General features: G+C 70.4%; 51 protein-coding genes and 13 pseudogenes (1 of these 64 running past the window's edge). 31 read left to right on the top strand and 33 right to left on the bottom strand.

Annotated elements, in window-relative coordinates; genetic code table 11:
• The 10 genes in view from N4P33_RS03045 to N4P33_RS03000 are tightly spaced (at most 37 nt apart) and all read right to left on the bottom strand, a layout consistent with a single transcriptional unit that may run on beyond the window.
• A protein-coding gene (locus tag N4P33_RS03045) for a carbohydrate kinase family protein (protein ID WP_260824568.1) crosses the window boundary here: on the bottom strand, positions 1-800 show its 5' portion. It extends 184 nt beyond the left edge of the window; only the first 800 of its 984 coding nucleotides appear in the window; the start codon lies at positions 798-800; its stop codon lies off the left edge, out of view.
• A gap of 34 nt (positions 801-834) precedes the next feature.
• Positions 835-2034 carry a methionine adenosyltransferase gene (gene metK, locus N4P33_RS03040; protein WP_260824567.1) on the bottom strand — a complete coding sequence of 400 codons (1200 nt, stop codon included), beginning with the start codon at positions 2032-2034 and terminating at the stop codon, positions 835-837.
• The gene (locus N4P33_RS03035) at positions 2031-2483 is read right to left on the bottom strand and encodes an SRPBCC family protein (RefSeq protein WP_260824566.1); all 453 of its coding nucleotides are present in this window, start codon (positions 2481-2483) and stop codon (positions 2031-2033) included. Before N4P33_RS03035 ends, metK begins: the two co-directional genes overlap by 4 nt.
• A gap of 4 nt (positions 2484-2487) precedes the next feature.
• Entirely contained in the window at positions 2488-2736 is a 249-nt protein-coding gene (locus tag N4P33_RS03030) for an acyl carrier protein (RefSeq protein WP_260824565.1), read from the bottom strand.
• Between the two features lie 37 nt (positions 2737-2773).
• A complete protein-coding gene (acpS, locus tag N4P33_RS03025; RefSeq protein WP_260824564.1) occupies positions 2774-3181 on the bottom strand; it encodes a holo-ACP synthase in 408 nt (135 codons plus the stop codon).
• Positions 3178-4416, bottom strand: coding sequence for a beta-ketoacyl synthase (locus N4P33_RS03020; protein WP_260824563.1), 1239 nt, complete (start codon positions 4414-4416; stop codon positions 3178-3180). The genes acpS and N4P33_RS03020 overlap by 4 nt, the downstream gene beginning before the upstream one ends.
• The gene (locus N4P33_RS03015) at positions 4413-5699 is read right to left on the bottom strand and encodes a beta-ketoacyl-[acyl-carrier-protein] synthase family protein (protein WP_260824562.1); all 1287 of its coding nucleotides are present in this window, start codon (positions 5697-5699) and stop codon (positions 4413-4415) included. The genes N4P33_RS03020 and N4P33_RS03015 overlap by 4 nt, the downstream gene beginning before the upstream one ends.
• A 2-nt stretch (positions 5700-5701) precedes the next feature.
• Positions 5702-6745, bottom strand: coding sequence for a class I SAM-dependent methyltransferase (locus N4P33_RS03010; RefSeq protein ID WP_260824561.1), 1044 nt, complete (start codon positions 6743-6745; stop codon positions 5702-5704).
• Entirely contained in the window at positions 6742-7773 is a 1032-nt protein-coding gene (locus tag N4P33_RS03005) for a methyltransferase (protein WP_260824560.1), read from the bottom strand. Before N4P33_RS03005 ends, N4P33_RS03010 begins: the two co-directional genes overlap by 4 nt.
• Positions 7770-8177 carry a cupin domain-containing protein gene (locus tag N4P33_RS03000; RefSeq protein WP_260824559.1) on the bottom strand — a complete coding sequence of 136 codons (408 nt, stop codon included), beginning with the start codon at positions 8175-8177 and terminating at the stop codon, positions 7770-7772. Before N4P33_RS03000 ends, N4P33_RS03005 begins: the two co-directional genes overlap by 4 nt.
• Before the next feature lie 1102 nt (positions 8178-9279).
• Between N4P33_RS03000 and N4P33_RS02995 the strand changes: the two genes are divergently transcribed.
• Positions 9280-9465: a hypothetical protein gene (locus tag N4P33_RS02995; RefSeq protein WP_260824558.1), complete on the top strand. Its 186-nt coding sequence runs from the start codon at positions 9280-9282 to the stop codon at positions 9463-9465.
• A gap of 603 nt (positions 9466-10068) precedes the next feature.
• Positions 10069-10317 carry a hypothetical protein gene (locus N4P33_RS02990; protein WP_260824557.1) on the top strand — a complete coding sequence of 83 codons (249 nt, stop codon included), beginning with the start codon at positions 10069-10071 and terminating at the stop codon, positions 10315-10317.
• Here N4P33_RS02990 and N4P33_RS02985 read toward each other — a convergent pair.
• Positions 10314-10851: pseudogene (locus N4P33_RS02985) on the bottom strand (hypothetical protein). The gene N4P33_RS02990 and the pseudogene N4P33_RS02985 sit on opposite strands and share 4 nt — an antisense overlap.
• A 679-nt stretch (positions 10852-11530) precedes the next feature.
• Here N4P33_RS02985 and N4P33_RS02980 point away from each other — a divergent pair.
• Positions 11531-12142, top strand: a pseudogene (locus tag N4P33_RS02980) (transposase family protein); the annotation flags it as partial.
• Between the two features lie 221 nt (positions 12143-12363).
• Positions 12364-14148: a VanW family protein gene (locus N4P33_RS02975; protein WP_260824556.1), complete on the top strand. Its 1785-nt coding sequence runs from the start codon at positions 12364-12366 to the stop codon at positions 14146-14148.
• Positions 14149-15039: 891 nt separating this feature from the next.
• Here the strand turns inward: N4P33_RS02975 and N4P33_RS02970 are convergent.
• Positions 15040-15921: an NAD(P)-dependent oxidoreductase gene (locus N4P33_RS02970; protein WP_260824555.1), complete on the bottom strand. Its 882-nt coding sequence runs from the start codon at positions 15919-15921 to the stop codon at positions 15040-15042.
• A gap of 126 nt (positions 15922-16047) precedes the next feature.
• Between N4P33_RS02970 and N4P33_RS02965 the strand changes: the two genes are divergently transcribed.
• Positions 16048-17055, top strand: coding sequence for a GlxA family transcriptional regulator (locus N4P33_RS02965; protein ID WP_260824554.1), 1008 nt, complete (start codon positions 16048-16050; stop codon positions 17053-17055).
• Between the two features lie 531 nt (positions 17056-17586).
• Here N4P33_RS02965 and N4P33_RS02960 read toward each other — a convergent pair.
• Positions 17587-17775: a PaaI family thioesterase gene (locus tag N4P33_RS02960; protein ID WP_260824553.1), complete on the bottom strand. Its 189-nt coding sequence runs from the start codon at positions 17773-17775 to the stop codon at positions 17587-17589.
• A 295-nt stretch (positions 17776-18070) separates the two neighbouring features.
• Here N4P33_RS02960 and N4P33_RS02955 point away from each other — a divergent pair, with 295 nt between their 5' ends.
• The 5 genes and pseudogenes from N4P33_RS02955 to N4P33_RS02935 all read left to right on the top strand — a co-directional run bounded on the left by N4P33_RS02955 (position 18071) and on the right by N4P33_RS02935 (position 22400).
• Positions 18071-20188 (top strand): SpoIIE family protein phosphatase, encoded by a 2118-nt coding sequence (locus tag N4P33_RS02955; RefSeq protein ID WP_260824552.1) that lies wholly within the window; start codon positions 18071-18073, stop codon positions 20186-20188.
• Between the two features lie 281 nt (positions 20189-20469).
• Entirely contained in the window at positions 20470-21237 is a 768-nt protein-coding gene (locus N4P33_RS02950; RefSeq protein ID WP_260824551.1) for an MFS transporter, read from the top strand.
• A 180-nt stretch (positions 21238-21417) separates the two neighbouring features.
• A pseudogene (locus N4P33_RS02945) lies at positions 21418-21525 on the top strand (hypothetical protein); the annotation flags it as partial.
• A 58-nt stretch (positions 21526-21583) separates the two neighbouring features.
• A complete protein-coding gene (locus tag N4P33_RS02940) occupies positions 21584-22024 on the top strand; it encodes a carotenoid oxygenase family protein (protein ID WP_260824550.1) in 441 nt (146 codons plus the stop codon).
• Positions 21958-22400: pseudogene (locus N4P33_RS02935) on the top strand (carotenoid oxygenase family protein). Before N4P33_RS02940 ends, N4P33_RS02935 begins: the two are co-directional and overlap by 67 nt.
• 81 nt (positions 22401-22481) lie before the next feature.
• On the opposite strand, the gene N4P33_RS02930 reads toward N4P33_RS02935, so the two are convergent.
• Positions 22482-23255 carry a TetR/AcrR family transcriptional regulator gene (locus N4P33_RS02930; RefSeq protein ID WP_399028308.1) on the bottom strand — a complete coding sequence of 258 codons (774 nt, stop codon included), beginning with the start codon at positions 23253-23255 and terminating at the stop codon, positions 22482-22484.
• Positions 23256-23349: 94 nt separating this feature from the next.
• On the opposite strand from N4P33_RS02930, the gene N4P33_RS02925 reads away from it, so the two are divergent.
• Entirely contained in the window at positions 23350-24435 is a 1086-nt protein-coding gene (locus tag N4P33_RS02925) for an amidohydrolase family protein (RefSeq protein WP_260824549.1), read from the top strand.
• Here the strand turns inward: N4P33_RS02925 and N4P33_RS02920 are convergent.
• Positions 24426-24923 carry a class I SAM-dependent methyltransferase gene (locus N4P33_RS02920; RefSeq protein WP_260824548.1) on the bottom strand — a complete coding sequence of 166 codons (498 nt, stop codon included), beginning with the start codon at positions 24921-24923 and terminating at the stop codon, positions 24426-24428. The two genes, N4P33_RS02925 and N4P33_RS02920, sit on opposite strands and share 10 nt — an antisense overlap.
• Position 24924: 1 nt before the next feature.
• A pseudogene (locus N4P33_RS35520) lies at positions 24925-25186 on the bottom strand (ATP-binding cassette domain-containing protein); the annotation flags it as partial.
• Between the two features lie 67 nt (positions 25187-25253).
• Here N4P33_RS35520 and N4P33_RS02910 point away from each other — a divergent pair.
• The gene (locus tag N4P33_RS02910; RefSeq protein WP_260824547.1) at positions 25254-25730 is read left to right on the top strand and encodes a hypothetical protein; all 477 of its coding nucleotides are present in this window, start codon (positions 25254-25256) and stop codon (positions 25728-25730) included.
• Position 25731: 1 nt separating this feature from the next.
• On the opposite strand, the gene N4P33_RS02905 is transcribed toward N4P33_RS02910, so the two are convergent.
• The gene (locus tag N4P33_RS02905; protein WP_399028303.1) at positions 25732-26937 is read right to left on the bottom strand and encodes an IS110 family transposase; all 1206 of its coding nucleotides are present in this window, start codon (positions 26935-26937) and stop codon (positions 25732-25734) included.
• Between the two features lie 280 nt (positions 26938-27217).
• On the opposite strand from N4P33_RS02905, the pseudogene N4P33_RS02900 reads away from it, so the two are divergent.
• Positions 27218-28507, top strand: a pseudogene (locus N4P33_RS02900) (FtsX-like permease family protein); the annotation flags it as partial.
• Positions 28508-29201: 694 nt separating this feature from the next.
• Here the strand turns inward: N4P33_RS02900 and N4P33_RS02895 are convergent.
• A complete protein-coding gene (locus N4P33_RS02895; protein ID WP_260824546.1) occupies positions 29202-30158 on the bottom strand; it encodes an SDR family oxidoreductase in 957 nt (318 codons plus the stop codon).
• A gap of 271 nt (positions 30159-30429) precedes the next feature.
• Between N4P33_RS02895 and N4P33_RS02890 the strand changes: the two genes are divergently transcribed.
• Positions 30430-31641, top strand: a complete 1212-nt coding sequence (locus N4P33_RS02890) for a phosphatidylserine/phosphatidylglycerophosphate/cardiolipin synthase family protein (RefSeq protein WP_260824545.1) — start codon at positions 30430-30432, stop codon at positions 31639-31641.
• Here N4P33_RS02890 and N4P33_RS02885 read toward each other — a convergent pair.
• From N4P33_RS02885 to N4P33_RS02875, 3 genes are read right to left on the bottom strand one after another with little or no spacing between them, the layout of a single operon-like run.
• On the bottom strand, positions 31559-32158 hold the full coding sequence (locus N4P33_RS02885) for a hypothetical protein (protein ID WP_260824544.1): 600 nt from the start codon (positions 32156-32158) through the stop codon (positions 31559-31561). The two genes, N4P33_RS02890 and N4P33_RS02885, sit on opposite strands and share 83 nt — an antisense overlap.
• A 10-nt stretch (positions 32159-32168) precedes the next feature.
• Positions 32169-32828, bottom strand: coding sequence for a hypothetical protein (locus N4P33_RS02880; RefSeq protein WP_260824543.1), 660 nt, complete (start codon positions 32826-32828; stop codon positions 32169-32171).
• Positions 32829-32841: 13 nt separating this feature from the next.
• Positions 32842-33285, bottom strand: coding sequence for a hypothetical protein (locus N4P33_RS02875; protein WP_260824542.1), 444 nt, complete (start codon positions 33283-33285; stop codon positions 32842-32844).
• A gap of 818 nt (positions 33286-34103) precedes the next feature.
• Here N4P33_RS02875 and N4P33_RS02870 point away from each other — a divergent pair.
• A complete protein-coding gene (locus tag N4P33_RS02870; protein WP_260824541.1) occupies positions 34104-34400 on the top strand; it encodes a hypothetical protein in 297 nt (98 codons plus the stop codon).
• A 10-nt stretch (positions 34401-34410) separates the two neighbouring features.
• Complete coding sequence (locus N4P33_RS02865) at positions 34411-35106, top strand: hypothetical protein (protein ID WP_260824540.1); 696 nt, start codon at positions 34411-34413, stop codon at positions 35104-35106.
• Positions 35107-35778: 672 nt separating this feature from the next.
• Here the strand turns inward: N4P33_RS02865 and N4P33_RS02860 are convergent.
• Together N4P33_RS02860 and N4P33_RS02855 are read right to left on the bottom strand one after the other, a co-directional pair.
• Positions 35779-36723, bottom strand: coding sequence for a hypothetical protein (locus N4P33_RS02860; RefSeq protein ID WP_260824539.1), 945 nt, complete (start codon positions 36721-36723; stop codon positions 35779-35781).
• Positions 36724-36838: 115 nt separating this feature from the next.
• Positions 36839-37855: an aldo/keto reductase gene (locus N4P33_RS02855; protein ID WP_260824538.1), complete on the bottom strand. Its 1017-nt coding sequence runs from the start codon at positions 37853-37855 to the stop codon at positions 36839-36841.
• Positions 37856-38171: 316 nt separating this feature from the next.
• Between N4P33_RS02855 and N4P33_RS02850 the strand changes: the two genes are divergently transcribed.
• On the top strand, positions 38172-38846 hold the full coding sequence (locus N4P33_RS02850) for a TetR/AcrR family transcriptional regulator (protein ID WP_260824537.1): 675 nt from the start codon (positions 38172-38174) through the stop codon (positions 38844-38846).
• Between the two features lie 203 nt (positions 38847-39049).
• Here the strand turns inward: N4P33_RS02850 and N4P33_RS02845 are convergent, their stop codons facing one another.
• Positions 39050-39829: a FadR/GntR family transcriptional regulator gene (locus tag N4P33_RS02845; protein WP_260824536.1), complete on the bottom strand. Its 780-nt coding sequence runs from the start codon at positions 39827-39829 to the stop codon at positions 39050-39052.
• An 80-nt stretch (positions 39830-39909) separates the two neighbouring features.
• On the opposite strand from N4P33_RS02845, the gene N4P33_RS02840 reads away from it, so the two are divergent.
• From N4P33_RS02840 to N4P33_RS02815, 6 genes and pseudogenes are all read left to right on the top strand, one after another.
• Complete coding sequence (locus N4P33_RS02840) at positions 39910-40779, top strand: carbon-nitrogen hydrolase family protein (RefSeq protein WP_260824535.1); 870 nt, start codon at positions 39910-39912, stop codon at positions 40777-40779.
• A 38-nt stretch (positions 40780-40817) separates the two neighbouring features.
• On the top strand, positions 40818-42182 hold the full coding sequence (locus N4P33_RS02835; protein WP_260824534.1) for an APC family permease: 1365 nt from the start codon (positions 40818-40820) through the stop codon (positions 42180-42182).
• Positions 42183-42205: 23 nt separating this feature from the next.
• A pseudogene (locus N4P33_RS02830) lies at positions 42206-42471 on the top strand (DUF4235 domain-containing protein).
• A gap of 92 nt (positions 42472-42563) precedes the next feature.
• Positions 42564-42836 (top strand): hypothetical protein, encoded by a 273-nt coding sequence (locus N4P33_RS02825; RefSeq protein WP_260824533.1) that lies wholly within the window; start codon positions 42564-42566, stop codon positions 42834-42836.
• A gap of 250 nt (positions 42837-43086) precedes the next feature.
• A complete protein-coding gene (locus tag N4P33_RS02820; RefSeq protein WP_010982331.1) occupies positions 43087-43290 on the top strand; it encodes a cold-shock protein in 204 nt (67 codons plus the stop codon).
• Between the two features lie 49 nt (positions 43291-43339).
• Positions 43340-43471 carry a hypothetical protein gene (locus N4P33_RS02815; protein ID WP_260824532.1) on the top strand — a complete coding sequence of 44 codons (132 nt, stop codon included), beginning with the start codon at positions 43340-43342 and terminating at the stop codon, positions 43469-43471.
• A 397-nt stretch (positions 43472-43868) separates the two neighbouring features.
• On the opposite strand, the gene N4P33_RS02810 is transcribed toward N4P33_RS02815, so the two are convergent.
• The 3 genes from N4P33_RS02810 to N4P33_RS02800 all read right to left on the bottom strand — a co-directional run bounded on the left by N4P33_RS02810 (position 43869) and on the right by N4P33_RS02800 (position 45186).
• Positions 43869-44165 (bottom strand): hypothetical protein, encoded by a 297-nt coding sequence (locus N4P33_RS02810; RefSeq protein WP_260824531.1) that lies wholly within the window; start codon positions 44163-44165, stop codon positions 43869-43871.
• 348 nt (positions 44166-44513) lie between these two features.
• Entirely contained in the window at positions 44514-44867 is a 354-nt protein-coding gene (locus N4P33_RS02805) for a hypothetical protein (RefSeq protein WP_260824530.1), read from the bottom strand.
• 64 nt (positions 44868-44931) lie between these two features.
• The gene (locus tag N4P33_RS02800; RefSeq protein WP_260824529.1) at positions 44932-45186 is read right to left on the bottom strand and encodes a hypothetical protein; all 255 of its coding nucleotides are present in this window, start codon (positions 45184-45186) and stop codon (positions 44932-44934) included.
• A gap of 211 nt (positions 45187-45397) precedes the next feature.
• Here N4P33_RS02800 and N4P33_RS02795 point away from each other — a divergent pair.
• From N4P33_RS02795 to N4P33_RS02780, 4 genes and pseudogenes are all read left to right on the top strand, one after another.
• Positions 45398-46860 (top strand): annotated as a pseudogene (locus N4P33_RS02795) (NF041680 family putative transposase).
• 296 nt (positions 46861-47156) lie between these two features.
• A pseudogene (locus N4P33_RS02790) lies at positions 47157-47447 on the top strand (transposase); the annotation flags it as partial.
• A 271-nt stretch (positions 47448-47718) separates the two neighbouring features.
• Positions 47719-47937, top strand: a complete 219-nt coding sequence (locus N4P33_RS02785) for a hypothetical protein (protein WP_260824528.1) — start codon at positions 47719-47721, stop codon at positions 47935-47937.
• Entirely contained in the window at positions 47937-48509 is a 573-nt protein-coding gene (locus N4P33_RS02780) for a hypothetical protein (protein WP_260824527.1), read from the top strand. The genes N4P33_RS02785 and N4P33_RS02780 overlap by 1 nt, the downstream gene beginning before the upstream one ends.
• Positions 48510-48665: 156 nt before the next feature.
• On the opposite strand, the gene N4P33_RS02775 is transcribed toward N4P33_RS02780, so the two are convergent.
• The gene (locus tag N4P33_RS02775) at positions 48666-48815 is read right to left on the bottom strand and encodes a hypothetical protein (protein WP_260824526.1); all 150 of its coding nucleotides are present in this window, start codon (positions 48813-48815) and stop codon (positions 48666-48668) included.
• A 50-nt stretch (positions 48816-48865) separates the two neighbouring features.
• Between N4P33_RS02775 and N4P33_RS02770 the strand changes: the two are divergent.
• Positions 48866-49698, top strand: a pseudogene (locus tag N4P33_RS02770) (GNAT family N-acetyltransferase).
• A gap of 368 nt (positions 49699-50066) precedes the next feature.
• On the opposite strand, the gene N4P33_RS02765 reads toward N4P33_RS02770, so the two are convergent.
• From N4P33_RS02765 to N4P33_RS02750, 4 genes and pseudogenes are all read right to left on the bottom strand, one after another.
• Positions 50067-50477 carry a hypothetical protein gene (locus N4P33_RS02765; RefSeq protein WP_399028289.1) on the bottom strand — a complete coding sequence of 137 codons (411 nt, stop codon included), beginning with the start codon at positions 50475-50477 and terminating at the stop codon, positions 50067-50069.
• A 77-nt stretch (positions 50478-50554) separates the two neighbouring features.
• Positions 50555-50719: a DUF1275 domain-containing protein gene (locus tag N4P33_RS02760; RefSeq protein ID WP_260824525.1), complete on the bottom strand. Its 165-nt coding sequence runs from the start codon at positions 50717-50719 to the stop codon at positions 50555-50557.
• A gap of 153 nt (positions 50720-50872) precedes the next feature.
• Positions 50873-51109, bottom strand: a pseudogene (locus N4P33_RS02755) (transposase); the annotation flags it as partial.
• A 16-nt stretch (positions 51110-51125) separates the two neighbouring features.
• Positions 51126-52328 (bottom strand): annotated as a pseudogene (locus N4P33_RS02750) (IS110 family transposase).
• Here N4P33_RS02750 and N4P33_RS02745 point away from each other — a divergent pair.
• The gene (locus tag N4P33_RS02745) at positions 52260-52472 is read left to right on the top strand and encodes a hypothetical protein (protein WP_260824585.1); all 213 of its coding nucleotides are present in this window, start codon (positions 52260-52262) and stop codon (positions 52470-52472) included. The pseudogene N4P33_RS02750 and the gene N4P33_RS02745 overlap by 69 nt on opposite strands.
• Before the next feature lie 679 nt (positions 52473-53151).
• Here the strand turns inward: N4P33_RS02745 and N4P33_RS02740 are convergent.
• Entirely contained in the window at positions 53152-53811 is a 660-nt protein-coding gene (locus N4P33_RS02740) for a helix-turn-helix domain-containing protein (protein ID WP_260824524.1), read from the bottom strand.
• Positions 53812-53952: 141 nt separating this feature from the next.
• Here N4P33_RS02740 and N4P33_RS02735 point away from each other — a divergent pair, with 141 nt between their 5' ends.
• Together N4P33_RS02735 and N4P33_RS02730 are read left to right on the top strand one after the other, a co-directional pair.
• On the top strand, positions 53953-54939 hold the full coding sequence (locus N4P33_RS02735) for an alpha/beta fold hydrolase (RefSeq protein WP_260824523.1): 987 nt from the start codon (positions 53953-53955) through the stop codon (positions 54937-54939).
• A 279-nt stretch (positions 54940-55218) separates the two neighbouring features.
• A pseudogene (locus N4P33_RS02730) lies at positions 55219-55442 on the top strand (hypothetical protein); the annotation flags it as partial.

Below are 55442 nucleotides of genomic sequence, written 5' to 3'. Positions count from 1 at the left end.
ACCGCGGCGAGCATCCCGGCGCGCAGCGCGTCGCCTGCGCCGGTCGGTTCGACGGCTTCGACGTCGGGGACCGCGGGTACCAGGAGCGGCTCGTGGCCGGAACGCTCGATGAGCACCCCGTCGGCGCCGAGTGTGGTCACCCAGGCCCCGACCCGGTCCAGGATGCGCCGGGCGGTCCAGCCGGTGCTCTCCTGGAGCAGTGCCGACTCGTACTCGTTGGTGAACAGCCAGCGGGCGCCCGTGAGCAGGAACTGTGTGTCCGTGCGATTCAGGCGGGCGAGCTGCTGTGAGGGGTCGGCGACGAACGGCAGTGCGGCGGTACGGCATTCCTCGGTGTGCCGGAGCATGGCCGCCGGGTCGTTCGGCGAGACGACCACGAGGCCGAGCGGCCCGGCCCGTTCGGCCACCTCGCGCAGCGAGATGGTGCAGGCCGCCCGCATGGCCCCGGGGTGGAAGGCGCCGATCTGGTTGTGGTCGTCGTCGGTCGTGCAGACGAACCGTGCCGTGTGCCCGCCGGGCACGACCAGCACGGAGTCGGTGTCGACGCCGTGCTGCTTCAGCCACACCTGGTAGTCGGTGAAGTCGGGTCCGACCGCTCCCACCAGAAGAGGTGTCAGGCCCAGGCGGCCCAGACCCAGAGCGATGTTGGCGGCGACCCCGCCGCGCCGGATCTCCAGCCGGTCGCACAGGAACGAGAGGGACACGCTGTGCAGCCGGTCGGGAACCAGTTGTTCGGTGAAGCGGCCTGGGAAGAACATGAGATGGTCCACCGCGATGGACCCGGTGACGGCGATACGCACCCTGGAGCCTCCTGAGGGATTGCGGCGGTGCGGGTCAGATCCCAGCGGCCTGCCGGAGTTTGTCGGCCCGGTCGGTGGCCTCCCAGGTGAACTCCGGTCCGGTGCGGCCGAAGTGCCCGTAGGCAGCGGTCCGGGAGTAGATCGGGCGCAGCAGGTCCAGATCGCGCACCAGGGCCCCAGGACGCAGGTCGAACACCTCGGTGACGGCACGCTGAACGGTGGCGACCGGCACGGTCTCGGTGCCGAAGCACTCCGTGAACAGGCCGACGGGGCGGGCGGTGCCGATGGCGTAGGCGACCTGCACCTCGCAACGTGAGGCCAGGCCGGCCGCCACCACGTTCTTGGCGACCCAGCGCATCGCGTACGCCGCCGAGCGGTCGACCTTGGAGGGGTCCTTGCCGGAGAAGGCGCCGCCGCCGTGGCGGGCCATGCCGCCGTAGGTGTCGACGATGATCTTCCGGCCGGTGACACCCGCATCGCCCATGGGGCCGCCGATCTCGAAGCGGCCGGTCGGATTGACCAGCAGCCGCACCCCGGAGACGTCCAGCACGCCGGTCAGCGCGGCGAGTTCGGGGTCGAGGACGTGGGTGCGCAGATCCGGGGCGAGGAGCGTGCTGAGGTCGACGTCGCGAGCGTGCTGGCTGGAGAGGACGACCGTGTCCAGCCGGACCGGACGGTCGCCGTCGTACTCCACGGTGACCTGGGTTTTGCCGTCGGGCCTCAGATAGGGCAGGACGCCGGTGCGGCGGACCGCGGCGAGACGGGCGGCCAGTCGGTGGGCGAGGGTGATGGGCAGCGGCATCAGTTCCGGCGTCTCGGCGCAGGCGAAGCCGAACATCAGCCCTTGGTCGCCTGCGCCGATGCGGTCGAGTGCGTCCGCGTGTCCTTCGATCCGGGCCTCGTAGGCGTCCGACACGCCTCGGTCGATGTCGGGTGACTGCCGGCCGAGCGAGACGCTCACTCCGCAGCTCGCACCGTCGAAGCCCTTGGCGGAGGAGTCGTAGCCGATGGCGAGGATCCGTTCCCGGGCCACGGCGGCGACGTCGACCCCGGCGCGGCTGGACACCTCGCCGGCGATGTGCACCTGACCGGTGGTCACAAGGGTCTCCACGGCCACGCGGGCGTTGGGGTCCCGGGCGAGCAGAGCATCCAGGACCGCGTCGCTGATCTGGTCGGCGATCTTGTCGGGGTGCCCTTCGGTCACCGATTCCGACGTGAACAGGCGCCGGGTCACGGCCGTACAGCCCCTGACTCGATCTTCTGCTTGATGCCGGCCTGGTTCTGGCGGGTGTGGACGTTCATCCGTTCCAGAACGGTTTCCAGTGGTGTCTCGAACTTCTCGTCGAGTTCGAAGTCCTGGACCCAGGTCATCAGCGTGCCCTTCGGTGCCGGCTGATAGGTCCACCTCAGGTGCATGTACCGGAACGGGTACAGCGGATCACGCCGCTCGGCGACCGCGACGAGTTCGCGATGGTCCAGGATGCGCCAGGAACGCCAGCTCGCGCCCTCGGCGTTGGTGAGCTCGAAGACGATCTCGCTCCAGCGGCCCTCGCGCTCCTGGGAGAGGAGCTTGGCGTGGCTGTACTCGTCGAAGATCTCCGACCAGCGGGCGATGTCGTTGGTGACGTCGAAGACATGCCGGGCGTCGGCCTCGATGACGATGCTGTTCTCGATGCGCGGCACGGTCTCATCCCCTTCCCGCGGTGGCCGGGAGCAGGCGCGTCACGCAGGCCACGAGGTCGCCGACGGTGGTGAACCCGCCCTCGGCATCGGCGCTGATGTCGATTCCGAAGTGCTGTTCCAGGGCGACGACGATCTCCACCAGCTCGGTGGAGTCGATCTCGAGGTCGCGGTTGAGGTGCCTGCCGTCCTCGAGTTCCTCGGCGTCGAACCCGACGCCACTCAGGACGCCGATCACTTCTTCCCGAACGTTCATTTGACTCACTGACTCCTTCACTCGCTCTCGCCGCGTCTCACACGGCCACGGCGATGGCCACGGCGACGCCGGCCTCGTGGGTGATGCTCAGATGCAGGCGGCTGAGCCCGGCACTCCGGAACGCCCGTGCTGCCCGCCCGGTCAGCCGGGGTACCGGCGCCCCGGACGGTTCCCGGCCGATCTCCACGTCCCGCCACCCGCAGCCCTCGCCGTGACCGCCGAGGGTCTTGCGCACGGCTTCCTTGGCCGCCACCCGGCCGGCCAGGCAGGCGGCGCGGTGGCGCGCCGATGCCCCCTGGCACAGGGCCTGTTCGGCCGGGGTGAGCAGCCGGTCGAGCAGCGGCTGCCCGCGACGCTCCAGCATCGTGCGCAGCCGGCCGATGCCGACCACGTCGATGCCCACCGCCCGCACCGCCGCTGCACCGGGAACCGTCGGCCTGGTCAACGCCTCAGCATCAGACACGCGTTGACACCTCCCAGACCGCGCGAGACCACCAGCGTGTGCTCCCACCCGGGGGCGGGCCGGGCCTCGCCGCGCACCAGGTCCAGGTCGATGCCAGGCGCCGGACGGTCGAGGTTCACAGTGGCCGGGACTGTCTCCTCCTGCATGCCCCGCAGCGCCAGCGCCACGTCGGCGGGTGCGGCGGCGCCGAGCAGATGCCCGAACCCGGACTTGGGCACAGTGACCGGCAGCCGCGCCGCGGCCGGCCCGAAGGCCTCGTGCAGCGCGTAGCCCTCGGTGACGTCCTCGAAGGGGATCGCGGAGCCGTGAGCGAAAACCGCTCCCAGGTCCTCTCCCGGGACGCCGGCCCGGTCGGCCGCGGCGCGCATGGCCCGGCCGAGGATCCGGCCTGTCGGTTCTACGGTGTAGTACGGCATGTAGCCGTCGGTGCTCACGCCCCAGCCGGCCAGTTCGCCGAGGATCGTCGCGCCCCGGCGTTCGGCGTGCTCGCGCCGCTCCAGGATCAGGAACACCGCGCCTTCTCCGAAGACACTGCCGCCGTGTCCGGCGTCGAAGGGGCGGTACAGCTCGTCCGCGGCAAGGGTGCCGCGGGCCTTGGCGCCCAGCCCGCTGGTCTCCAGGCACAGCCAGCCGTACGGGGACAGCGGCGCCTCGACACCGCCCGCGATGACGACGTCGGCGCGGTCGCGCAGCAGTGCCTCGGCCCCGCCGATGAGGGCGTACGCGCCGCTCGCGCGGTCGGCCACGAAGGTTCGGGCAGGGCCCTTGATGCCCTGGTCGATGCAGATGTTGCCCTGGGGAGCGGCGGGGAACCAAGCGGTCGCCTGGTAGGGGCTGACCGCCCGCGGGCCGTCGGTCCACAGGTTGCGCAGCTCGCGTTCGGCGAACTCCCAGCCGCCGAGGATGTTGCCGACCATGACGCCGGTGCGCTCGGGGGTCACGTCCGTGCCGACGGCGACGCCGGCCTCGTCGAGGGCCTGGCGCACGGCGTGGACGGCCAGGTGGGTGAAGCGGTCGGTGCGCTTGACGAACCGGGACGGCAGTTCGGCGTCGGCGTCGAAGCCGGCCTGCCCCGCGGCCGGGCAGGCGTACGCCGAGGCGTCGAACCGGTCGATGGCGGTGACGTGCGCGACCCCCTCCCGAGCCCCCTCCCACAGGGGGTCGAGGCCCGTGCCGGCCGGGGTGACCGCGCCGATTCCGGTGACGACGACACTCATCGCCGGCCTCCTTCCCGGACCGCGCTGGCGACCAGGGCCGCGTGCAGGCCGGCGAAACCACTGGCGTCCTTGAGGATGACCTCGCCGTCCCAGGGCCGGCCCGTGCCCGGCACGTAGTCGAGGTCGCACGTCGCGTCGCGGGTCTCGTAGTTGGCGGTGGGGTGCACGAAGCGGTGGGTGCAGGCCAGGGCGCACAGCACGAGCTCCATCGCGCTGGCCGCGGCCAGCGCGTGGCCCAGCATGGACTTGGCCGAATTCACCGGGACCTGGCGGGCGCGCGGGCCCAGGGCGAGTTTGAGCGCGCTGGTCTCGCAGGTGTCGTTCTGCCGAGTCGAACTGCCGTGCGAGCTGACGTGGTCGATGTCGTCGGGGCTCAGTCCGGCACGCTCGACAGCCTGGGTCATGGCCCGGGTCAGATCGGCGCCGTCGGACAGCAAGTCGGTCATGTGGATGGCGTTGGAGGTGTGGGAGAAGCCGTCTATCCGCAGGTACGGCGTTGCTCCACGGGCGCGTGCGTGTTCCCGCTCCTCCAGCACCAGGACACCGCAGCCCTCACCGAGCACGAAGCCGTCGCGCTCGTCGTCGTAGGGGCGGGAAGCGGCCTCGGGCCGGTCCTTGTGAGCGCGCGAGAGGCAGTTGATGATCTCGAAGGAGGCCACGGTGACGGGCGTGATCGGTGCCTCGGTGGCGCCGGCGATCATCACGTCCGCGTCTCCGTGGGCGATGGTCTCGAAGGCATGGCCGACCGCGTCGATGCCGCCGATGCATCCGGTGGACAGGGTGACGCACGGACCCTGCGCCCCGAACAAGGCGGACAGAACCGTGCCCGGGGTGTTCGACATGGAGGCGAGGTACAGGTCGCGGCCCGCCTTCGTCGGGTCGATGGGCTTGCGACCCTCATCCGTGACGGCGAGGAACTCCTCTTCCATCTTGGGCGTGCCGCAGATCGCGGTGGACAGCGAGATGCCGGTACGGTCCGCCGCGTGACCACCGGCCTCGAGACCGGCGTCCCGCATGGCCTGGGCGGCGGCCGCGAGGGCGAACTGCACATACCTGTCCAGCCGTTGCCCCTCGGGTGGCAGGTAGGGTATCTGCTCCTCGAAGCCGGGTACTTCCGCCACGGCGTCCGAAAGGAACGTGAATTCCTTGAACAGGGCGGAACTGGTGATGTCGGAAAGCGGTTTGGTGACGCTCCTGCCCGCCGAGACCGTGTCCCAGAAGGCGTCCTTTCCTATTCCCGCCGGGCTGACCACTCCGAGCCCGGTGACGACCACTTCTCGCATGGTTATTGCCTTTCTCCCGTCAGGGCCGTTACCAGCCCGCGAGTGACGCATTCCTTCACCGCGATCCCGGCTTCGGCCATGAGGGCGCGGTATTCGTCGGCCTCGGGCAGGCCGCCGTTCTCGGTGTTCACCAGGAGGCTGAGCGCGAGCATCGGACGCCCGAGCGGGGCCTGCCCGGGAAGCGTCCGCACGATGTCGGCCAGCAGCAGCGTGCCGCCCGGCCGCAGCACCCGCGCGCACTCCCGGATGAGCCGGGCGGCGGTCCGCCGGCCGGCGAACCGGCCCGCGTGCGCCATGACGACGGTGTCGAACTCACCCTCCGCGAACGGCGTGTCCGCGAAGTCGGCCGGTACGAAACGGAACCTTTCGGCGACCCCGAACTCCGTGGCGCGCTCGCGGGCCACGGCGAGCAAGGCGGGATCGTCGTGTGCGGTCACCCGTGCCCGAGGGTCGGTGCCGGCCAGCGCGATGCCCCACTCCCCGCTGCCGCAGGTGAAGTCCAGGACCCGGCCCGCGCTGCCCAGCTCCAGGACCGCGACCACGTCGGCCGCGGTCCGTACAGCGAGCGGGAAGGCGCCGGCGAACATGCCCCGGTGCCGCCCGCGCCCGGCCGGGTCCCCGAGGTCGCCGCCACGGTCACCGGAGCGCGCGAGGGATGTGAGCGTGCTCCAGCGGTCCCACTGCGCGAGCACCTCGTCGAAGTGGTCCCCGAGGTAGCCCGGGGCTCCCTTCACCAGGTACGCGCGCGCCAGCTCTGTCGGTGCCCAGCCCGCTCCGTCGGCACCCGATACCAGCCCGAAGTCTTCGAGGGCCTCGAGCAGTTCGCCCAGTATCCGCGCATCGCAGCTCAGGTCGCCGGCGAGCCGCGCCGTGGTGCGCGGCGCCTCGGCCAGGGCGGTGAACACGCCCAGGTCCATGGCCGCGCCCAGTGCCCTCGCCCCGGCGAAACCGAAGTTCAGGGCCAGCAGCGGTGCGGGGTCGGGTAGTTCGGTGTAACGGGCGAGGGCCGTGGCGACGGAGGCCGGCGGCGGGGACGTGTCCGTCACCCGGAGCCCCTCGTCGCGACGAGCAGCCCGGACAGCGCCGACACGTTGCCGGTCTCCACATCCCGGAACCCGGCGGCGTCCACCCAGGAGCGGATCTCGTCGACGTCCCGGACCTCGCCCTCCTCGGTGTTGACCAGCAGGATCAGCCCGAACATGGAGGGGAAGAGCCCGGAGGCGAGCGACGGCATGTGGGAGTGCACCAACAACCGTCCGCCGTCGGGAAGGTGATCGTGAATCCGCTGCACCAGGTGCGCGGCGCGCTCGGGACCGTAACCGTCGAGGACGTGGGAGAGCAGGACGGCGTCGCTCTCGGGCCAGGTGTCCTCCATGATGTCGGCGGGCACGACCTCGATCCGGTCCTTGAACCCGGCCTCCGCCACGTTGGCGCGGGCCAGGTCGGTGACGGCGGGGTAGTCGAGGGAGGTGATGCGCAGCCCTGGGTGGCGCTTGGCGAGCGCGATGGAGTAGTCACCGGAGCCGCAGCCCAGGTCGATGATGTGGCGCACGTCGTCCAGGGGCGCGGCGTCGGCCAGCCTGTCCGCCTGTAGGCGGGAGCTGACCCGCATGGCCTGGATGAGCCGGCCGGTGCCCTCGCGGCCCTCTCCGGCCGCGGCGCCCTGGTCGCTGTAGCCCTTCTTCAGCACCCGCTGGTTGAGCGAGGCGTTGGAGCGTACGGCCTCGTCGAGCCGGGCGAAGTGGCCGAAGTGGGAGTCCTGGTGCTCGGCGAAGCCGCCCATGTAGTCGGGCCGTCCCGCGACCAGGAAGGTGTCGGCCTCCTCGCTGTTGCGGTACGTGCCGTTCTCGGCGTGCACGAGGTCCAGGCCCTTGAGCGCGACGAGGAGTGCCCTGGTGGGGCGCGGGCTGAGGCCGAGTTCGCCGGCCAGGTCCTCCACCGTGCGCGGGGCCTTGTCCAGGGCTTCGAAGACGCCCAGGTGGAGGGCGGTGAACACCGCCTTCGACTGAAGGTAGGCGGTCAGGATGGAGTGGACCCGGGAGGAGTCCTCCCGCGTAGGCGCCGTGGTGGTCACTTGCCCTCCAGGAGGCTGGTGTACTCGGGCAGTTGGGTGTACTCGTAGGGGTCCTCGGAGAGGAACACGTTGCGCACCGGGGGCCGCTCGGTGGGGGCGACGACCAGGAACCGGCAGGTCTGGTCGGGTCCGGTGACGAAGCCGTGCGGCTCGTTGCGCGGGATGAAGATGGCGTCGCCGGGGCCGACCTGCTCGGTGCGGCCCTGGTCGGGCATGACGAGGCCCATGGAGCCCTCGATCACGTAGATTTCGTGCTCCCACTCGTGGAAGTGGGGCGGGGTGGAACCGTTCGGCGCGACCTCGAACTCCGTGAGGACGAACCGGTCGGCACCGTCCGGTGTGTCGATGAGCTTGCGGTGGGTCGTTTCTTTCGCACCCGGCTCCCGTACGATTTCGGCCTTCACCTGTGTCCGGTGCACGCGTTTCATCCGATGCCCTTCATTGTCAACGGGGGAGTTGCCGCTGCGGAATTCGACGGATTTCAGCGAACCTGCTCCTGTCGCATCGGTTATCTCCCGTCGGCCGCCGGTGCCGAATCTAGGCCAGCGGCTCGCAGCGTTTCGACGGGCAAGGGCCACTGCGCACGACGGGCGAGTGTCCGGCTGACGCGTGGGACGAACGCCCACGGGGCCGGGACACATACCCGGGACAGGTCCGAGTGGGACGCCGGAGAAGACGGGGAACGTCCTCAGTACCGTGCCGGTAGAACGGTTCTCCCGCTGGGAGACGGTCGGCTGGACGCACGGCGGCGGAAGTCCGGTGTGCCCTGCTTCGTCGCCGGGACCGACATCTGCGGGGCGATCCCCCGGAATCCGCGGGCCCACGGCTCCTCCCCCGGGGACGGACTGCCTGCCGGGTCGCACGGAGCGCATGCGGGAGGGAACACCCTTCCGGTGGCTCATGACTCCCGCAGATCGGAGGCGAGTTCGGTTCGCCGACGGGTGCGCATCGGCGGCAGGAGGCGACTCCCGTGGCGACGGGGACCGGGAGCTGGATGAACGCCCGCAGCGGCGGCCTGTCTTGCACCGCCCGGGCGCCGGGGCCTTTCTGCCCGACGGGAATGCGCTGGTCGGAAGCCGGAATGACAGCCAGCTCGGCCGAGCGAGGGATTTCGCGGCTCGAGTCTCCGAACAGTCCGTACAAGACGGGCTGCTTGCCCCTGCGGCCTCACTGACCGCGCGAGTGGACACGTCCCCAGTGGGGGAGTGCGCGAGCAGTTCGTGGCCTCGATCAGCGCTCATCTCGTCTTACGCAGGCGCGCACGGAACGGGATGTCTCGCAGCCCGTGCCCGCTGCGCTCGCGGGGCGTGGGACGGCTCGAGCCGTTCCACCCTTTTCCAGCCAGCCATCTATCCAGATGGCTGGTTCCCGGTGCATGCTGTCACGCGGCGTCCGCCCCCCCCGGCGGGCTGACGCTCCGACTCCGCCCGTATCGCTCCCGCAGGCGGTGTCACGGCGCCTCACGGCTCCCCACGGACCAGGCGCTGCCCAGCAACTGGAGGCCTGATGTCGAACGAGAACCGCACCTGGGACCTGCCCCCCTCCGGCAGCTCGCCCGCGCGCACGGTGACCGGCACGTGCGAGATGTCGCTCACCGATGAAGAGTTCCTGAACAGGTATCCGACCGTCAGGGGTGTGGCGGAGCGCTGGGTGGCGCTGGCACGAGAGATTGGGGTCCACGCCGACCGCTGACCGACGGCTGCGGGGATTCCAGGCGACAGGTCCGGCTCCTGTGCCGCGGCTGCCCCGACACCGGGAGAACCCGGCACGGCGATCTCGGCCGTTTGCTTCGGCTGCAGGCTCCCTGCCAGCCGGGACGGCCGGCCGACGGCAACGACCCGCGAAGCCGTCTTCGCGATCCCCGGCAGCGACTACAGTGCGCCCGCGGTGATTGGCGCAAGGCACTCAATATCCCCGTGGACCGTTGGGCCGCCACACCGACGACGGTCTCCGACCACCACGTCACCGAGCGCCTGAGTCCACCCGGCGACACCCGGCCCGGATCCGACGGCCAGGCCGCCGTTCCCTGGCCAGCCACGCGCGCAGCTCGCCGCCCACGACAGTGCGGACCGCCCCATTGCGAGAACGAGCGCGGTCTCGGCATGTGACATGTGATGCTGGCGGCATGGCTGATCAACGCGAGGTAGTCATCGTTCGCCAGCCGGGTCAGGGCCTGCGACGGCCTCGCCCCCGGCGGTCGGGGGCGTATTCATGCACGAGATTCTCCAACGCTCCCACCGGCATCAGGTCATCGTGACGTATGGCGGAGCATTCGTCGTGGGCGCATGGAGCCCCATGCCGATCGCTTTCGCCGGCTATGCCAGGTTCCACGGCCCGCGGCGGCACGAATACGCTGCCGGACCGACCAGCCGTCGGTCCGTCAGTGACGGTGCCGCCTTCTACCGGAAGGACTTCACACTGGACCTCGGCCCCGACGGAAAGCCTGTCGGTTCCCGCTCCGACTTCGTGCGCGGCCCCGACGGGAAGGTGGCCTGGTGGCGCAACCACGGAGGGCTGCACGGCTGCCAGGAACAGCTCGGTTAGTGGATCAGAGCATTCGCGACGATGATCACCAGGCCGATCAGCATGTCCAGGCCCCCTGCCCGGCACGAGGACGGCCATCCGTACCCGGCGGTGCGGGCGGCCAGCGTGCCCAGGGCGAACAGGGCGACGGTGTTGAAGAGCAGGGCCGCGTCCACCGCCGCGGCCTCCGCCCACCAGCCGGCCACCGCGGCCAGCAGTATGGCGACCGTGGGCAGCACGGCCGCCACCAAGGGCCACTCGGCGAGCACCGACCGCAGTCTTCTGGGGGGTGGCTCTCCCGCCGGCGGACGCGCGAAGGGCGATCACATGCGCATACCCATGGGCGGCACCGGACGCCAGCGCGGTGAGCAGTACCCACAGCGCGTCCGCACCCGGATCGGCCTCGTCCCCCGCCGGGTCCAGCGCGGACACCATGGCGCTGGCCAGCACCAGACCGTAGATGCCGCTGAACAGCCACTGCTCCGGCGGCTGCCACCTCAGGATTCCCGTCGGGGTGACGTCCTCGGGGCGGCCACGGTCGGCACGGTCGGGCATCGCACCGCCTCATGCGGAAGGGGGCTGGGTCCGCACATGCTCACCTGCGTGACGTCAGGGAACACGACGCCACGCGGGTGAGCAGCCTGAAGGGGGGATACGAAGCGTGGGAATGCGGTGCAGCACCGACACCTCCCCTGCTTCCTGGCAGACGGCGGGAGTGTGGACCGGCGGGCAACCGGGCTGTCAGTACAGGCGGTCAGGGGGCCGCCCATGACCGGTGATCGAATGATGCGCAGCTTCCACGACTTGGCTTTCGGTGTCGATCCAGGGGAGCCAGGAAGGACACACGATGTGAGACCACAACTCTGTCCTACCGCATGTCCGCCGGAGAGCTCGGGACGAGGTCAAGATCACCGTCGATTGGGACCGGATTATGTGTCGTCCCTGACCGGGGGAGTGGCGTGCGAGGGAGATGTGGGCGGACAGCCGCATACGGCTGTCAGGACTTCGAGGAAGAACCTCCGCTAGCTGCAGACGACGCGTCTGCAGCTGACCACCACCAGGCGAGCCGAGCTGCTGTAGTCCCGTGACGCTCTCAGGGGGCGATGGCGGAGAATGCCCTCATGTAGCGCGCGCCTACCACCTCGTCATGGGCGCCGCCACCTGGGCACGGCTGGCGCGCGTTTCCGCCGAGGAACATGCCTCGCGACGGCGGGCCCTGCAAGGGCTCTCCGCCGTGGCCCTCGGCACTGCCGACAGGCCGAGGGCTCTGTTGGTTCCGTATCCTTCCGTGCTGGACGTCTCGTGTGAGTCGGTCGAGCATGTCTCCTGGCTGATCTACGCCCGAAGTCGGTTCCAAGTCTCGAACGCGACGGCCTGGCGCTACGTCGAGGAGACCCTGGACGTTGATCGTGGACGGCACCCTGATCGCCGCCGACCGCATGCGCCGCGGACGAGCCTTACTCCTCGCCGAAGTACGAGCAACATGGGAATGAGCGTGCAGGTCATCGCCCGGCCGGACCGCACACCGCTGTGGTTCTCCCGAGCGACACCGGGCCGGACCCACGACCTCATCGGCCCGCGCCCAGGGCATCATCCAGGCCTGCCTGACCCGCCATGTCCGCATCCTCGCGGACCGCGCCTACCAGGGCGTCGGCGCCACCGTCCGCACCCCGGACAAGAACCACCGTGAGCAGTCCAGGCATCACCAGCAGTGAATCGGGACCATGCCCGGCTGAGGGCTCCGGGCGGACGCGCCTTCGCGCAGCTGAAGTCCTGGCGGATCCTCCGGCGATCCACATGCTCCACCCGCCGCATCGGCACTGTCATCCAGGCTGTGCACACCCTATGGCCTGCGACTTTCCAGGATGAAAGAAGTTCAGCGAGGGTCGGCGCCTTGGTGCGGTGCGTCGTTGCGCTCGTCACTGCGGCGTCCGATCAGCGCCTGAAGTGACCTGGGATACACCATTTTGCTCCCGGTTGTGCCTAGCCTGGCCGACGTTTCTCGCCCGTATTGGCTGCAGCACCGGGTCCCCCACCAGCCCGACACATCGACCGTTCAGGAGATCAATGCGCCCCCGGATACCCACCGTCCGCCGAACCGCCCCCCTCCCGCCAGCCGCGCTGGCAGGCGGCGCGCTGGCCGTCGGCGTCGGCGGCCTGTACCTGGCAGGGCTGCTGATCACCGGTGGCGGGATCGAAGCGGGCACGACGGTCCGCGGTGTGGACATCGGAGGTCTGACCCGTGAGGAGGCCGGCCGGAAGCTGGAGCGGCATCTGGCGCAGGCCGGCCCGCGGACGCTTGCCGTCAAGGTCGGCGACCGCACGGGCACGGTCGATTCGCGGCAGGCGGGACTCACCTTCGACATCCCCGAGACCCTTGACCGGGCGGCGTCCACCGGCGTCGATCCGGTCACGGTGATCGGCGGGCTGTTCCGCTCGGGCGATGCCATCGAGCCGGTCGTGCACGTCGATGAGGACAAGGCCCGCGCCGCCCTCGGGAAGCTGGGGAAGAAGCTCGACGAGAAGGTCCGCGAGGGCGCCGTCTCCTTTAAGGACGGCCGTGTCGAGCAGACAGCCGCACGCACCGGGTACGCGCTGGACGTGGACGCCTCGGTGGACGCCCTGCGCACCGCCTTCCTGCGCGGCGCGCAGAAGTCGGTCACGGTGCTGCCCGCGCATCGCACCACGCCTGAGGTCACTGCCGAAGAGGTCCGGCGGGCGGTGCGCGAGTTCGCACAGCCTGCGATGTCGGCCCCGGTCACGCTCACCGCGGGCGGCAAACGGTTCACGCTCACCCCGGCCGTGCTGAGCGAGCACCTGACGATGCGGCCGGACGACTCCGGCAGGCTCACGCCGAAGCTCGACAGCAAGGGCCTGCGCACCGCCCCGGCGGTGACCGGCGCCCTGAACCATCTGCCCACCGCACCCCGCAACGCCCGGCTCGGGGTCGCGGGCGACAAGGCAGTGGTGACCGAAGACGCCGAGCCGGGCGTGAAGGTCACTGACAAGGCCCTGGGCAAGGCCGTCCTGCCCCTGCTCACCAAGCCGGGCGCCGCCCGGACCGGTGAGGTGGCCACGCAGCAGATCCAGCCGGAGGTCACCCGCGAGAACGCGGCGCGTCTGGGGCTGACGGAGAAGATGTCCTCCTTCACCGTGCACTTCGAACCGGCGGCCTACCGCACGAAGAACATCGGCCGGGCCGTGGAGCTCATCAACGGCTCCGTTGTCAAGCCGAACGAGACCTGGAGCTTCAACCGGACCGTCGGCGAGCGCACCGAGGCCAACGGCTTCGTCGAGGGCGTCATGATCCGCGACGACCAGTACGCCAAGGCGCCCGGCGGCGGTGTGTCCGCCGTCGCGACCACCGTGTTCAACGCGATGTTCTTCGCCGGCGTCAAGCCCGTCGAGTACGGCGCCCACTCCTTCTACATCGAGCGCTATCCCGAGGGCCGCGAGGCGACGGTCGCCTGGGGCAGCCTGGATCTGAGGTTCACCAATGACTCCGGCAAGGCCATCTACATCCAGGCCCGGTCCACCGACACCTCGGTGACCGTCTCGTTTCTGGGCACGAAGAAGTACGACGAGATCACGTCCGTCAAGGGGCCGCGCACCAATGTGCGACAGCCTGAGAGCCGGGTGAGCACCGCTGACAAGTGCGTGCCGCAGACGCCGCTCGAGGGCTTCGACGTCACCGTGGAACGGGTCTTCCACGACAACGGGCGCGAAGTTAAGCGCGAGCCGTTCCGCACCCACTACACCCCGCGCGACGAGATCACCTGCGGAGAGAACAACGAAGGGGTCCCGGGCCTGCCCGGACTCGAAGACCAGTCACTCATCGGCCCTCTCCTGTGACCACGTCCCGACCGCTCCCGGGCACACGATTCCAGCGATCGAGGGACGGCGTGGTCGGGTACGCCGGTGCGATCCGCCCTCGGCTCGGGACGAGTCCGGCCCTCGACATGGCCCGGCACGAGCAGCGACAGCGTCGAGTCGCGCGCTGCAATCCTGCTACGTCACCCTCCAGAGGTGTAGGGCGCAGCAGCGACCCGCTCGATGACGGCGTCCTGACCAGTCCGGCGGCGAGGGTCTCGGCCGTTTCCCGCTGGTCGGCCCGGGCCAGCGCGCCGGCGACCTGCTCGATGTTCTCGGCGGCGCGGATGGTCCCCCGTGTGTCTGCTGCCCGGCTGCTGTCCGCGTAGGCCGTGGTCAGCAGCTCGGCCGCCGGCTCAGGCTGCGGGTCGACGACGTGGCATCGCCGGTTGTCGTCGTTGTCCTCGATCTGGACCCGTCCAGGGAGGGCAGTGGTACGGCCCAGCGCGGCAGGGGGTGCCGCTGTGATGCGCGACCCGTGACGCACGCGGCTGCGCTCCCAGCCTGGGAATGAGATGCGTCAAGGGTGGTGGCACAGACCCGTTTGGTACATCCCCATGGAAGCGGCGCGGCTCGCGGCAGCACGACTGCATGCAGCGGTCGTTCTGTCGGAGCTACAGCTCGAGGCGAGTGGCTCGGCGCACTGGTGCACAAGTGGGCGCAACGATCTCGCTCTAGCGCCTCTGCACGGCGGCGAACTGCCTGGCGATCAAGACACCGATGGCCTGATCGACGACCGCGTGCGAATCGATGGCCTCCCGGCGGCTGCACCGCGGGGTCCCCGATCGGAGGCGAGCCCGGCCCGCCCGGTCATCCGGCGCGGCCTTGAGGCCGCGCCGGATGACCGGGCGCTGGTCCGTTCGGTGACGCTGTTCAGCTCCCTTCCGCCTCGGTGAGCACGCTGATGACGCTCGCGAAGCTGTCCGCGCCATGCCCGGCGGCCCTGGCCCGTTCCATATGGGACTTCAGCAAGCCAGGGAGCGCGGTGTTCAGGCCGCGGGCCGCAGAGGCGTGGAGGAGGTGGTCGATGGCCGCGATCTGTACGTCCACGGTGGCGTCGTCGCCCGGGTACCGGCCGGTGTCCACCTGCTCGGCGTACCGGGTGAGGAAGTTGCTCACCGTGCTCAGCCAGCGCATCGCGACGGGAGTGAACGCGGTGGCCGGGACCTTCTCCGTGCCGAGTAGCGCGGCGCCGTGCAGCCAACCCGTCATGGTGGCCCACATCAGGCCCAGCAGGGCGGCGTCGTGGAGGGACGCCAGGGCCGGGTCGGCATCGAGGTACACGGGGTCGCCCAGGGCTGCCAGGGTGTGGCGGTGAGCGTCGAACACGTCGCGCGGGCCGCTGTACAGAAGCATCACCTCGGGGTTCCCGACGCCCGGCGGAGTGGTCATGATCGCACCGTCGAGGTAGCCGGCACCGTGCGAGCGGAACCACGCCAGCGCCTCGTGCGCCTGTTCGGGGCTGCCGGACGTGAGATTGACGACCGCGCGGCCGGTGAGGGAGTCGGTGGCTCCGTCGAGGAGTCCGTACAACGCGTCGTAGTCGAGGACGCAGGGGATGACGAGCGGGCTCGCCGAGATCGCCTCCGCGGGTGTCGTGGCCAGGCGGGCGCCCCGGTCGGTCATCGGTGCGGCCTTCTGCGGCGATCGGTTCCACACCGTCACCGGATGGCCGCGGTCCAGCAGGGCGGCGGCCAGCGCGGTGCCCATGTTTCCCAGCCCGAGGATGGTCACCGGCTGCGGGTCGGACGTCATGTCAGTTCTCCTTGAACGGTTGATCATCTGCGTCCGAGACTCGCAGGGCGGGTCCGCCCCCACCAGTGACACCGGTGACGACTCCCACCAAAATCGTGCCAGTTCGCGGACCTATGATGGGCGGACATGAGCGCTGGATCCGTCGCCTTGGTGGTGACCGAGGACCTCGAGGTCGCGTCCTGGGACCTGTACGAGCTGAGCATCGCAGCCACGGTGTTCGGCAGACCGCAGCCCGATCTCGCCGACCCGTGGTACGACCTTCGCCTCTGCGGCACCGGCGACCGGCCGACGGACTCGCCGGGCGCACCGCATGCCGGGCCGGGCTTCGGCCTGCGCACCGCGTACGGACTGGAGCACCTGGTCGGCGCCGACACCGTCATCGTCCCGTCGGTGCCGGACTCCTGTGTCGAGCAGGGGGTCCCGCTGCCGCCGCGGCTGATCGAGGCGCTGCGCCGGGCGTACGAGGCCGGCGCCCGGATGGTGTCCCTGTGCACCGGCGCGTTCGCACTGGCCGAGGCGGGACTGCTCGACGGCCGCCGCGCCACCGCTCACTGGATGCACACCGCCCAACTCGCCGAGCGCTACCCGAAGGTGCGGGTGGACGACTCCGTGCTCTACGTCGACGACGGTGACGTGCTCACCAGCGCCGGTATGACCGCCGGACTCGACCTGTGCCTGCACCTGGTCCGCCGCGACCTCGGCGCGCATGTCGCCAACCAGCTGGCCCGCCGCATGGTGGTGCCCGCCCATCGCCCCGGCGGCCAGGCGCAGTTCATCGACCTGTCCGTGCCCGCCACCGACGACGAGGGGCTGGCAGCCGTGCTGGAGTGGGCGCAGACGCGTCTCGACCAGCCGCTGACGATCGAGGACCTGGCCGACCGAGCCGCCGTGAGCCCGCGCACCTTCTACCGACGACTGCGACAGGCCACCGGGACGACGCCCCTCCGGTGGCTGCTCAACCAACGGCTCGTCAAGGCCCAGAGCCTGTTGGAGTCGACGGACCTGACGGTCGAACGGGTCGCGCAACTGAGCGGCCTCGGCACGGCGAACAACTTCCGCCACCACTTCCTCAAGCACATCGGCATCTCCCCGACCGACTACCGCCGCGCCTTCCCCCGACCGCCGAAGCCATGAGCGTGCGGCAGCCCACGGCTGCCCGCGCTGAGAGCCGACGAGTGCCGTAGCCCACGGAACCGGGCGGGATGTAACCCCCGCACCCCGGCGAGGCCGACGTGAAGTGCTGGGCGGACAAGGCTTACCAGGGCACCCGGACGCCTCGTCCGGGTGCCGTGCAGGGGGCGTCGGCTCATATGCTGGAAGCGGTGACACGACAGCCCCGCTCCAGGATCTACTCTCTCGGCGAGCAGACATCCGACAGCCCGACCGGCATCACTTTCAACGCTTCGCACGACAGGGGAGCATGCCCCCTCTGGCCGCCCTGCTGCGACGGGCGGTCAGGCGCCTCGGTCGCGATCTCGGGCAGATCATCGGATGCGAGCCTTCCGGCCTCCATTGGCCAGACGGCCCTACACCGGCCGGTCTTCGCCGTCTATCACGGCCTGGTGAGCGAGGACTCCAGCGGCCCGGTCGAGGTCTGCACACCGACCCGGGACGCCGTCGAACCGGCGGAGCGGCTCGGGGTGCGCATCGAGCCTGCGCACCGCGCTACGGCGCGCAGGCGCGTGCTGCCCCGGCAAGCCAAAAGATCACGCGGGTCGTGGTGGCATGGGCGATCAGTTTGCCCTCCTCGTCGAGCACCCTGCCTTCGGCGGTGGCGATGCGGCGGCCCGCGTGGATGACGGTGTTCTCGGCGGTGAGGGTTTGTCCGTCGGTGCGGGCGGCGTCTCCTCGCACGGCTGCGACAGCCCGGGGACGCCAGAGCATCGCCGAGGTGTTTCGCCCGGTCGACGACCTCGACGCGGTCACCGCACGGGCCCACAGGCACGGCGCGGGCCACGGCGGAGGGCTTCTGCGACCGACGGAGCAGGCGGGTGTCGCCCTCGCGCTGCCGTCCCGGGCGGACGGTGCCAGGATGGTGCCTGGTGCGGGATCCCCGACCCGCGGGACGACTACCAGCAGGCCTCCGCGACCCGCACGACACGTCGGGGCCATCCCACTCTCGGGCTCGGACCGTGACCGGCAGACGACGATGGGCACAGAGGCCACCGGATGGGAGGCGCCGCTCCTCCGGGCGATGGTGGAGACCGACGCCTACGCAGGCATGATCTACCTTCTGCCCCCCGAGGAGCAGGTGCTGTACCTGGCCGTGCTGGCAGGAGTGCCCAAAGACGTCCTGGCACCGTGGTACCGCGTCGGGCTGGCCACACCCTCACCCAGCCCGGAGGCGGTACGCCGACGGAAGCTCATCTGGATCAGTGGTCAGGACGACATGGTGCGCCGCTATCCCCGCATCGCACTCGACTACCCGTATGCCTTCGCCATGGCAGTGGCCCCGGTAGTCGCGCACGGCACCTGCTACGGCACGATGTCACTCGGGTGGGCCGCTTCCCATCCGGAAGAGCTGTCCGGCGCCGAACGCGACAGCCTGACCACCGCCGCGGAACGGCTGGCCATGACGCTGGAACAGGCGGCCATCGAGGGCAGACCCGTGCGGTACGAGGGGGAACCACGCGTCGTGAGCGTGCCCGGCGCAAGCGCCAACGGCGCGGCCTCCCTGACCGGGCTGATAACACGGCTTCCCGAGGGACTCTGTGCCCTGGACCCGCAGGGCCGCATCACCTTCGTGAGCTCAACCGCGGCCGAGTTGCTGGGCGAACCGACCGAGAAGCTCCACGGCGCGCTCGTGTGGAGCGCCCTGCCGTGGCTGCGGCAGCCGTTCTACGAGGACAGCTACTGGGCCGCTCTGCTCGTCCGGCAGCCCACATCCTTCACCGTGCTGCGCCCACCCGACCTGTGGCTCAGCTTCGAGCTCTACCCCGATGTCACAGGTACCAGCGTGCGCATCACTCCAGCCACTGCGGAGCCAGGACGGACGGGCACCGCGGCGGTTCCGCCGGCCGCTCCTCCCGTCACCGCGCTCTACCACCTGATGCACCTGGCCGGGGTGCTGACGGAGGCAGTGGGCGTCGACGACCTGGTTGAGCTGCTCGCAGGACAGATCACCCCAGCCTTCGGCGGCCGAGCCATGGCGCTGTTGACGGTGGAGGCCGGCAGGCTGCGGGCCGCCGGGCACCGCGGCTGTCCGGCCGAGGTGATCGACTTGTTCGACGGCCTGCCCCTGACGTCCGCTTCCCCAGCCGCGCGGGTTCTGGCCACAGGCGTGCCCGTCCTCTTTCCCACCAGCGAGCAGCTCCGGCAAGCCTTCCCCGAGGCAGCAGGTTGGACCGACAGGATGGGGGCCTGTGCGTTCCTGCCCCTGACAGCCTCGGGACGCCCGGTCGGCACCTGCGTCCTGACCTTTGCCGAGCCGCACCCCTTCACGACCGACGAACGGGCCGTCCTGACCTCCCTGGGGGGCCTGCTGGCACAAGCTCTCGACCGAGCCGGCCTCTATGACTCCAAGCACCGGCTGGCGCGCGGACTGCAGTCCGGACTGCTGCCGCGGAAGCTGCCCGCGATACCTGGCCTGGAAGCGGCGGCACGCTACATCCCGGCCACCCAAGGCATGGACGTCGGTGGCGACTTCTACGACCTCATCCGCCTCGACGAAGCTGTCGTCGGCGCCGTCATCGGAGATGTGCAGGGCCACAACGTCACCGCCGCGGCCCTGATGGGCCAGGTGCGGACCGCGATCCGGGCGTACGCCACCGCCGGAGCGGCCCCGGCCGAGGTCCTGGCCCGCACCAACCGCCTGCTCACCGACCTGGACGCAGGACTCTTCGCCAGCTGCTTGTACCTCAGCCTTGATCTGGGCCGCCGCCGAGCCGGGCTCTCCACAGCTGGACACCCGCCGGCACTGCTCCGCGGCCCGGACGGACAGGTAAGAACGCTGGAAGCGGCAGGGGGGATGCTCCTCGGCATCGACCGCGAAGCGGAGTACCGCATGGTCAGCGTGCCCATGCCGGTCGGCTGTGTACTGGCTCTCTACACCGACGGGCTGGTCGAGTACCTCGATGTGGATCTGGAGGAGGCCATTTTCGACCTTGCCGGTCTGCTGTCCCGTGGTGGAGACCGGCCGCTGGAATCGCTGGCCGACGATGTGGTTCGGCACGCCAAGCGGCGGCAGCACCGCGGCGACGACATCGCCCTGCTCCTGCTGCGCACAGCCACCCGCAGCGGGGCCGCCACTCGTGCGGCGGGGTGCTGAGAACCGAACCTACGCCGGATCCGCCCGGCCTCACGTACCCGATGCGCATGTCCGCGTCCGGCAGTCCCGGTCGATCGCCGCCCACGGCGATGTGTTCGGCCATGGGTGGGACGTAGCCGTCGCTGACCGGCCCGGCTCCGCCCGTCACCAGATGTGACCGCTCTAGCTGACGTGGGGACCATCGCGGACGGACGGGGGAGAGGCCGGTACGGGCCTGGGGCAGGAGTCCCGCGCCGGCCCCGCCGGGCACTGCACTCGCGGCTCTGGCCGGAGCTCAGTTCGTGGTCGTACTGAGCACGTCCGTCGTCAACGTCGCTCTGCTGCACCTGCGGGACGGCGTCGGTCTGTCCGGCACGGGGATGTCCTGGGTCGTCACCGCCCACGGCCTCGCCTTCGGGGCGCTGCTGCTCCTCGATGGCCGGGCCGCCGATATGGCCGGTGCCCGCCGTGTCCTCGTCGCCGGGCTGGTCCTGTTCGCCGCCGCCTCGGTGGCCGCCGGGCTGGCCGGCTCTGCCTCGTTGCTGATCGGCGCCCGCGCAGCCCAGGGCGTGGGTGCTGCCGCGGTGGCACCCGCCGCACTGGCCCTGGTCGTCCGGATCTTCCCGGTCGGCGGCGGACGTGTCCGTGCCCTGGGGCTGTGGGGCGCGGTCTCGGGGGCCGACGGTGCGGCCGGGGTGTTGTTCGCCGGTCTGCTGACCGGGGCGTTCGGGTGGCCCTGGATCTTCCACGTCTGCGTGTTCGGGGCGGTCCTCGCCCTGGTCGCCGCCCTCCGCCTGGTCCCCGCCGATTCCGGTGGTCCACGCGGCGGCCCCGGCGGTCCGCGTATCGACGTGTTCGGCGCGCTGCCGGTCACCGCTGTGTTCGTCGCCCTCGTCCACGCTCTGACCACCGCCCGCACTTCCGGCTGGGCCGACCCGCTCGTCCTCGGGCCGCTGCTCGCCGTCGGCTTGTTGCTCCTGCTCTTCCTGCGAGCCGAACGATGCGACCCGGCCCCGCTGTTGCCGCCCCGGCTGTCGGCCCAGGGGCTCGTCGCCCGGCCAATCTCCTGATGGCCCTGCTCGGCGCCGTGTGGGTCGGGCTGTTCTTCTTCCTCCCGCTGCTTCAGCAACAGGTGCTCGGTGCCGGCCCCTTGGCCGCCGGCCTGGCACAACTCCCGCTCGCGGCCGCCAACATGCTCGGTTCCGCTCCAGCCCGGCGCCTGGCCCGCCGGCTGGGCCCGCACCCCGCCCATGACCGAGGACGGCCCCGACCTGACCGCCAGCACCGTCGGCACCCACGTCTTCGAACACGGCGGTCGCCTCCTCGCCCTGTGCGAGTCCGCCCCGCCCTTCGAGCTGACCCCCGAGCTGGAGACCGTCGGCGCCTTCGACTTCGACGGCAAGCTCACCTCCGCCCATGACCGCTCACCCCAAGCAGGACCCGGTCACCGGCGAGCTGCACTTCTTCGCCTCCTCGCCCTTCCCGCCGTACCTGATCCACCACGTCGCCTCCCCCGACGGCCAGGTCCTCGACAGCCAGGAGGTGCCCGGTGCGAGCGCGGCGCTCAAGCGCCGAATCGGCGTCCTGCCGCGCGGTACGGGCGGCGCGTCGAAGGTCCGCTGGTTCTACATCGCACCGGGGTACGCGATGCACTTGGCCAACGCCTACGAAGACGCCCTCGGGCTGATCGTCGGTCGAGGGCCCGGCCGTGGGCCGCAACGGCTGGCAGCGCTCCTGGAACTGGTGGACCGGCGCCCCCGGCCGGGGAGCCGAGCGCACCCCGCAGTCACGTGCGCGACGCTGGACGGTCGACCTCGCAGCCGGAGACTGTCCGCGAAGAGACCGTCGACGACCTGACTGTGGAGTTCCCGACCATCAACGAGGCTTACACCGGACGCGAACACCGCTACCAGTACGCCCTGTCCTTCCCCGACGACCAGGGCATCGGCAACCACACCCTCGTCACGTACGACCGACGCACCCAAGGCCGCCAGTCGCTTCCCGTCGGCAACTGCCAACTCCCCAGCGAGGCCGTCTTCGCACCGGCCGAGGACGCCACCGACGAGGACGCCGGCTACTCCTGACCGTCGTGAGCGACCTCAACTCCGACAGCTCGCGCCTCCTCGTCCTCGACGCCTCGGACCTGTCCCTGCCGCCGGTCGCCACGGTCCTTCTTCCGCGCCGCGTCCCGGCCATGATCCACGGCTCCTGGATCGCGGACGCCGCCGACTGACCCCGGACGACCCTGCCAGCGCCCGGGAACGCGGAACGGGTTCCCGGGCGCTGGCATGCAGAGCAGGAGGGCCAGCGAACATCACGACGCGTGTTCTTCCGCTTCCCCCTCAGAGCCGTCCGCGGCAAGGCGGTCGAGCCATTCGCTGAGGAGGTGCTGTTCCGCGCTGCTGAGCGTTGTCTGGCCGGGCAGGAGGGCCCGCACGGTTCGGACGGCGTCCGCGAGGCCCGCGTCTCGCACCACGGGTCTTTCGTGGGTGACGGCGGCGACCATGGATTCGCGCAGGGTGGTGAGCAGGGCCGGGTCGCGCTGGTCCTCGGGCAGCGACAGCCAGGTGAGCACGGCGCCGCGCGCTGTCGCGTGGATGAGGGCCGCCGCGAGCTTCTCGTCGACGCGGAGCCAGCCGCCGGCGGCGAGGCGGCGGATGCGCCCCAGCAGGATCTGCATGCCGGCCTGGAAGGCAGCCGATGTCGTGCCGCGTCGGGGGTCGTTGTACATCAGCGCGTACAGCTCGGGGTTGGCGAGCCCGAACTCGACGGCGAGGTCCCAGCCCGCACGCAGATCTTCCACCGGGTCCTGAGGGCGGGTGTCCCTGTGCTTTGCCGCGAGGAAGCGGGCGTAGCCGTGCTCCACCACTGCATCGAGGAGCCCGTCCTTGTCGCCGAACAGGCGATAGATCGCAGGGGGCTGCGTCCCGGCGGCCGCCGCGACCGCCCGGGTGGTCACCGCGTCGCGGCCCTCGCGCGCGAGCAGGTCCGCCGCTGCCTCAACCACCCGCTGCCGGGTGACCTCACGGACGTCGGCTGCCTCCGACGCGGCGACGGCCATGGCCTCGTTCTTCGCTCCCTCAGGCATGAATCAATGATAGCGCCCACTTGCTTCCACTGATGCTATCGATGTTATCGTCATTGGCGTATCACTGGAAACAACGAGAGAAGAGGAGCGCACCATGCCTGAGAAGCTGCGGATCGTAGGCCTCGAGGAGCACGTGGCCCTGCCGGTCCTGCTCGATGCCTGGACGCGGGCAGGCGTGCCGCAGATCCCGCAACTCGGCTACGGCGACGAGCCGATAGCGCAGCGGCTGCGCGACGTCGGCGACCGCCGCCTGGCCGACATGGACGATCAAGGCGTCGACGTCGCCGTGCTGTCGCTGGCCACACCCGGCGTGCAGAATCTGACTGCGGCGGACGCCGTGAGCGTGGCGCGCGAGGCGAACGACGCACTCGCCCAAGCCGTCGACGCCCACCCCGACCGATTCCAGGCGCTCGCGGCCATCCCCACGCCGGCACCCGAAGCCGCCGCCGCGGAGCTGGAGCGCGCGGTCACCCGACTCGGCTTCCGCGGCGCGATGCTGTACGGGCGTACCGGTGACAAGCCGGCCGACGCGCCGGAGTTCGACGACCTCTACGCCACCGCCGAACGGCTCCGGGTACCGCTGCACTTCCACCCGCAGACCCCTGTGAACGCTGTCCATGAGGCCTACTACTCGAATCTGCCCAACGGAGTCGGCCGCGCGCTCGCGACCGCCGGCCTGGGCTGGTACTACGACCTGGGCGTGCAGTACCTGAGGATGATCTTCTCCGGGGTGTTCGACCGTCACCCCGGACTGCAGGTGATCGCGGGGCACTGGGGCGAGGTCGTCCTGTTCTACCTCGACCACATCGGTGTCCTGCAGGACATGGCGCAGCTGGAGCGGCCTCTGGCCGACTACTTCCGCCAGAACTTCTGGGTGGCGGGCAGCGGCACGGTCAGCGAGCGCTACCTGCGGTGGACAGCTGAGGTCGTCGGAACCGAGCGCATGCTGTACTCCACCGACTACCCCTACACCTTCGGAACGCGGCCCGGCGGCTTCCCCTTCCTCGACACCAGCCGCTCGGTCGCCCGGTCGTTCCTGGAGCAAGCACCGTTCACCCAGGAGGAAAAGGCCGCCATCGGGTCCGGCAACTGGGAGCGGCTGACCGGGCACACCGCCGCGCACGGCAGCAGCCGATCCGCGGACGACCACGGCGACAGCACCTCGGGCGGTCAGCGATAGCACAGGTGTCCGGCCCGAAGCCGGCCAGCGGGCGGAAGTCCCGCTCCAGCACGGGCTCGCTGCGGGCTGGGCGGTTCCGGGACCCTGAGGGGCCTCTTGGGCGTGCCTTGGCTGTCGTAGGGATCGTCCACGCCCGCGCGCTCGGCCGTCGTCGTGGAGGGGTTCTCGTCGGGGTCGTGCCAGGCGATGAAGTGGGGCCCGGTACCGTCTCGTGCGGTCCGGCGGAAGGTCGCGAAGGCCTGGACGGAGTTGTTGAAGAACATGACGCCGGACCGCGACGTGACGGCGTCGTAGCCGGCGGGCTCGAAGGCGTGTTCCTGCGCGTCGGTGCTGACGAAGGTCACCGGTGCCTGCTCCCGCTCGGCGCGGGCCCGGGCAGCGGTGATGGCCGGTTCGGAGATGTCGATGCCGACGCAGTGACCCGCGGGGCCGAGCGGGAGCGCGACGGCCTGTGTGGTGCCGCCGGTGCCGCAGCTGACGTCGGGCACCCGTGTCCACCGTGGTGCGCAGCAGGCCGAGCACCTCGGCCGCGGTGCCGGTGTCGAGGGCACCGGTGGGTTCGTCTGCGAAGATCACATCGGGTCCGGTGACCAGGGCACGGGCGACGGCCACGCGCTGCTGCTGACGGCCGGACAGCTCGCCCGGCTGGCGCTTCGCCTGGCCGGCGCTTTGCCTGGCCGGCGAGTGCGATCCGGGCGGGGACCGCCTGCGCCCGGTGCCGTTGCCGGCGCTGCCCGGTCAGGCGCGGGGGGCCCCTATGTCTTTGGTCAAGGGAAACGGGGGGTGCGTTGGGTCGGGGAGCCAGGCAGCATGGCGGGGTGGCTGATCTGCTGTGGGATGACGTGAGTACCTTCTTCGACCCGGACCTGATGGGGTCGTTGCCGGACATGCGTGTCCCGGATGCCTCGGTGCAGGACTGGCAGACGGTCCTCGATCTTGTCGCGGAGAAGGGCTGGAAGTGCCAGTACTCCGAGGGAGAGACGGTGCTTCCGGTGCCCCGGGCGGAGGCCGTGCTGGCCCGCCCGGCGGACGCCGAGTGCCCGAACCTGCGGGTCTGGCCGACTGCCGATGTGCTGGCGATCTTCCGGTTCTATGCCGACGACGAAGTCGACTTCGACGTCGACCTGCGTGAGTTGCAGGGCCAGGATCGACTTGATGTGTTCTGCGGCTTCCTGCGAAAGGTCGGAAGGCGGTTGAACAAGCCCGTGCTGATGGACCCGGAAGGCCACTATGGCCATCCAGTGCTCGGCTTCGATGTCGAGGCCGATCGAGTCGTTCTCCTCGCAGACCCGTAGGTCAGGTGGCTGAGGCAGACGGCTGCGGTTCGTAGAAGGTTCCGTCGCGGAGCATCGCGAAGAGGACGTCGGCCCTGCGTCTGGCGAGGCAGAGCAGGGCCTGGGTGTGGTGCTTGCCCTGGGCGATCTTCTTGTCGTAGTAGGCCCGCGATGCCGGGTCGCCGAGGGCGGCGAACGCGGAGAGGAAGAAAGCCCGTTTGAGCTGCTTGTTTCCTCTCCTGGAGGGCTGTTCGCCGCGGATCGAGGACCCGGAACTGCGGGTTGCGGGGGCGAGACCGGCGTATGCGGCGAGGTGGCCGGCGGTCGGGAAGGTGCTGCCGTCGCCGACCTCGATCAGGATGCGGGCTCCGGTCCTGACGCCGACTCCCGGCATCGAGGTCAGGACTTTGGAAAGAGGGTGGGCCTCCAGGAGTTCCTCGATCCGCCCGGCCAGCAGTTTCCGCTGGTCAAGGAGGGTGGCCAAGGATCCGGCCAGGCTCGGGACGATCAGTGCGGCCGCCTCGGTCCCGGGCACCACTACGGTCTGTTCGTCCAGGGCGGCGAAGATCTCCTCGACCAGCCGCTCGGCCATCCTCGGCGCCTTGGGCCGCAGCAGGGTCACCAGCCGCCGCCGTCCGGCCTTGCGTATCTGGGCCGGAGACCCGAACCGTTCCAGCAGCGTGAGGACGGCCGGATGCTGCAACCGCGGCCCCAGCACCCGTTCCAGCGACGGATGGACCTGCGTCAACAGGCCGTGGAGCCGGTTCGCGACCCGAGTGGCCTCGCCGGCCAGGTCGTCGTCGAACCCCACGATCATCTCCAGCTCGGCGATCGTCTCGTCCTCGCCGTCGATCGCCCGCAGCGTGTGAGGCATCGCCCGGGCCGCGTCCGCGATGATGAACGCGTCCCTCGCATCCGTCTTCGCCTCACCCGGGTAGAGGTCGGCGATCCTCCGCATCGTCAGCCCCGGCAGATAGGCGACCGGGCAACCCATGTCCCGCGCGACCGCCAGCGGCAGGGCGCCGATCGAGGCCGGCTGGTCGACCACGACCAGCACGGTCCCGTGCTTGGCCTGCAACTTCGCGAACAGCTCGCGGAGCTTGGGTTCGGTGTTGGGCAGGCGCTTGTCGAACGCCTTCTTGCCGGCCGGGGTGACGGCGGTGGCGTGGTGTTCGCCCTTGCCGACGTCCAGGCCGAGGAAGACGTCGATATCGCCGGTGTCGATCACGCGCAGGCCCCTCCATCACGCTTTCGTCCGGCCTTGCCTGGGCAGCGAGCTGCCACATCCACGTTACGGAGAGCTCTTCCGGCGCAGGTGAAGCCGGTGCTCAAGCCCCTCATCAGCGTTCCGTCGATGCCTCCGAGCCCGGTGACACCACCCCCCGGATCATCAACAACAGGAGGGGGAAGTCATGCCGGACCCGAAGGCCGGAGGCCCCATTGCGGAGCCACGAAGAAGGTAACGGGGGGGGAGCTGCACGTTCTGCTCCGCGGTCGGGGACGGCAGCAGGCTGCGGCCGGGTCCGGTGCGTATCCTCCTCGGCGTGGCCGCGCTCGTCGGAGGCGCGATTGGTGTGTCCGCCCGCTCCACCGGGGACGACGCGTCCGGTGCCGCACTCGGCGTCGTCGCGTTCTTCATGCTCGCCGTCGGGCTGCTCGGCCCGCTGGTGGCACGGCTGTGCGCAGGCCTGTTCGCCCTCCCGATGCGCGCCGCCGGCCCGTCCGCCGAGCTGGCCGCCGCCGACGCCCGCACCAACGCCCGCACCAACGCCCGCCGCCTCGCCTCCGCGATCACCCCGATCGTGCTCGCCGTGGCCTTCTCCTCGACGCTCGTGTTCATGCACACGAGCGAGACCCACGCCGCCGACGAGCAACGACGCGCGGGCATCACGGCGGACCACGTGGTGACGGACCCGGCCGGGCTCCCCGTGGACGCGGCAGCACGCGCCGCCCGCGCGCCGGGCGTGGAGGGGGCGGTCGGGCTGCTCGACACGCAGGTGCTGGTGCCGACCGGGTCCGGCGAGTTCGCCTCGCTGCAGGGCGCGGCCACCCAGGGCGTCACCGGCTCCGGAGCCGAGCCGGCGAAGGTAGAGGACCTGGACGTACGCCAAGGCAGCCTCGACCGGCTCGGCGAGGGACGGATCGCCATGGACAAGACCCTGGCCGCCTCGGCGGATGCGGGCGTGGGCGACCGGCTGCCGCTCTGCCTCCCCGACAGGACGGAGACCGAACCCGAGATCGTCGCGGTCTACGGCCGTGGCCCGGGCCTGGCCACGGTGACGATGGACCGGGCGTCCCTGACCGGGCACGTCACCTCGGGCTTCGACGGCACGCTCCTGGTGCGTGGCGGCTCGAAGAAGGCGCTCACCGCCCTGGGCGAGGTCACCGACGCCTCCGGCTACGCCACCGAGCAGAACCGCGACGCGCGGCTGGGCGCCTGGATGAACCACACCATGGCCGCGGTGCTCGGCGGGTTCGCCGTCGTCGCCGCGGTCACCACCCTGGTGATGACGGTCCTCGACCGCCGCCGCGAGCTGCGCACGCTGCGCCTCGTCGGCTCCACCGGGCGCCAGGTGATGGCGATGCTCCGCTGGGAGAGCCTGCTGGTGGCCTCGGTGGGCCTGGTCCTCGGCTCCGCGATCGCCGCGGCCACGCTGATCCCGATGACCAGCGGCGTGACCGGTGACATGCCGTACGTCCCCCCGCCGGTGTACGGATCCTTCGCGGTCGCCGCCGTCGCCCTGGCGCTGGGGGCGGTCTCCCTGCCGGCCCGGGCGGTGCTGCGCCGCAGGCTGTAACCCGTTCCGGGGCGCAGCCGGCCCCGCGCCAGAATGCGGTGGCTCCGGGGGAGGGCCGTGCCGCATGATCATGCCGTGACATCTACGAGTGCGGCCTCCTTCCGGGACCCGACCAACTGGACCGACGGCTACTACGAGCTGGCCATAGACGTCGGGTCGACTGACGATGCCCGGATTCAAGCCGTACTGAGCGCCCTGTGGTCCGCCGCGGACGTGCACGGCTGCTACGGACGGACAGACCGCGAACCCGAGGAGCAGGATCCCGTGCCCTGCACCGTTCCCTCCCTGACCGCGTTCGGGCACCTCCACGGCCAGGTCCGGCTGCCGACGGGCCAGCTCGTCGTCTGCGGTTGCGTGGCGATCCGGGGCGGCGACGAAAGCAGCGACTGGCTGGACTTCTACGTCCCGGTGGGCGCCCTGGACAACGCCGGTGTGGCGTACTGGGACGGCCGGCCCTTCTTCAGATCCGCGGTGATGGACGACTGGCTGGCCGCCATCGGCAAGGAGACCTTCTCCAGAGCGGCCTTCAGCTTGGGGCTCGTCGGGTTCGAGGTCTCGGGCTGTGGGACCCGCGATACTGGCCGGGCAGCTGCCGCAGGAGCGAGGCATCGGGTACCTGCTGCCCGTGGACGGCACCCTGCAGTACGAGGCCGCCAACGATTGAGCGCCGGCCCGGGCGGTCAGGACGGGCCCGTCAGGGGCGTTCGGGCGGGAAGGCCTGTGTCGCTGCCAGGTAGGCCTCGAAGTCGGCCCGGCCGCCCGCGCCCAGGACCCCGGCTTTGACCGCGAGGCCGCTCAGGGACTGCCGGCGCAGTTCGCGGCGGGCGAGGCGGGAGACGAGGGCGGGGAAGGCGGGCCGCAGCGGCTGGCACCAGCGCAGCCACGGGGGCGCGTAGATGTGCCGGGCGCGGTGTGTGATGCCGGACGTCAGCCATTCGGCGACCTCGGCGGTGCTGTGCACCTTCCGCGCGAACCGGGGCTGATTGCGGCGCAGCGCCTGCAGGACGGGGTGGTCGTCCACGCCGGTGATCATGTCGGTGCCCGTCCAGTGCAGGTAGGCGATGCCCACGCCGACCCCCTCGGGTTCCACCTCGCCGCGCAGGGCCAGGGCGAACGACTCCACCCCGGCCTTGGAGGCACAGTAGGCGCTCATCATCGGGGACGAACCGAAGGCGGCTGTCGAGGCGATCTGGAGGAAGTAGCCCCGGGTGTGGGCGAGGTGGGGGAGGAAGGCACGGGCGGTGTTGGCCGACCCGGTGAGATTGACGTCGATGACCCGCTGCCACAGCTCGGCCGGCGTGTGGATGAACGGCCCGCCGGTGGCGATTCCGGCGTTGGCCACGACGACGCTCGCTCGTCCCAGCGTCTCGCCGATCTCGCGGGCGGCCCGATCGAGCGCGCCCCGGTCGGTGACGTCGGTCTCGACGCAGAGCGTCCGGCCGGGCAGCCCCTCGGCGGCCCGGCGGAGGGTGGCCTCCTCGCGCCCCGTCAGCGCGACGAGCATCCCGGCCTCCGACAGACGCCGCGCGACGGCCGCCCCCACACCGCGGGCGGCTCCGGTTACGACCGCCACACGCCCCGCCAGCGGCGATCCGGCAGCCGCGCCCGTGCCGGCTGTCGGTGGCCGTCCCAGCCCGGAGATCCCACTCATACGCCCTCGCTCCCGTCGCCGCGCCGTCCCGTCGACGACGCCCTGACACTCGTAGCCCAGCCGTCCCGTCGACGACGCCCTCACCCTCGTCACTCTCGTATCCGAGCCGTCTCCTCGACGAAGCCCTCGAATCCCTTCGGCCCTACCCGGCTGTACGGACGCGTTGCCCTGCCGGGCCGACGGATACAGTCTGCGTGCCGCGCGGTTCTGTTGCCGGACGGGACGCACGGCGGGCAGCAGGCCGTCCTCTCGTGTTCCGGCAGGGGAGAAGATGACCACCACGAGCCTGCCCGGCACCCCTGAGCCAGGCCCGGAGTACCGGCCGGCCGCCGAACGCATCCAGCGCATACGGCGGCGCCTGGAGCGCCTGATCGGAATCGCCGCGACGGAGGGGAACGCCCTGGTCGCGCTGCGCAATGGCGACGAGATCTTCCCGGCGATGCTGGCGAGCATCCGGTCCGCCGCGCACACGGTGGACATGATGACCTTCGTCTACTGGAAGGGCGACATCGCCCGCCAGTTCGCCGAGGCCCTCGCCGACCGCGCCCGGGCGGGTGTACGCGTACGACTGCTGCTGGACGGCTTCGGCAGCCGGCTGATCGAGAAGAGCCTCCTCCGGCTCATGGACGCGGCGGGCGTGCAGGTCACCTGGTTCCGGCGCCCGCTGGTGCTCTCCCCGCTCAAGCAGAACCACCGCTGTCACCGCAAGGTCCTCGTCGTGGACGAACAGGTGGCGTTCACCGGTGGAGTCGGCATCGCCGAGGAATGGTGCGGGGACGCACGCGACGAGACCGAGTGGCGTGACACCCACGTCGAGGTGCGCGGTCCCGCCGTGGACGGCATCGCCGCGGCGTTCGCCCAGAACTGGGCGGAGTGCCATGACGACCTCTTCGACGAGCACGACCGGTTCACCGGTCACCGGCCGCAGGGCGACGCCATCGTGCAGGTGGTGCGGGGGTCGGCCAGCTTCGGCTGGCAGGACATGCAGACACTGCTCCGCGTGATGATCGAGTCGGCTCAGGTGCGGTTCCGGCTGGCCACCGCGTACTTCTCCCCGGACGCGTTCTTCATCCAGCTACTGTGCGCGGCCGCGCGGCGCGGCGTGCGGGTGGAGATACTGCTGCCCGGCCCGCACACCGACAAGCGGGTGTGCCAGCTGGCCGGGCAGCATTTCTACGAAGACCTGCTGGCCTGCGGGGTCGTTATCCACCAGTACCAGCCGACGATGATGCACGCCAAGGTGGTCACGGTGGACGGGGCGGCGGCGCTCATCGGGTCGACGAACTTCAACCGGCGCTCGCTCGATCACGACGAGGAGGTCATGCTCGCGGTCCTCGCCGAGGAGTTCACCGCCACGCTGGACTCCCACTTCGACGCGGACATCGCGCGCAGCGAGCGGATCAGCGGGCAGCGCTGGAAGGGACGCCCGCTGGTGCAGCGGATACGCGAGACGGCACTGCTGCCCGTCCGCCGGTTCCTGTGAGGCGCCCGACCGGCCGACCGGGTGGACTCCTCACCGCGGCCCGCGCCCGCCACCCGGCCACCACTTTCGGCGCGACATCGGCGAACAGATCCGGCGGCAGCCCGACCGCGCGGACCGCGAGCAGCTTGTCGATCTCGGCGAGCATCGTCTCCAGGCTCAAATTGCCCGGAGCCCCCTTGATCTTCCCCAGAACCGGCGGGCCGTCCTCGCCCTCACCAACACCGGCTTCACCAGGTACGCCGTCGTCCTCCTGGTCGGCGCCGGCGACAAGGGCGACGATCCGCTCCGTGCTCTCCACCGTGAGCCGCGCCGAGATCCTCGCCGTCAGCGTCTCCTCGGCCACACGCAGCGCGGCGCCCACGATCCGGTCGCACCGCCCCGGAGTCGGCGGTTCGATGCTCTCCGTGCGGCAGCGGGCCAGGAGTTCCACCCGCACCTGCTCCGGCCGCCGCTCCTTGCCCCCGACGTGCTCGGCGAGCCAGGCGGTCAGCTTGTCCGCGTCCGTGACAAAGGACACTTCCCGGGAATCACCAATCCTCAAGGTTGATCAGGCGGGAGCAGTGCGGGTCGTTGATGTCGCCTGGCACGATCCGTTCGCCTTCCTCAAGCAGGGAGGGAAGGGCCGCGAGCAGAGCGGTCACGGCGCCCGAGGGCCGTACGTCGGCGGCGGTCACGTTCGTGGCTTCTCCTTGGTCGACATACAGGCGCATCCGGTCGGGGCCCTGGAGGAGGAAGCCTCGCAGCCGCGGGTCGGGCTCTTCTTCGGTCCAGGGACAGGTAAGGGTGCGCAGGATGGTGAAGGCGTTGTCGTCGTCCCCCGGGCCGGTGGGAGCGACCTGCGCCGGATCAACCAGGACGAGGGGCATGCCCATCACCGTGTCGATCTGGCTGCTGGAGAAAATGCGGGTGCCGGTGTTCACGGCGCGCACGATGCCGAAGACGTCACTCGGACCTGCTAGTTCCTCGGGGTCATCGATGGTGCGCAGGGGAATCTCCCAGGCCGTCAAGCCATCGGGCACACTCGCGCGTTGAGGGCCGGTGACGATCCGGACCGCAGCGGCGGGAGGCGGCGAGGGCAGGACCCCGCGGATGAACCGGCCGTCGGGCAGTGGGGCATGAATGTGGTGGAGCAGCAGGCGGACGATGTCGGCCTGCTGCTCCGCGATGTCGTCGTACGTGAGAGTCACGCGTCAAACGATGTCACTGGTTGAGCCAGTTCGGGCACTTGTTCATGCCCTTGCAGTAGGCGGTGATGACACCGATCTTCTGGCCCGGGCCGGCGTCGTAGTCTCCGTCGGCGGTCTTGCGGGCATACTGCACGATCACAATGACCTGCACACGACGGTTGCCGTTCCAGGCATAGGCCCAGTACTCAAGGCGGGCGCCGTTCTTCTTGTCGGGCTTGCCGTTGATAGCGGCATTAACGATCTTGCATTTCTTGATGTTGTGCGGGCCCGAGAAGTGTTTCCAGCCAAGCTTGCTGTTGCCGACACGGGTGGGTATCTCCCGGCCGTCCCAGTCCTTCTGCTTGCACTTGACGGTCTTGTCCCAGACCGGTGCGGCATGGGTGGGCGTAGTGAGGCTGCCGGCGAGAAGGGCCGTTGCGGCGAGTGTCATCGCCGCCCCCGTTGCGATCCTCTTCATGATCTGACCGTGCCATAGCGGTAGCTGAGCGTGCGACAAGATTCACGTCAAATGATGACTTGAAGGTACTAACGAGCTCGTGCACGGTAAGCGGTGACGCGTCGAGCTTCTGATCGTCGATCATGGTCGTGTGGTGGAGCTGTTGTACCCCGGGGGGCGTGCCCACCGCCGGTCCGGGTCACGAGCGTCGGCTGGCGGACTCTGTGGTGGGGCCGATGCCTGCTGTGGAGGGCATGGCATTCGGCCCCACTTTCTGGGTTGCGCCAACAACCCCCTTTTTTCTCCCTGGTGCGTGCCGGTTGGAGCCAGGAGCAGTCAGGGCGGCCCCGCTCTGGCGGAGAGCGCGGCTCGTGGTGTGAGTCTGCCCGTACGGCCTGGGCCGGGAGAGGGATCGGGCGGCACGAAATTGCACCAATCCAGCTCAGCGTTGAGCACACGTTATGCCGCTTATACACCGGGTACTGCTGGAAAGTTCGCCTCGGCTTGTGGTCCCCCGGAGCTTCCATGCCGCCCTGGTGTGCTAGGGCCCGCCACAAGCGTTTCACCTGCGGTGATCGTTCTCTGTGTGGGTCTGCGGGACGGCTCTGGCCACGTCGCTGTCGGAATGTTCGGACGACAAGGTGCTGTTGGCGCGTTGGTGCACCAATGCGTGGCAGCGCTAGGAGTTGTGGCAGGACGCCTGGGATCGTGAGCGTGTCCCCCGGGTGTGGGAGCGCCAACTCCCTTTGCGCACGCGGTCGGACGTCGTCAATGGTTGGAGCCGAGTAGCACCGCCCCCGCGATCACGCGGTCGCCGGGGCGGTGATGAGGGAGATCCGATGGGCGCTGAGCCCCTCGCTGCCGTACCCGCGGCAGCACCAGCCCCGGTGTCACACCGCAGCGACACCACCCCCGCGCACGGCCGCTTCGCCATGCCGCACGCGCTCGTCATCACCACCTGCATCGTCACCGCGGCGGTCCTGGCGCCGCGCGAGATGACCGTCGCAGAGGTCCTGGTGCTCATCGCCGGTGCCGGCGGCACCGGCGCCGCCGTCGTCGTCGCGGTGACGACCGGCATCAGGCGCGTCGGAAGGATCGGCCGCTTCGTGCGCGCCTACCTCACCGCGGGCAACTAGGCGGGCTGCCGTGGCACGCCCCGAAAGGCCCGTGGACCGCACGGTCCCGGCCCGCGCAGAGCTCGCTGACTTCCTGCGCGGGCGCAGGACCGCGGCGGGCATGACGTACCGGCAGATGTCCTCTCTCGTGTCCGGTATGCCGTCCAGGACGACCTTTGAACGAGCCGCTTCCGGATCCCGCGTCCCGGATCTGGAGACGGTCGAGGTCTACGTCCGTCTCACCGTGACCAAGGAGGAGGAGTTCACCGGCAGCACCGACGCCGCCATGGACCAGGCACGCAAGCTGTGGATCAAGGCGCGTCGGGCGACCCGGGCGCCCTACCACTTGCACAAAGCGCCTGATCCGTCGCTCATCAGCAACCGGGCGGACTTCAGCCGGGCCCTGCGTGACCAGCATGTGTGGGCCGGCTGTCCCTCCCCAGGAGAGATGTCGCAGGCATCCGGCGCCGGCATGCTGCCGAAGACCACTGCCTACCGCATCATCGCGGGCAGGACCCTGCCCGTGACTCCCGTGCAGGCCCTCGCCTTCCTGAAAGCCTGCTACGTGCAGCCCCCCGAGGAGGTCGAATGGCTTGCCGCTGCAGTGAGGGTTCTCGTCGGCAGCTGTGAGCATCCCGACTGGGCCGACGCGCACGCCCGGCTCCACGAAAGGGTGTCGAAGAACCGCGACGGCATCCCTGTGAGACGCCTAGAGGCGGTCGCCTAGGCCTGGTCAGCTGCCCGCTTCGCGCGCATCGCCGCCTGCGTCGCCGTGCGTGTGGCTGCCTGGACCCGCCGGTTGCCGGGCGTGCCTGTCCCGGGCGCGCCCCCAGGACAGCACGGCCGACAACCGGCGGGTGCCGGGCGTGCGGGTTAAGGAGCAGAGGCATCTGGGCGACGAAGGTCCGGCTGGAGCAGGCCCGCATCATCGCAGTCGCCGACACCTCGGCCGGTCGCACGGTCATCCGCGTCCTGTGGATCCTCGCGCCCGGCTTCGTGCCCGTGCCGGAGCCGGCCGACATCGGCCCGGCACCCGCGGCCACGCCCGCCGGGCCGGCACGCACCCGGGAGACCGCCTCCGACGGCTACCGCAGCGTCCCGGCCATCGCCGAGGCGGTGGAGCGGCAGACCGCCGTGATGCGGGCGCTCAGTCTCCAGACGTTCCCCGAGCCGGAGGAGGTGGCCGACGACCGGTCGGCCCCGATCGAGCAGTATCGAGCGCCGCCGCCAGGCCGACGTAGCCCGCGCCGTGGCCCTGCGCCGGGCCCGTGCGGAGCGGGCGGCCAGGGTGATAGGCCGCCGCAAGCCACCGGAGACACATCTCGCAGGAGCCCGCCGCTATGCCGGTGTGCCGGGCGGGTCCATGCGGTGGGGCGGAGCGGTCATGACAGTGTGACATTCAGCGTGCCGGGGGGATTTGGCCGTGTGCCGGCCTGGCCCGGAGGTCGTGGTAGGTGACGGTGAGTCCGATGAGCATGATCGCCCACACGGGGGCGCCGGTGGCGGTGTGGACGGCGTCCAGGATGCCGTCGGCGAGGCCGTGGGCGTCGGCTCCGACACCGGGGCGGCCGAGCAGGGCGGCGCTGATGGCCGCGTAGAGCAGACTCAGGGCGCTCTCGAAGACGATCGCGGCGGCGACGATGACGCCCCAGCGGGCGAGTGCGCGTCCGGGCCGGGTGTGGGTGAGGCGCAGGGAGCGCAGGATCGGGTTGGTGCCGGGTTCCAGAAGCACGGGGAAGCTGAACATGGAGAGCGCGAACAGCAGGTAGAGACCGGGCGCGACGAACACGGACAGTCCGGTGAGCAGCAGGAGTGCGGCTCCGAGAGTCCATGGCCCCAGGACGGTCAGATGGCGCAGACCGTGGCGGTAGGCCTCCTTGATGGTGACGGGCTGGCCGGTGATCCCGGGCCCGACGAGCGCCCAGATGCCGCCCGCCCATCCGATGGAGGCGACCGCGCTGGTGATGAGCAGGAGTGCCAGGCTCAGGACGGCGCCGGCCAGGACGGGGGTGGAGTATCCGGCCGCGAGGGCTTCGGGCAGTGGGGCGGCGACCGGGTAGCCGGCCCTGGCGGCGAGTGCCCGGGTGAGTTCGACGGCCGCCAGGGGGGTGGCGACGCTGACGCCGGTGACGAGGAGGGCCGGTCTCCAGCTGCGTCTGGCACCGGCGAGGACGGTGGCGGACCAGGAACGCAGGTCGGGGGACGGTGGTGTGAGGCCGTCGGGGAAGGGCGGCTCGGTCCGCGCGGGTTCGGCGGTCCTTGCCTCGTGCAGGGCGTGCGGGCTTGGGGCGGGCCGGCGGAGGGGGTGCGGCGCGGGGATGTGGTCGGGACGGCTGGTGGTCAATTCGGGGTGGCCTTCGTCGGTGGAGTTTCGCGGACGGTCGGTGACGAAGCCGGGGAAGCTCGGCAGATCTGGTGCGCGTGTTCTGTTTCCCCGGCACGGGTCTCGGAGCAGGGGGTCAGCGGCGGCGCAGGCGGGGGTCGGTGATCTGCGGCGGGTGGACGGGGTAGCGGTCGGTGGGGGCGATGTCGGTGCCCGGGGTGACGAGCTGGTCGATGCGGTCCAGGACGCTGTCGTCGAGGGTGACGGTGGCGGCCTTGAGGTTGTGCTGCAGGTGCTGCTCGGTGCGGGGGCCGATCAGCACCGTGGAGACGGCGGGGTGCGATGTGGCGAAGGCGAGAGACAGTTGGGCCAGACTGAGGGAGAGTTCGTCGGCGATCTCCCGGAGGGCGTCGAGGACGTCGAGCTTGCGCATGCTTTCGGGGGTGGACAGGTCGAAGCCGCCGGTGAGCCTGGAGCGGTGAGTGTCGGGCTGCTCACGTGTGACAGCGCCGGCGAGCCATCCGTTGGACAGCGGGCTCCACACGAGGATGCCCATGCGGTACTTCTGCGCGACGGGGAAGACGTCGGCTTCGACAGAGCGGTCGAAGATCGAGTACGCGACCTGCTCGGTGGTGAACCGGGACAGGGAGCGGTCGCGGGCGATCCACTGCGCCTCGACGATGGCGTGGGCCGGGTAGGTGGAGCTGCCGAAGCTGCGGATCTTGCCCTCGCGCTGGAGGTCGGTGAGCGCGGCGAGGGTCTCGCCGTGGTCGGTGGCCCAGTCGGGGCGGTGCACCTGGTAGAGGTCGATGTAGTCGGTGCCCAGGCGGCGCAGGCTGTTCTCGACCGCCTTGTACAGCCAGCGCCGTGAGGCTCCGCCGGTGAGCGGGTCGCCGTCGGCGGAGTTGCGGCCCTTGGTGGCCAGCACGACCTCGTCGCGGCGGGAGCCGAGAGCCTTGCCGAGCAGCTGCTCGGACTCGCCGGAGCTGTAGACGTCAGCGGTGTCGAACAGGGTGACGCCGGCGTCGAGGGCCTGGCCGACGAGCCGGTCGGCTTCGGCCTGTCCGGTGCCGCCCCAGGCTCCGAGGTTCATCGCTCCGAAGCCGAGGACGCTGACGGGGATGCCGGTACCGCCGAGGATGCGGGTTTCCATGATTTCTCTTCCTTCTCTGGTGCGTGCGGCCGGGCCCGCGGGACGTGGCCGCACGGGTCAGGGCGTTCAGCCCCGGCTGGGACCGGTGTGCGGTTTCGGGCAGGTGCGGCGCAGGGGCGAGCGGCAGGGCGCTGTCGGCGGAGGGCTGGGTTGTGGTGACGTCGTACGGCGGGACGGGCGACGGCGATCTCGCCGTGCTGATCGGGAACCCGGCCCATGACGAACTCCATTAAGTACCGCCGGTATCTTGACTTGCTGCCACCGTAACGGACCGTCGGTATCTTCGTAAAGTACTGGTGGTCTGTAAAATGCGGGTGTGACTTTCCGACGTGCCCGCACCGACGAACAGCGCGGCCAGCGGCGACGCCAGATCCTGGACACCGCGGCAGCGATGCTCACCGAGATGCCGGTGGCGAAGCTGAGCCTGAACGAGCTGAGCCGTCGCGTCGGCCTGGCCAAGGCGAACGTGCTGCGCTACTTCGACTCCCGGGAGGCGATCCTGCTCGATCTGCTCGACACCGAGATCGAGGACTGGATCGCTGAACTGGCCCGCCTGCACCCGGCCGACGAGAGCACCGCACGGGAGCGAGGCGACCGCCTCGCCGACATCCTGGCCGGCTCCATGGCCAGCCGTCCGGTGCTCTGCGACCTCCTCGCCGCGCAGGGCGCGGTGCTGGAACACAACATCTCCGCCGAGACCGCCGTACAGCACAAGCACGCCGCCCGCGCCTCCCTGCACAACCTGACCGCGCTGGTGCAGCGCCACGTCCCCGAACTCGGCACCGACGGCGCCGCCGCCCTGGTGGAGACGGTTCTGCTGATGGCCATGACGGCATGGCAGTGCAGCCGCCCCTCGGACGCCATGCTCGCCGCCTACGCCTCCGATCCCGCCCTGGCAGCCATGCGCATGGACTTCAGCGCTCTCGTACGCCGCACCGCGGCCGTCACCGCCTCCGGCCTCCTCGCCCGCCAGGACACGCCAGACACCTGAACCGGGAACGCCGTACCGCCAGGGTTCCGCGCCGGGCGCCGCCCGGGGCCAGCGTCCGCAATGGCCTCCTGCGAGGACTCGAAGCACCGGACGCGGCTGTCGGCCCTCCGAGCCGTTGCGCACCAGGCACAGCCTGGTTGATCGTCATCAAGACGGCTGGTGGGTGCTGTCTCCGCGGGCGGAGCCGGCCGGCGTTCCGCGGCCTACCGGGGTTCTTGTTCGGCCGCCTCCAGCAGACCGACGAACATGGTCTTGTGGAGCACTGCCACATGCCGGCGTGCGATGTCCGCCGCCGCGGCGGGGTCTCCGTCGCGGAGGGCGTCGACCAGGGCGTGGTGGTCCCGGTTGGACTGTCGTAGAGCGTCCATCGGGTAGGGCAGGTAGTAGTGGTAGAGCTGCTGGAGCACGCTGCGGTACGCGTCGGTGGCGGCGCGGACACCGGTGGCGGCCGCAACGGCCAGGTGGAAGCGCTCGTCGCAGCCGTGGAACTCCGCCCAGGTCGGGACGTGGTCCATCTCGTCGGCCAGCTGCTTCAGGTGGCCGAGGGCGGTCTCGTCAGCGTTGCGGGCCGCCAGGTGGGCGAGGCCGCATTCCATGACCAGCCGCTGGTCGATCAACGCATGTACCTCGGTGTTCTGGGCGCGGTAGGCGTCCATCGCGCCCACGGCTCCCCGGGCGGGCCGCGCAGCGACCAGGGTGCCCCCGTTGCGGCCCCGGCGGCGCTCCAGCACGCCGTCCCGGCACAGCGAGGACAGGGCCCGGCGGACGGTGATCTCGCCGACGTCGAGCGCTGCGGCGATCTGATCGGTCGGCGGGAGCTTTTCGCCCGGAGCGAGCAGGCCCAGGTCGACGGCGAGTGCGATGCGGGCGCGCACCGTGTCCAGCGCGGTGAGTCGGCGGATGCCGTTGAGCGCGGGGGCGTTGAACGGCAGCGCCGCCGCGTCGGCCGTCGGTGTGACGGGGCCGTCCTGGGGGTGAGGCATGCCGTCAGCGTAGCGAGGCCGGATAACAGATCAAAATGAGCCTATTGAATAACAGCTCATCTTGAGTTAATTTCCTCGCCATGTCCCGCCCCCTCCCCATCGCCCTCGTCCAGGCGCCTGCCCGCCCCGCGACAGCGCCGCTGTCCGTATTCACCGAGGACGTCGAGCACCTACTGGCCCGCTTTCCGCACACCCGCCTCGCGGTCTACCCGGAGCTGCACCTGTGCGGTGTCGACGGCCCGCCGGCATCGACAAAGCAGCTTCAGGAAGCCGCCGAGCCCATGGACGGCCCGCGGTCCCGGCACCTTGCCGAGCTGGCCGGCGACCTCGGTATCTGGCTGATGCCGGGCACCGTGTGCGAGCGCGGCGCGAACGGCGGGTTGTTCAACACGGCGCCGGTCTACTCACCCGACGGCCGCCTCGTCGCCGCATACCGCAAGATCTTTCCGTGGCGGCCCCACGAGCCGTATGACCCCGGTGACCGCTTCGTCGTCGTGGAACTGCCCGGCATAGGCCGCGTCGGCATCGCGATCTGCTACGACGCCTGGTTCCCCGAGGTTGCGCGCCACCTGGCCTGGCTGGGCGCCGAGGTGATCGTCAACCCGGTTATGACCACCACGGCGGACCGTGCCCAGGAACTCGTCCTCGCCCGCGCCAACGCCATTGTCAACCAGGTCTTCGTCCTCAGCGTCAACGCCGCCGGCCCCGTCGGCACCGGCCGGAGTCTGGTCGTGGACCCCGAGGGGCGGGTGCGCAGCGAGGCCCCCGACTCGGCCGCCACCACGTTGACCGACGTGCTTGACCTGGACGACGTCACTCGTGTCCGCACCTTCGGCACGGCAGGGCTGAACCGTATGTGGGACCAGTTCACCGACGCCGACACCCCGCTCGACCTGCCGCTCTACGGCGGTCGTATCGACCCTGGCCGCTGGCGCCCCCGCACCGGCTGACCCTCCCAGCCCCGCTCACCATCCCCTCGGAGCACGTTATGGAGAACACCCCCGCTCAGGGCCTGACCCGTGCGCTCACCCTCAGATCCGTCGTTCTGTTCGGCCTCGCCTACATGACCCCGATGATCGTGCTCGGCACCTTCGGCGTCGTGGCCGAGAGCACCGGTGGTGCCGTTCCCACCGCCTATCTGCTGGCCCTGCTCGCCATGCTGTTCACCGCGCACAGCTACGGGAAGATGGCCGCCGCCCACCCCGTGGCCGGCTCCGCGTACACCTATGTCCGCCGGGCCGTCGACTCCAGGGTCGGCTTCCTGGTCGGCTGGGCGACTCTGCTCGACTACTTCTTCCTGCCCATGGTCATCTGGCTGATCGGCGGGGCGTATCTCCAGGCCCAGTTCCCCGGCGTGCCGATCTGGGTGTGGATCGTCGGCTTCATCGTCCTGACCACTGCGCTCAATGTGCGGGGCATCAAGACGGCGGAGCGGGCCAATGATCTCCTCATGGCCTTCCAGGTGCTGGTGATCGGCATCTTCGTCGTCCTCTCCCTGCGCCACGTACTCCATGTCGGAGGTACCGGTGCGCTGGCCGGCACTGCACCGTTCGCCGATCACGCCACCACCCTGGCGGGCATCTCCGCAGGAGCCGCCATCGCGGCCTACTCCTTCCTCGGTTTCGACGCGGTCACCACCCTCACGGAGGAGACCATCGAGCCGAAGCGCACCATGCCCCGGGCCATCGTGCTGATCGCCCTGATCGGCGGTGGCATCTTCGTGACTGTCGCCTGGGCAACCCAGCTGGCACACCCCGGCAGCACCTTCGACGACCCCGACTCGGCCGCATTCGAGATCGCCAAGACCATCGGCGGTGACCTGTTCTCGTCGGTCTTCCTGGCCGGTCTCGTCGTCGCCCAGTTCGCCTCCGGCATCGCCGCCCAGGCCAGCACCTCCCGGCTGCTGTACGCCATGGGCCGCGACTCCGTTCTCCCGCGCCGTCTCTTCGGCCGCGTCCACCCCCGCTACCACACCCCCGCTCTCAACATCCTCCTCACCGGCGCCGTCGGCCTGATCGCCCTGAGCCTCAGCCTCGCGACCTCCACCTCCTTCATCAACTTCGGCGCCTTCGTCGCCTTCACCTTCGTCAACCTCGCCGTCATCGCCACTTACCTGCGCGAGCGCCGCGCGGGCCGCCGCCCCGGCCTGCTGGGCCACATGATCGCCCCCGTGATCGGTGCCGCGGTGGACGTCTGGCTCCTGGCCAACCTCGACAGCAAGGCCCTCACCCTCGGAGTCATCTGGCTCGCCCTCGGCATCTGTTATCTGGCCTACCTAACCCGTGGTTTCCGCACCCCTCCACCCGAGCTGACTTTCGAGGAAGAGCACGACACCCTCCTCAAACGGGTTTGAGTCCGCCCCGTGGGGTGAGCTGGTTGAAGGCATCGCAGATCGCCTACAAGCCGGTCGGTCTGGCCCTGGGAGCCGTCAGCGGCATGCTCGCCGGTGGCCTGTTCAAGCAGGCGTGGAAGGTGCTCGGCCACGACGAGGACGCACCGGACGCCACCGACGAGGAGCGCGCCTGGACAGAGGTGCTGCTCGCCGCCACCCTGCAGGGCGCGATCTTCGCCGGAGTCAAGGCCGCCGTCGACCGAGCCGGCGCCGCCGCCACCGCCGCCTGGCCGGCACCTGGCCCGGTTGACGTATGAGGATGAGCAAGGGCCGGTACGAAGCACGGATACCGGCCCTCTCATCGCCCCCGGTAAGTACTCTACGAAGGACGCCACCACAGTCATGTCCGATCAGCATGCGGCTACCGCGCTGACCGCCGCCGCAGTCATCGCCACGATCTTGGTTGCCCGTGCCGCCGTCCTGCGCCAAGGCGACCGAAGGCGTGTCGCGCGCGTAGCAAACCTCGTGCGCCGTCGCACCGCACCTCGCGCGGACAAGGCCGCGTCATCTGCGGCCGGGGTCGCGGACGCCTCCTCCTGCGCCGTGCGAGAAGCTGAGCAGTACATCCACCACTGCTGGCGGCAGTTGCAAACGCGCGCCGACCCATCCGAGTGACCCGCTCGTGGGCGCAGTCGGCGGTGCCCCGGCGCACGCACGCAGCGATCGGCGGGCGTGGCACGTGCGGGCGAGAGGGGCGTGGGCTTACGGTGTAGCGTCAGAGTCAGCTGTCATGGTTCCGAAGTACCGGTCGCCCGTGAGCGTGCGCACGGGCGTTTTTGCTGTTCAGAGTGTCTGAGGACCAAGGCGATCACCTCCGGTTCCCGCGCGGTGCAGGAACCGATTTCCAGTCCCCTTGGAGGGCAGTATGGCCAGCGGAACCGTCAAGTGGTTCAACTCGGAAAAGGGCTTCGGCTTCATCGAGCAGGACGGCGGAGGCCCCGACGTCTTCGCCCACTACTCCAACATCGCCAGCTCCGGCTTCCGTGAGCTCCAGGAAGGCCAGAAGGTGAACTTCGACGTCACCCAGGGCCAGAAGGGCCCCCAGGCGGAGAACATCACCCCCGCCTGAACGGCTTGACCCTCCACGGCACCCGCCCGTCACTTCTTGGGCGGGTGCCGTGCGCTCTGCAGCGGCAGAGCACCAGTTGCACCCCTGGCGGACGGTTGCCGTCGCGCGCTACAACCACATCCCCGACCTGCGCGAACTGCGCGCCGCAGGTGTTCCCCGCCAGATGGAGGCCAGCAACTGATGCGCCACTTCCGCGAGTCGATGCAGAACACCATGAGCCGGGGAAGCGGCGGACGGCGGGACTGTAGGGGCCTTCACCGCCCCCGAGATCCAGCCCCGGCAGATGCCGTCCGGGGAACGGTCACCGTGACCGTTCCCCGAACGCTTGCGCAAATCTCCCATTCCGGACTGGCGGCGCTTGAGCTGCTGGTACCGGGTTTAGAAGCAGGCACTTAGCTTGTTACTTAACCTCCGAGTTCGAACAGGGCGTCGTACGTCGTCACTCACCTGGGGATTCGCCGGACAGGCGGACGGCCCTCGCATGATCCTGCGTTCCGCCACGGAAACAGACTCATACGAAGGCCGCAGAGGTGAGTGTGCTGTACGACGATGCCCGGCGCGACGCGTTCGACTTCGCGTCACACTTCCGGGAGGACTTCTACGCGTGCCTGACCCGGCGCGGTGACACCCTGTTCGAGCTCACGGACGCGATGCTCCGCGGCCGCGGTGAGGACGTCCGGGTTCTCGTCGACGTCGGCGAGCGGGTCGGGCTCTGGATCGGCGCTGTCTGCTGCGGCCGGGTCGTCGGCGTACGGGTCGCTCTCCTCTCCGGCGGGAGTCTCCTCGCCCTGGTCGCCGCCCGTCTCGGCGCCCGAGGGGTTCTGGCCGGGGGAGGTGCTGACGCGCTGCATCTGCGCGCCGTCGACGTCCAACACCCAAGCGCTGTCGTAGCTGTACCGCCACACCTGACCGGTGGCGTCTCGGACCCAGCCGGTGAGGGTGCCGTCCGGCGCCCGGTCCAGCCAGGCCTCCTCACCGTCCTTGCCGGTGAACGCAGCGAAGGCGTTTGCCGGATCGGTCTCGTCGCCCTCGTCGTATGCGTCGCCCGCCCACGGGCGGGAGTCGTCGTGTGCGGGCGGCTGTATCTCACTGGCAGCGGGGATCGGGCGGGCCCGGCGGTGCCCCGGGTGCAGGCAGGGCAGCGGGCAGGGCCTGGATGGCGTAAGCGAAACGTGTGGTCACGTGGGTAGGTTGAAGGCCTCAACCCCCTTGCGTCTTCACCGCTACCGTCGGCGCCTCTCCTTGGCCAGCCGCTCAAGGCTCCGCGGCAAGTTGATCACGTACAGGCTGATCTGACCGAACTGTGCAACGACTGATCCCGCGATGAACCAAGCCATGATCGGGTGCTCTGGCCGGGTCGTGGCTGCCAACCACCAGATCAGGTAGGCAAAGGCGAGAAACTGCGCGAGCGCTAGAGAGCTGGACACCAACATGTACCTGCGCTCCGAGCCCTGCAGGCTGTAACCCGCGCCGGCCACGTCCAGCCAATAGGTTGCATGCCGTTGATAGTCGACCCGGGTGACCAAGGCCAGGACTGGGATCAGAGCCAACATCGCAACGGCGAACTGCTCGGTCATTACCAGGCGCATGGGTCCCCCTCGACTCTCTCTAGAGCGGACGTCGGGGGCGGACGCACGGTTGCTACCGGCCCAAAGTGCCCGCACGCGGGCGGTACTCGGTCAAGCGGGTGCGCTGGCGGAGCAGCGCGAGAACCGCGTGCGGATCGCCCGGGTCCAAATCGCGGCGGGGTCCGAGCGGGCCGAGTAGTACCGGCTTCCCGGTGTGCTGCTCGACCAGCGCCCGGATTCGCGCCGAGCCGATCACCGGCCGGTCGGCCTGGCCGGTGATCTCGACGTCGTACGGGCAACCGTCCTTGAGGACTCCGGTAGCCAACATGCGGGCCTCCTTCTATCGAGTGGCGAGCAGGCCAAGGAGGAACGCCCGAAGGTCGTCGTCCTCGTACCAGTCGCCGTTGAGCTTCTTTACCTCTGGCCTCGAACGTTGCCTCGTACAGGCTCGCTCGTCTGGGGATTCACCGGGCACGCTGACGGCCTTCGTATGACCATGCGTTCCACCACGGAATCACGTTCATACGAAGGCCGCAGAGGTGAGTGTGCTGGACCACGATGCCCGGCGGGATGCGTTCGACTTCACGTCCCACTTTCGGGAAGACCTGTTCGCGTGTCTGACCCGGCGCGGTGACGCGCTGTTCGAGCTCACGGACGCGATGCTGTGCGAGGACGGCCCGGTGACCTCGCCGGTCGACCTGACGCTGCTGGCAGAGCACCGGCGTGGGCACGGAGCGATGTACGACGCGCTCAACCAGGGCCGCATCGACGCAGACCGGTTGCGCAAGGCTCTGGCGATGCTGCCGCAGCCCAAGGCTGCCGACAACCGTCTGGTCCTGGCCGTCGATGTCTCCGCGTGGCTGCGCCCGGACGCGCCGACCAGCCCGGACCGTCTGTTCTGCCATGTTTACGGACGCTCGGGACGCTCCTCGGACCAGTTCATTCCTGGCTGGCCGTACTCGTTCGTGGCCGCGCTGGAGACGGGCCGCACCTCGTGGTGCCAGCTGCTCGACGCGGTCCGGCTCGGCCCCGACGACGACGTCGCCGAGGTCTCCGCCGCCCAGGTCCGCCGTGTTGTCACCGACCTGATCGACGGCGGCCAGTGGGAGGAGGGGGACCCGGACATCCTGGTCGTCTTCGACGCCGGCTACGACGCCCCGCGCATGGCCTACCTCCTTGACGGGTTCCCCATCGAGGTGCTCGGGCGGATGCGCTCGGACCGGGTGATGCGCCGTCCGGCACCCTCGCTCAAGGAGTACGCCCTGGCCTACCCTCAGGGCGGCAGGCCGCCGAAGCACGGCAAGGAGTTCCGCTTCGCCAAGCCCGACACCTGGGGCGAGCCCGACGCGGAGACCGTGCAGGTCACCGACCGCTACGGCACCGCACAGGCGATGGCCTGGGACCGGATCCATCCTCGCCTCACCACTCGTTCCGCATGGATCGACCACGACGGTGAACTCCCCGTCTCGAAGGCACGCTGATCCGACTGAAGGTCGACCACCTGCCCGGCGACCGTGACCCGTTGCCCTTGTGGCTGTGGTCCTCGAGGACCGGCATGACCAGCGAAGACGTCGATCTGTGCTGGCAGGCTTGCCTTCGTCGCTTCGATGTGGAACACACCTTCCGCTTTGAGAAACAGACGCTCGGCTGGACGCGTCCGCGACTCCGTACTCCCGACACGGCAGACCGGTGGACATGGATCGTCATCGCCGCGCACACCCAGCTCCGGCTCACTCGGCCACTCGCCGCAGATCTTCGCCGCCCCTGGGAGAAGCCGGCCGAGCCCGGCCGGCTCACCCCGGCCCGCGTCCGCCGAGGGTTCAGGAACATCCGCCCCCACCTGCACAATCCGGCCCGTGCGCCCAAACCGTCAACTCCAGGCCCAGGACGCCCACTTGGCTCCAAGAACCGGCGCCCCGCCACCCGCTACGACGTGGGCAAGACGACCAGACGGCCCGAGAGCATCGCAGAACGTAATCAACTCAAAGCTCGCAAACCATAAAAAACAAGCTGAGAGGTCGTTTCAAAAGCTACGTCTGCCCGGTCGGGGCGGGCGGGTATGAGGGAGTGCCTCCTGATATGCCGCGTTTTGGGGCCCGTGGCGCCTGGACATCCTCGGTTCCGCCCACAAGCCGTCGCGGGGGTGCTGGAGGCCGTGCATCTCGCCTTCCGCGAGCGGGGACGTGGTGCGGGAGACACACCGCTGTCGCCGGGGCGGGATGGCCGGTCCAGCATCCGGGCCGCGCAGGGGGGTAGGCGGCGGGCGGTGACCAGGGCGCGCCACCGCACCTCGACCTGCATCCGGCCGTGATCAAGCTGTGGTCCGACGCCTGGGCCGAGATTGTGCCCTTCCTCTCCTTCGACGTCGAGATCCGCAAGGTGATCTGTTCGACGAATGCGATCGAGAGCGTGAACGCCCGCATCCGCAGGGCCGTCCGGGCCCGCGGCCACTTCCCTTCGGAGGCCGCCGCGTTGAAGTGCGTCTACATGGCGCTGATGAGCCTGGACCCGACCGGCAAGGGCCGGCGCCGCTGGACGATGCGCTGGAAGGCCCCACTCAACGCCTTCCAGATCGCCTTCGACGGCCGCCTGACCCACACCGACATAACTCAACAACCACGATCCGCCGTTAAGTTGACACACCCCCACCGCGCCGGTCATCCACGACTCCTGGACCGGGAAGGCCAACGAGTCCCTCTTCAAGCCGTTCTACGAGGCCACCCGCACAGCACGCACCGAGCTCGTCCAGGCCGGCGGCGAGCCGTACAAGGCCTACAAGACACGGCTGTCCATCGCGCTGCGCCTGCTGTGGCCCAAACGCACCGAGCAGCGCTCGCCGTTCTGGCGGCCGGACTGGCGCATGAGCCTGGTCGCCGAGGCCTCCGTGCGCCACTGGAGCGTGGCCTTCCGGGCCGTCCAGGAAGGCCACACACTCATCGCGCTGCGCAACGTCGACGCGGCCGTCTTCTGGACGCCGGACAGCACGCCGCCCGCCACCTACCGGATCGGGACCGGCTTCGGCGAAGTGAAGGCCAAGTTCGTCCGGCCCGGCGAGATCATCCCCGAAGGTGACGACTGATGGCCGGACCCACCGGCCGCGGGGGCTCCCTGGGCGCCGCCCTGGGCGGCCTGCTGCGCTCCCAGGTCACCCCCCGCCACCGGCTGTCCTCCTACACCGCCAAGCACTGGCACGCCCAGCTCAGCCAGCTCACCGCAACCCACCGCGGTCACCAGGCCCTGGAGGACGCCGGCCTCCACGTCACCACCAGGACCCTGGTCAACTGGCTGTCGGACCCCGAGTACAACATCCGCCGCGGCCACCGCGACCTCATCCACACCGCCTACGAGAACGCCGCCGTCGTCCCCGCCGAACCGATCCCCGACCGCTTCAGGAGGGGACAGTTCGAGATCAGCGGCCTCGTCAAGACGGGCGACGACGAACGCGAGCGCGGCAACCGGCGGGCCGCTCCACTGCGCATCGACGGCAGCAGGGGCTACTGGGACGCGATCGAGGAACTCTGGCTGGCCGGCGAGCTCACCGACCAGGACTTCGAGGACCATTTCATCGACGACATCATCGTGGCGGACATCGGCGAAGGCACCGACGGATGGGAGTTCCCAGGCAGCGCTTACGCCGTCGAGCTTCGATGACACAGCCGGTCGCCGAAGTGGCCGAAGACGCCACCGCAACGGTCTGCGGTGGCTCGGGCCTGTGCGGGGAGGGTGCGGCGGACAAGGCTGACTCCCGTGAGCGGTAGGGGTGTTGGTGAGGATGAGCGAGCGGTGGGGTGGGGGTGGGGGCGCGGCTCAGGTGCTGAGGACGCGGGCGCGGCAGGCGGCCGGTGTGCCCCAGGCGGAGCGCAGCGCGCGGGACTTGCTCGACAGGGACATCAACAACTGACGCGTCGCCGCGATGTCGTCGTCGACGGAGTTGTGGCGCCTGGAGGTCCTGACCATCAGACGGAAAAGGCGTTGCGTCCGGGGCGTCCCGCCGGTTTCTTGGGCCCATGCCCTACACACTGCGTCCCGCCGAGCTCACCGACGCGCCCGCCGTCACCGAGCTGCTCAACCAGGTGGACGAGATCGAGATCGGCAGACCCGAGACCGATCTGCACACCGTCGAGGCCGACCTGAAGCATCCGGAGACCGACCTCGAGCGTGACTCCTGGCTGGTCTGGGACGAGGAACGCCTGGTCGCCTACGGGTTGCTGTGGGACGAGTCCGGCGGGGAGCGGATCGACATCGACCAGTACGTGCTGCCGGATCACCAGCGGGCGGCCGCGCGGATGCTGGAGGCCATGGAGCGCAGGGCGCTGGAGAAGGCCCGCGAGAACGGTGCCTCACGGGCCGTGGTGCATCTGCACGTCAATGTCGCGCCCACCCTGGACACCGATCTGCTCAGGGCGAGTAACTGGCGCGTGGTGCGGCGGTACCACGTCCTGCGCCGTGCCCTGGATCCGGCCCGAGGCATCTTTCGCCGATCACTTCGACTTCCAGCCCCGCGAGTACGATGCGTGGCTGCACGACGACGGCACCGACGGGCTGGACTGGTCGATGGTGTGGATCGTCTCCACCGATGATCTCGGGGACGTCGGACTCCTCCTCGCCCGCGACGACCGGAAGGCCATGGGATGGATCCGCAGCATCGGCGTCCTGCCCGGGGCCCGTGGCCGAGGGCTTGCTGCTGCGCCACGCCTTCGCGGTGTTCGCGACGCGGGGGCGTGACACCGTGGGGCTCGGCGTGGACACCGAGAACGCCACCGGGGCGCCTCGGCTGTACGACCGTCACGGAATGACCGTGCACTACGCCGTCGACACCTGGGAGACGGTCGTGAGCTGATACTGCCTGCCTGCCAGGGTGGTGGATGCCATGTCCGGCACGACCACGCAGGCGTCACCTCCGTCGTCCCTCCAGATCGGCGCCCTCGTTCGGCGTACCCGGCTCGGCTGCATCGAGGCGGGTCGGAACTGGATCATCACCATGCGCAGTCCTGCTCTGGCGGGGCAACCGGAGCGACTGGCGAAGCGGCCTCCTCGTCGCCTTCGACGGCTTCGACACTGTCGCCGCACTTGCCGACGTGCCGGACAGGACGCTGCTCGACGACCTCGCCCCGCTCGTCGAGGACGCGCGGAAGGCCGACGTGCCGGGGCCCGGCACGTCCGCGCGGAGCGGTCGATGAGCGGAAGACAAGGCGGTCGGGGTGACGCTCAGCGAGGACGACGACAGCGGCGCGCCCTCGGCGGTACGACGCTCGCGGTCACTGCAAGGAGCAGCACCACGGCGGCGATCACCAGCAGCGCTCGACCCGTGCCCAACGGCACCAGCAGCAGGGTGGCCAGCGCTCCACCGGCGACGATCCCCGCCACCGTCGCCGTCCACCGCGTCCGCGCCAGCCGCTGCTCAGCCGTCAATCCGCGCAGCACCGCTCCAGGACGCTTGAGCACGTCGTTGACGAGCTCGGCGATGGCGGTCTGGCTCAGCAGGGTCGGCATCCCCGGCATGTGCACGCGCAGCGCGGTGGAGGCGCGTACGCCCATCGCCAGCGCGACGAGCCCGACGCCCCCGAGATCGGACGTGTCACCGACGGCACCGGTGCCGTGCCGCACCAGGACCAGCACACCGCCGCACGCCAGCAGCGCCGCCTCTCCGAACAGCCCGAGCGGAAACCAGGCTTTCCCGCGATCCGCGAGCCACTTCAGCGCGACGGCCGCAACGGCCGCGCCACCGGTACGTCTCCTTCGCCCGCGAGGGCGAAGGACAGGAAGAGCACGTTACCGGTCGCCAGCGCGCAGAAGACGTGTCCCATGGTCAGAAAGCTGACGGCGTCGACGGCGCCCGCCAGCACGGTGAGCACGGTCATGACGACCGTCCGTCGGCCTTCGCTTGCGGGGGCGGAGGACGCTCCAGACATGTGACCAGGGTGAGTAGCGACACCGACGCGCCATTGCACCATCCCCGGGACACTCGGCTGAAGCCTACGCATGGGCTAGTAGGGCTTGGTGAGGTTCGGATACAAAAGCAGGCGCCCGTCGACGGCCGCGGAGGCACGGTCGGTGGCCAGGTGCACCGAGACGCCCATCTGACAGTCGGTGACTCTGCCCGTCGTGCCGGTGTACTGCCGGGTCACGCATGCCGAGGCGTCCCCGTCCTTGAGGAAGCCGGTGTCGTCGGTGATCAACGCCTTCGGACCGATCGTCTCGCGCATCCACCGGGCCAGACGCCCCCGCACATGGGCCGGACTCACGGGGGTGCCTCTATGTCTTTCGTCAAGCGGGGTGTGGGGTTCGGGGTGCGTAGAAGGTGCCGTCGCGGGGCATCGCGAACAGCACGTTGGTCCGCTGGCGGGCGAGGCGGAGAAGTGCCTGGGTGTGGGTCTTGCCGCGGGCTCGGCATTTGTCGTAGTAGGTGCGGGAGGCGGGGTCGTGCAGGGCGGCGAACGCGGACAGGAACATCGCGCGTTTGAGCTGCCGGTTGCCGCCTTTGGGTGTGTGTTCGCCGTGGATCGAGGTCCCCGAGGATTTGGTGGCCGGGGCGAGGCCGGGGTAGGAGGCGAAGTGGGCGGCGGTGGGGAAGCTGGTGCCGTCGCCGACGGTGGTCAGGAGGACTGCGGCGGTCCTGACGCCGATGCCGGGCATCGAGGTCAGGACCTGGGAAGGAGGGTGGGCCTCCAGCAGGGCGTCGGTCTGGGCTTGCAGTGCCCGGCGGTGTTCGTGGACGGCGGCGAGCGATTTGGCCGGCGACGGCACGATGACGTCCAGGGTGCCTGTGCCCGGGACGACGACGGTCTGTTCGTCGAGGGCGTCGAAGATGTTGTCGGCGAGCCGGGTGGCCATGCGCGGGGCGTTCGGCCGGATGACCTCGACGAGTGTGCGGCGGCCGGCCTTGCGCAGGGCGGCCGGGGATCCGTAGCGCTCCAGGAGCCAGGTGAGGGCGGGGTGGTCCAGGCGGGGGCCCAGGACGCGTTCGAGGCTGGGGTGGAACTGGGTGAGCAGGCTGCGGATGCGGTTGGAGGTGCGGTTGGCCTCGCCGGCCAGGTCCTGGTCGAAGCCGACCAGCATGGTCAGCTCGGCGGTGATCTCGTCGGCCAGTTCTGGGAGCGCAGGGTGTGGGGCATGGTGCGGGCGGCGTCGGCGATGACGGCCGCGTCGCGGGCGTCGGTCTTGGCCTCGCCGGGGGAGAGGTCGGCGATCCGGCGCATGGCGAGTCCGGGCAGGTGGGCGACCTTGCAGCCGGCGTCACGGGCGACGGTCAGCGGCAGGGCCCCGATGGAGGCGGGCTGGTCCACGATCACCAGGACGGTGCCGAACTTGGCCTTGAGCTTGTCGAAGACGGCCCGCAATTGCGGTTCGCCGTTCGGCAGGACCTGTGTAGAAGACCTTCTTCCCGGCCGGCGTGAGTCCGTGGCCGTGGTGGTTGCTCTTGCCGACGTCCAGGCCGAGGAAGACGCCCGTCTCGTCGATGTCGATCACCGTGCCCCCACATGCGTCGATGCCGTGCCGGCCTCGGCGGCGGGGCCGTTCGTGCGCATCCACGTTGTGCAGACCTGCCGCCCGCGAGTGGCCCGGCATTGCGCCGGGCAGGGCGGTGGCCGGACCTCCGATCAGCGTCTGTGACGGCACCCCTCGGGCCCGGTGACACCACCCCCCCCAGGTCATCCGTTCGACAGGGGGCAACAGGCATACCGGGCCCGGAGGCCAGCGGCCCTCGTGCAGGACCGCGAAGAAGCTAACGGGGTGGGCCGCCCGTGCAGTATGCCGGACGGCCGGGCCGCGGACAGGGCCTGCAGCACAGCCTGTGCCGCTGCTGCCTGCGCGGCCCTGGGCGTCGGGTGCACTGTCCCGGGGAAGGCCGACGGCCAGTGCGCCCGTCGGCGCAGAGGCTCACGTGGCGGATGGTCTGCGGACTTCGTGGCGGCCGGTGACGTCGGGCTCGGACTTCGTGGCGGCCGGTGACGTCGGGCTCGGACTTCGTGGCGGCTGGTGACGTCGGGCTCGGACTTCCTGGCAGCCGGCCGCCGGTTGCGAGGCACGCGGGGCTTGTGCGGTCGCGGACATCGTGCCGGCCTGCCCGGCCTGCCGTCCCGGCCTGCCGTCCCGGTCTGCCGTTCCGGCTTGCCGCGGCTGAGTCCTCGATCCATCCGTGAGCAGCCGGGGCTGCGTGCCATGGAGGAGGCCGGTCTGCTGCTGCCAGGCGTGGGCGAGGGCCACATGGGGGGAAGCCGTGGTGGTTGCGTGCGGCGAGGTGCCCTGCGGCGGCAGTCCCGCCTCGCCTGCGCCGGTCTGCGGGGCACTTTCATGGCTGTTCGCCTGGGCCGGTGCGGGGCGGATACGGCCACCGGCCTGCGTGGCCGGTGGCGGGTGGGGTGCGCGGCCGTGGGCGTTCGCCTTGTGGCCCGTACAGGATGAGGTATTCGACCGGACCGGAGGGGCTGGTGTTGGCCACCGCGTGCGGGGTGCGGGTGTCGAACTCGACGGTGTCTCCGGGCGTCAGGAAGAGGTCGTGGTCGCCGAGCGCGAGCCATAGCCGCCCGTACAGGACGCACAGCCATTCGTGGCCGTCGTGGGAGACCTGGCGGGGCCGCCGCGCGGGCGTTTCCTGGAGGGCGGGCAGGACGTGTTTGTGGGCGTGCAGCCCGCCGACGTACCGGGTGAGCGGCCACACCGCTTTGTCGTCGCCGAAGCTCAGCGGCGCCGCAGCGCGCGGCGCGGCCGGGGCCGCGGGGGTGGGTGGGGTGCCGGCGAGTTCGTCCAGGCGGACGCCGTACTGCTTGGACAGTTGCAGCAGCACGTGGAGGGTGGGTGTGCGGCGGCCGGTCTCGATCCGGGACAGGGTGCTGGCCGGGATGCCGGTCGCGCGGCTGACAGTGGTGAGCGTGGCGCCGTGCTGCTCGCGTGCGGCCCGCAGCCTGGGCCCCATCGCCGCCAGTGCGCTGTCCACGTCGTCGGCCGCCACCTTGTCCCGCTCCTTCTTCCCGCGCCCGTTGCACCACCCTGTCCTGCGAGTTTGCCAGCCTGGCACAGCTGATCGCGTCGGGAGGGTGCCGCGCCGCATGATCGAGGGGTAGCCGCGTCCGCCCGTACCGAGGAGAAGCCCATGCCTTCGACGCCGTCCTGCGGGTTTTGCCACCGCACCGTGAAGGGCCCGGCCGGGCGCCTGCACCTGGTCGAGCAGGGCACCGGCCCGCTGGTCCTGCTGGTGCACGGCTTCCCCGAGTCCTGGTACTCCTGGCGCCGGCAGCTCCCCGTCCTCGCCGCGGCCGGTTACCGGGCGGTGGCCGTCGACGTACGCGGTTACGGCCGCTCCACCACACCGCAGGCGGCCGACGCCTACCGGATGCTCGACCTGGTGGCAGACAACGTCGCCGTGGTGCGCGCCCTGGGCGAGGAGAGCGCGGTGGTCGTCGGCCACGACTGGGGTTCCAGCATCGCCGCCGCCTCCGCCCTGCTCCACCCCGAGGTGTTCCGCGCCGTCGGCCTGCTCAGCGTCCCCTACGCGCCGCCCGGCGGCCCCCGCCCCACCGAGGTCTTCGACCGGATCGGCGGCCCCGAGCAGGAGTTCTACGTCTCCTACTCCCAGCAGCCCGGCCGCGCCGAGGCGGAGATCGAGCCGGACGTGCGGGGCTGGCTGGCGGGCTTCTACGCGGCCCTGTCCGCCGGCACCATGCCGTCCGCCGGCGAGCCCGACCCGCATTTCGTCACCCCCGGCGGCCGGCTGCGCGACCGCTTCCCCACGAAGGTCCTGCCCGCCTGGCTGAGCGAGGACGACCTCGACGTCTACGCCGGGGAGTTCGAGCGCACAGGGCTCACCGGCGCGCTCAACCGTTACCGCAGCATGGACCGGGACTGGGAGGACCTCGCCCCCTACCGCGGAGCCCCGATCAAACAGCCGTCCCTGTTCATCGGCGGCGCCCTGGACGCCTCCACCACCTGGATGTCCGACGCCATCGACGCCTTTCCCACCACCCTGCCCGGCCTGTCGGCCTCCCACATCCTGGACGGCTGCGGCCACTGGATCCAGCAGGAACGCCCCGACGAGGTCAACCGCCTGCTGACCGGCTGGCTCGCCACCCTCCGGGACTGAACCGGCCCGGCCGCCGGGGTTCCTGATGCGGCGGGTGTGCCCGAGGGGCGTCGCGCACACGTGGCGGCCGGGTCCGTGAATCCGCCCCCGCCTGCCCCTGCTCGGCCCTGCCCCCGCCGCCGCGCGGCACCTCCCGGACGGTGCGCCCGGCCTGGCTCTGTTCACGACAGGTCCGGCAGCGAGTGTTCACCGGTTCCCGACAGCACGGAGCAGTCCGGAGATCGCCGGACGACGGTGGCCTGACGACACCTGCCAGACCTCGGCCCCAAGGTTGTGCCGGTGACCTTCACAAGGAAGCAGACGGCCGCGGACGCGGACCTGGCCGCCGTCGTGTCGGAGCTGGAGCAGGCCGTGGCCGCTCGCGACGGCGGCCGCACCGAGCGCGCGTTCGACGCGGCGATGAGTGGTCTGCGGTCGGCGACGGGCCCCGAATGCGTGCTGGCGGGACCCCGGCTGGCCGCGCTGCTCCCGGCCTTTCCGCCCACCGGCCCGCGCCCGACGCC

This window comes from Streptomyces sp. 15-116A (assembly GCF_025290915.1).
Classification (GTDB): domain Bacteria; phylum Actinomycetota; class Actinomycetes; order Streptomycetales; family Streptomycetaceae; genus Streptomyces.
Note: the sequence above shows the minus strand (reverse complement) of the source record. Positions and strands in the feature narration are given on the sequence as shown.

Excerpts from the sequence above, each read along its gene's own strand:
- N4P33_RS02805 (WP_260824530.1), bottom strand. The coding sequence starts at position 44,867 with ATGACCGAGCAGTTCGCCGTTGCGATGTTGGCTCTGATCCCAGTCCTG.
- N4P33_RS02975 (WP_260824556.1), top strand. The coding sequence starts at position 12,364 with ATGCGCCCCCGGATACCCACCGTCCGCCGAACCGCCCCCCTCCCGCCA.
- N4P33_RS02990 (WP_260824557.1), top strand. The coding sequence starts at position 10,069 with ATGCCGATCGCTTTCGCCGGCTATGCCAGGTTCCACGGCCCGCGGCGG.
- N4P33_RS03030 (WP_260824565.1), bottom strand. The coding sequence starts at position 2,736 with ATGAACGTTCGGGAAGAAGTGATCGGCGTCCTGAGTGGCGTCGGGTTC.
- N4P33_RS02995 (WP_260824558.1), top strand. The coding sequence starts at position 9,280 with ATGTCGAACGAGAACCGCACCTGGGACCTGCCCCCCTCCGGCAGCTCG.
- N4P33_RS02890 (WP_260824545.1), top strand. The coding sequence starts at position 30,430 with ATGACCACCACGAGCCTGCCCGGCACCCCTGAGCCAGGCCCGGAGTAC.
- N4P33_RS02870 (WP_260824541.1), top strand. The coding sequence starts at position 34,104 with ATGGGCGCTGAGCCCCTCGCTGCCGTACCCGCGGCAGCACCAGCCCCG.
- N4P33_RS02895 (WP_260824546.1), bottom strand. The coding sequence starts at position 30,158 with ATGAGTGGGATCTCCGGGCTGGGACGGCCACCGACAGCCGGCACGGGC.
- N4P33_RS02760 (WP_260824525.1), bottom strand. The coding sequence starts at position 50,719 with ATGACCGTGCTCACCGTGCTGGCGGGCGCCGTCGACGCCGTCAGCTTT.
- N4P33_RS02825 (WP_260824533.1), top strand. The coding sequence starts at position 42,564 with ATGTCCGATCAGCATGCGGCTACCGCGCTGACCGCCGCCGCAGTCATC.
- N4P33_RS03020 (WP_260824563.1), bottom strand. The coding sequence starts at position 4,416 with ATGAGTGTCGTCGTCACCGGAATCGGCGCGGTCACCCCGGCCGGCACG.
- N4P33_RS02970 (WP_260824555.1), bottom strand. The coding sequence starts at position 15,921 with ATGACGTCCGACCCGCAGCCGGTGACCATCCTCGGGCTGGGAAACATG.
- N4P33_RS02780 (WP_260824527.1), top strand. The coding sequence starts at position 47,937 with ATGGCCGGACCCACCGGCCGCGGGGGCTCCCTGGGCGCCGCCCTGGGC.
- N4P33_RS02930 (WP_399028308.1), bottom strand. The coding sequence starts at position 23,255 with ATGCCTGAGGGAGCGAAGAACGAGGCCATGGCCGTCGCCGCGTCGGAG.
- N4P33_RS02965 (WP_260824554.1), top strand. The coding sequence starts at position 16,048 with ATGAGCGCTGGATCCGTCGCCTTGGTGGTGACCGAGGACCTCGAGGTC.
- N4P33_RS02800 (WP_260824529.1), bottom strand. The coding sequence starts at position 45,186 with ATGTTGGCTACCGGAGTCCTCAAGGACGGTTGCCCGTACGACGTCGAG.
- N4P33_RS02855 (WP_260824538.1), bottom strand. The coding sequence starts at position 37,855 with ATGGAAACCCGCATCCTCGGCGGTACCGGCATCCCCGTCAGCGTCCTC.
- N4P33_RS02845 (WP_260824536.1), bottom strand. The coding sequence starts at position 39,829 with ATGCCTCACCCCCAGGACGGCCCCGTCACACCGACGGCCGACGCGGCG.
- N4P33_RS02735 (WP_260824523.1), top strand. The coding sequence starts at position 53,953 with ATGCCTTCGACGCCGTCCTGCGGGTTTTGCCACCGCACCGTGAAGGGC.
- N4P33_RS02820 (WP_010982331.1), top strand. The coding sequence starts at position 43,087 with ATGGCCAGCGGAACCGTCAAGTGGTTCAACTCGGAAAAGGGCTTCGGC.
- N4P33_RS02940 (WP_260824550.1), top strand. The coding sequence starts at position 21,584 with ATGACCGCTCACCCCAAGCAGGACCCGGTCACCGGCGAGCTGCACTTC.
- N4P33_RS02785 (WP_260824528.1), top strand. The coding sequence starts at position 47,719 with ATGAGCCTGGTCGCCGAGGCCTCCGTGCGCCACTGGAGCGTGGCCTTC.
- N4P33_RS02840 (WP_260824535.1), top strand. The coding sequence starts at position 39,910 with ATGTCCCGCCCCCTCCCCATCGCCCTCGTCCAGGCGCCTGCCCGCCCC.
- N4P33_RS02955 (WP_260824552.1), top strand. The coding sequence starts at position 18,071 with ATGGGCACAGAGGCCACCGGATGGGAGGCGCCGCTCCTCCGGGCGATG.
- N4P33_RS02775 (WP_260824526.1), bottom strand. The coding sequence starts at position 48,815 with ATGGTCAGGACCTCCAGGCGCCACAACTCCGTCGACGACGACATCGCG.
- N4P33_RS02835 (WP_260824534.1), top strand. The coding sequence starts at position 40,818 with ATGGAGAACACCCCCGCTCAGGGCCTGACCCGTGCGCTCACCCTCAGA.
- N4P33_RS02925 (WP_260824549.1), top strand. The coding sequence starts at position 23,350 with ATGCCTGAGAAGCTGCGGATCGTAGGCCTCGAGGAGCACGTGGCCCTG.
- N4P33_RS02875 (WP_260824542.1), bottom strand. The coding sequence starts at position 33,285 with ATGAAGAGGATCGCAACGGGGGCGGCGATGACACTCGCCGCAACGGCC.
- N4P33_RS03015 (WP_260824562.1), bottom strand. The coding sequence starts at position 5,699 with ATGCGAGAAGTGGTCGTCACCGGGCTCGGAGTGGTCAGCCCGGCGGGA.